Source organism: Streptomyces gamaensis (assembly GCF_042656465.1).
Lineage (GTDB): Bacteria > Actinomycetota > Actinomycetes > Streptomycetales > Streptomycetaceae > Streptomyces > Streptomyces gamaensis.
The window spans coordinates 1-55737 of sequence record NZ_JBHSPB010000017.1 but is presented as its reverse complement, the minus strand read 5'-3'; the positions used below and the strand labels follow the sequence as shown (position 1 = coordinate 55737).

Sequence of the window (55737 nt, the reverse complement as noted above, 5' to 3'; positions counted from 1 at the left end):
CGCTGTTGCACTTGGCGCGGCCGCGGAAGCCGAGGGCGAACGTGCAGTCCTTGGCCAGGTCGCTCTCGCGGGCCGCGACGGAGCCGTCGGCGGCCAGGGTGCTCCCGGCGGCGGTGACGCCCTCGGTGAAGCGGGTGCGCAGTTTGCCGACGCAGGTGAGGAGTTGACGGGTGGCCTCGGCGCGGCTGCGGGGGTAGCCGGGCTGTGCGAGGTAGTCGGCGTTGTCGCAGTGGGCCTCGGGGGTGAGGACCTCGTCGGAGTCGGGCGCGCCGACGGCGCCGAAGGTGCGCTGGTGGCCGGCGAGCTGGTCGAGCGAGCGCGGCTCGAAGCAGGTTCCGTCGGAGGGCTTCCCCGGCGCGCACGCGAGCGCGGCCCGGGTGATCCGTTCGTGCTCGGCGTGCTGCCCGAAGGAGTTGACGGTGCCGAAGGCGTGGGCGGGGGTGGTCTGCGCGAGGGTGAGCGCGGGGGCGGCGAGCGCGGTGGCGGCCACGAGGAGGGGACGTATGGGTTTGGGCATGGGGGTTTCCGTGGGGGTGGGGGGTGCCGTGGTGGGGTGCCTGAAGAAGGCAGACGGACGCACCTTAGCGGAATTCTCGGTTCAGGTGACAGCCCGTCAGGGAGCTTTCCGCAGACCTTGTTCCCGGCCGGCCCTCAGCCCGGCTCCGCCTCCGACTCGTGCACCTCGCGCCGGTCCGGCACGACGAACTCGCTCCACACCGACTTGCCGTTGCCGCGCGCGTCCACCCCCCACACGTCCGCCAGCCGGTCCACCAGCAGCAGGCCACGGCCGGAGACGCCCGATTCGCCCGGCTGGCGGCGGCGGGGCAGGGCGCTGGACTTGTCCTCGACCTCGACGCGGACGCGGCGTTCGGTGCCGGAGAGCATCCGGACCGTTACCACGGCCGCGCCGTCGGTGTGCAGCAGCGCGTTGGTGACCAGTTCGTCGGCGACGAGCTCGATCTCGTCGGAGCGCTCCCGCGCGCCCCAGGCCCGTACGGCCGCGCGGATCATGTGCCGGGCGGCGTGCAGGGCCTCGGGGTCGGCCGGGGCGATGTGCTGCTGGAGGCGGCCGAAGCTGCGGGTGGCGGCGCCGTGCCGGCGCAGCAGCAGGACGGCCATGTCGTCCTCGCCGACGCGTTCCTCGACCACGTCGCACAACCGGTCGGCGAGCAGGTGCAGTTCGACGGGGCCCTCGCGGACGATGTCGGCGAGGAGGTGCATGCCGTCGTCGAGGTCGGCACCGGGCTGTTCGACGAGTCCGTCGGTGAACAGCAACAGGGTCTCCCCCGGGTCGAGTTCGACGGTGGTCACCGGGTACTCAAGGCGGCCGAACTCGGCGGACAGCCCCAGCGGCAGCCCTCCGGTGACGGGCAGCCGGCGGCAGCTGCCGTCGTTGTGGCGCAGCAACGGGTCGATGTGCCCGGCGCGTACGAGCTGGACAACGCCGGTGGACAGGTCGGCCTCGGCGTAGGCGCAGGTGGCGAAGCGGTCGGTGTCCAGCTCGTGCAGGAAGGTGGAGGCGCGGGCCATGACGGTGGCGGGGGCGTGCCCCTCGGAGGCGTAGGCGCGCAGCACGATGCGCAACTGGCCCATGACGGCGGCGGCATGGGTGTCGTGGCCCTGGACGTCGCCGATGACGGCTCCCACCCGCCCGCCGGGCAGCGGGATCACGTCGTACCAGTCGCCCCCGATGTCGCGGCCCATCCGGGCCGCCCGGTAGCGGACGGCGATCTGCGCGCCGGGGATGCGCGGGATGCGCCGGGGCAGCATGGCCTGCTGGAGGCCCTCGGCGAGGTCGTGCTCCTGGTCGTAGAGCATGGCGCGGGCGATGCTCTGGGCGAGGCTGCTGCCGAGGGCGATGTAGACGTTGCGTTCCTGCTGGGTGAAGCCGCGGCGGTCGCGGTAGAGCAGGCCGAGGGCGCCGATGGGGCGGGCCTGGGCGATGAGCGGCAGATAGGCGGCGGAGGAGATGCCGATGCCGGCGATGCGCTCCCACAGCCAGGGGTAGCAGGCGGCGAACTCCTCGCGGGACTCGATGAAGCGGGGGGTGAGCGTACGGATGACCTCACTCATGGGGAAGTTGTCGTCGATGCGCGTGTAGCGGGTGCCGGGGATGAAGTGGTCGGAGGGGCCCTCGGCGACCAGGTGGATCCGGCCCGATTCGATCAGCCCCAGGACCAGGAGGTCGGAGCCGAGGTGGAGGACGGCCTGCGGGTCCTTGAAGAAGTCGATGACCTCCTGCACGGTGCGGGCGTGGGCGAGCGCGGCCGTGGTGGTCTCGACGACGGTGGTCTGCCGGCGGCGCTCCTCCTCGGCCTCGCGGGGGCGGGTGAGGTGGCCGAGTTCCTCGGTGGCGTCCCGGACGATGCCGATGATGCGGCAGGGGCGGCCGTGCTCGTCGCGGCGGATGTGGCCGTGGGCATAGGTCCAGCGCAGGGTGCCGTCCTGGGCGCGGACGCGGTAGTAGGCGCCGTAGCTCTGGCTGCCGTCCTTCAGGGCGCGGGCGACGAGGGCGTCGAGCCTCGCCGCGTCGGCGCGTGGTACCACCCCGGCGAGATCGCGCACGCGCCCCCCGAAGGTCCCCGGAGGCACCTGGAGGATCTCCAGGGCGGAGGGGTCGAGGTGCAGCCGTCCGCTGCCGAGGTCCCAGTCGAAGGCGCCGATCCGGTTCAGGGCGAGGGTGAGCTCCGGGCGGGCGGGCCAGTCGTCCGGCGGCACGGCAGGCGTCGCTCCCCGATCAACCATAGGGACACTCTGACACCTTTTGCCCGTTTCTTCGATGTGACGGTGCGCTGCCCGGTGGTACGGATACGGCATGGAGTGGTTCACGGACTCCGGGTACTGGCTGAGCCGGCTGGTGCTGCAGCGCATGCTCGCCGCGGTCTACCTGGTGGCCTTCCTCGCGGCGGCGCTGCAGTTCCGCGCGCTCATCGGCGAGAAGGGGATGCTGCCGGTGCCGCGCTTCGTGCGCGTGGTGCCGTTCCGGCGCGCGCCGGGGGTCTTCCAGCTGCACTATTCGGACCGGTTCTTCGCCTGCTGGGCGTGGGCCGGTGCGCTGCTGTCGGCGGCGGTCGTCGCGGGCGCGGCGGACGCGGTGCCGCTGTGGACGGCCATGGCGCTGTGGGCGGCGCTGTGGGCGATGTATCTGTCGATCGTCAACGTGGGGCAGACCTGGTACGGCTTCGGGTGGGAGTCGCTGCTGCTGGAGGCGGGCTTCCTCGCGGTCTTCCTCGGCAACGCGCGCACCGGCCCGCCGGTGCTCGTGCTGTGGCTGGCCCGCTGGCTGCTGTTCCGGGTGGAGTTCGGCGCCGGACTGATCAAGCTGCGCGGCGACCCCTGCTGGCGGGATCTGACGTGCCTGTACTACCACCACGAGACCCAGCCGATGCCGGGCCCGCTGAGCTGGTTCTTCCACCGGCTGCCCCGGCCGCTGCACCGGGTGGAGGTGGCCGCGAACCACTTCGCGCAGCTCGTCGTGCCCCTCGGGCTGTTCGCGCCGCAGCCGGTCGCGAGCCTCGCCGCCGCCGTGATCATCTGCACCCAGCTGTGGCTGGTGGCCTCCGGCAACTTCTCCTGGCTCAACTGGCTGGCCATCGTGCTCGCTTTCGCCGCCGTCGACAGCCGCGCGCTCACGCGCGTGCTGGGGGTGGCGCCGCCCGCCGCGCCGCCCGCTCCCCCGCTGTGGTACGCGGCCCTGGTGCTCGCCGCGACCGTCCTCGTGGCCGCGCTGAGCTACTGGCCGGCCCGCAATCTGCTCTCGCGCCACCAGCGCATGAACATGTCGTTCAACCCGCTCCATCTGGTCAACACCTACGGGGCGTTCGGCAGCATCAACCGCGCCCGTTACGAGGTGGTGGTCGAGGGCACGGACGCGAAGACCCTGGGGCCGGAGACGGTGTGGCGGGAGTACGGCTTCAAGGGCAAGCCCGGGGACGTGCGCCGGATGCCGCGCCAGTTCGCCCCGTACCACCTGCGGCTCGACTGGCTGATGTGGTTCGCGGGGATCTCGCCGGGCTACGCGCAGCCGTGGTTCGGCCCGTTCGTGGAGCGGCTGCTGACGGGGGACCGGGCGACGCTGCGGCTGCTGCGCCACAACCCCTTCCCGGACCACCCGCCCACCTATGTACGGGCCCGGCTGTATCTCTACCGCTTCACGACCTGGCGGGAGCTGCGCGCCACCGGCGCCTGGTGGCACCGCACGCACGCGGGCGAGTTCCTGCCGCCGGTCGCCCTGCGCCAGTAGCCCGCCGTACGGCCGCGGAGATCCGGCTCAGCAGGGCCCGGCGGGCCGGCGCGGCTCCAGCCCGCACAGCGCCAGCTCGGCGGCCGTGATCGGCGGCCCGTCGGGCCGCGTACGGCCCGGGCCGCGCGCCACCGCGAGCGCCACCGCCGGCCGCAGCAGCTCCGTGACCGGCGCGGACATCGTCATCACCGCCATCAGCGAGCGCAGCACGAGCGGATCGACGGTCGCGGTGCGCATCATCCGCTGCACATAGCCGTGCAGCAGCCGGGTGCCCAGCGGGGGCCGCCTGCCGACGACGCCGGGATACGTGCTGTCCTCGCCGACGGCCAGCTCCCAGGAGCCGGCCACCACCCGGCCGATGCGCCGCTGCGCCCGCCGGGCCAGCCCCGCCGAGCCCAGCGGCCGCTCGCCGAGCACCGCCCGCAGGACGGCGGCGCTGCGGGCGGCGACCGACATGCCCTGCCCGTAGACGGGGTTGAAGGTGGCCACGGCGTCGCCGGTCGCCACGAAACCCTCGGGCCAGACGGACGAACGCTCGTGGAAACGGCGGCGGTTGACCGTGCTGCGCGTGAGGTGCACCCCGCTGAGCGGGGTGGCACGGGCGATCAGATCGGCGATGAGCGGATGCCGCAGCCGGCGCGCGAACCGCTCGAACTCCCCCTCCTCCCGGGAGGGTTCACCACCGCGCGTGCCGGAGAGGGTCACCAGCCAGCGGCCGTCCTCGACGGGCACCAGCACCGCCCCCTGCCCGGGGCGCCCGGCGACCCGGTCGGGCTGCACGCTCACCAGCGGGAACGGCCCGTCGCCGCCGGGCGCCGCGAAGAACCGGCTGGCGTAGACGAGCCCGGAGTCGACGCTCTCCTCACGGACCGGGGGCAGGCCGATCCCCGCGAGCCGCTGCAGGCTCTGCGCGCCGCGCCCCGAGGCGTCCACGACGAGCGCGGCCTCCAGCGAGCCCTGCGCGCCCGTCGCCGCGTCGCGCACGCGCACCCCGGTGACCCGGCGGGCGTCCCCCAGCAGCGCCACCGCTTCCGTGCCCTCGCGCAGCTCGACCCCGGGCAGGGCGCGGACCCGCTCGCGCAGCACCGCGTCCAGCAGGTCCCGGGTGCCGGTCAGGACGTACTCCTCGCCGGGGCGGCGCGGATACCAGCCCTCGGGGCTCTGCGCCACCAGCCCGTCCGGCAGCCCGATGCGCCGGACGCCCGCCGCCGCCCAGCTCCGCTGCGTGCCCGGCAGCAGCTCCTCGACGGTGCGCACGCCGCCGGACATCAGCAGATGCGCGTGCCGGGCCTGCGGCAGGCCCTTGCGCGGCGCGGCGCCCGCCGGCAGCCGGTCCCGGTCGAGGACCACGACCTCCTCGGCGTGCCCGGCGAGCGCCGCAGCCGCCAGCAGTCCGGCCATGCCCGCGCCCAGGACCACCGCGCGGCCGGGGGCGGTGGGAGTGCAGGTGCTCATGCCCGGACCCTCCCCGGCGCCACGGGCGGTTACGCACCGTTCACCCGCGCGTGCTCCTGATCGGTGAAGTTGAGGTGTGCGGGGCTGCCGTGGCGCTGGTGACGGGGTGCGGGCCGGACCGGATGCACTCAGGGTGGTGAAGGGGGGAAGAGGCGAGGCGGTGCGGCGATGGATCCGGTGGAGGCGCTGGAACGGATCGCGTTCCTGCTGGAGCGCGAGCGGGCCCCCACCTACCGCGTCCAGGCGTTCCGCACCGCCGCCGAGGTGATCGCCGCCCTGCCTCGGCAGGAGGTACGGGCGCGCTCCGCCGCCGGATCCCTCACCGGCCTCAAGGGCATCGGCCCGAAGACGGCGGCCGTGGTCGGCGAGGCACTCGCGGGCCGGGTGCCCGGGTATCTCGCGCGGCTGGAGGACACGGCCGCCGCGCGGGAGGACCCCGGCGGCGCGACCTTGCGGGCGGCCCTGCGCGGCGACTGCCACCTGCACTCGAACTGGTCCGACGGCGGCAGCGACATCGCGACGATGGCACGCGCGGCCCGCTCGCTCGGCCACGAGTGGGCCGCGCTCACCGACCACTCCCCCCGGCTGACCGTCGCCCGCGGGCTCTCCCCCGAGCGGCTGCGCGCCCAGCTGCGGGCCGTCGCCGAGGTCGACGACCGTATCGGAGAAGGCTTCCGGCTGCTGACGGGCATCGAGTGCGACATCCTCGACGACGGCTCGCTCGACCAGGAGCCCGGGCTGCTCGCGGAGTTGGACGTGGTGGTGGCGTCCGTCCACTCCCGGCTGCGCATGGACGCGCGGGCGATGACGCGCAGGCTGGTCGCGGCCGTGGCCAACCCGCTCGTGGACGTCCTCGGGCACTGCACGGGACGGCTGCTGGGCGACGGCGGCCCGGGGCACGGGGGCACGCGCCCCGAGTCCGACTTCGACGCGGCGCTGGTCTTCGCGGCGTGCGCGCGCTTCGGCACCGCCGTGGAGATCAACAGCCGCCCGGAGCGCCTCGACCCGCCGCGCCGGCTGCTGCGCCAAGCCCTGGACGCGGGCGCGCTGTTCGCCGTCGACAGCGACGCCCACGCCCCCGGCCAGCTCGACTGGCAGCGCCACGGCTGCGCCCGCGCCGAGGAGTGCGGGGTGCCGGCCGAACGGATCGTCACGACGTGGCCGGTGGAGCGGCTGCTGGAGTGGACGAGGGAGGGGTGAGAGCACAGATACGCGCCGACTCCTGGCAGCAGAAGCACAGTTACCCCGCTGCCGGGCCGTCACGGCAGGCGCCCCCGCGAGCGCGTGCCCGCCAGCGGCGCCAGCAGGTCGCCGTGGGCGGCGACACGGTCGAGCACCTCCTCCGGCGTGAACGTCAACTCGCCCGCGTCCGCGCAGGCGGCGACCTCGTCCCAGGTGACGGGGGCCGCCACGGCGGGGCGATCGCGCAACCGCACCGTGTAGGGGGCCGCCGTCGTCTTGGCGCTCGCGTTCTGCGACCAGTCGATGAGCACCTTGCCCCGGCGCTGCGAGCGCGTCATCGACACCACGACCAGCCCGGGGTGCTCGGCCCGCATCCGGCCCGCGAGCCGGTGCGCGTAGTCGGCGACCGCCCGCCCGGGGGCCGGGCGCAGCGGCGCGTACAGGTGCAGCCCCTTGCCGCCGGAGACGACGGGGTGGGCGGTGAGCCCGTCGGCGTCCAGCAGCTGGCGCAGCCGCTGGGCGATCCGGCAGCAGACGACCAGGTCGGCCCCCTCCCCCGGGTCCAGGTCGAGGACGAGCCGGTCGTGCGCCTCCGGGCCCGCGGCAGCGGTCCACTGCGGTACGTGCACCTCGTACGCGCCCAGGTTCGCCATCGCGACGAGATCCGCCGCGCGGTCGACGACGACCTGCCCGGTCACGCCCTCGTGGTGCTCGACGGGCACGACCCGCACCCAGGACGGCACCCCGGACGGGGGATTCTTCGCGAACCAGCTCTGCCCTCCGGGTCCCTCCGGGGCGCGGACGAACGAGGCGGGCCGGCCCGCGGTGTGCGGCAGCATCGCGGGGGCCACCGTCGCGTAGTAGCGCAGCACTTGCGCCTTGGTGTGGCCCGTGGCCGGGAAGAGCACGCGGTCGAGGTGGGTCAGCGTGAGCCGACGGCCCTCGACCTCCACCACCTGCCGCTCCAGAGAAGCGGACATAAGGTAGGAATTCCCCCCGGAGGGACGGAATCATGCGCAGCATGTGGAAGGGCGCGATCGGCTTCGGGCTGGTGTCCGTGCCCGTACGGCTCTACGCCGCGACCCAGGAACACGGCATCAGGCTGCACCAGGTCCACGACGCGGACGGCGGCCGGATCCATCTGCGGCGCGTGTGCGACGCGTGCGGTGAGGAGGTCGCCTACGAGCACCTCGCCAAGGGCTTCGAGGACGACGAGGGGCACACCGCCGTCGTCACCAAGGAGGACCTCGCGGAGCTGCCCCTGCCGAGCAAGCACCTCATCGACGTGCTCGCCTTCGTCGACGCCGAACGCATCGACCCGCTGCAGCTGTCCGGCGCCTACTACCTGGCCCCCGAGAACGCGGCGGCGGACAAGCCGTACGTCCTGCTGCGGGAGACGCTCAAGCAGACCGACCGGGTCGCCGTCACCAAGATCGCGCTGCGGACCCGGGAGTCGCTGGCACTGCTGCGGGTCCACGGCGAGCTGCTGTCCCTGCACACCATGTACTGGCCCGACGAGGTCCGCGACGCCGGCGATCTGGCGCCGCCCGCCTCCGTGACGGTGCGGCCGCAGGAGCTGAAGATGGCCACGAGCCTGATGGACACGCTCTCCGAGGACTTCGATCTCGACGCGCTGGAGGACGAGTACCAGGCCGCGCTGGACGAACTGATCACGGCGCATCTCAGTGACCGGCCGGTACGGGTCCGCGAGGCGGTCGCGCCCGCGCCCGACAACGTCATCGACCTGATGGCCGCCCTGCAGGCGTCCATCGACAGCGCGGGCGGCGGCACAGCTGCCGGCAAGAAGACGGCAGCACGGACCGGGGCGCGGAAAACGGCCACCGCGGGTTCCGCCGAAAAGGCCTCCAAGGGAAAAGCGGGCGCGAAGGCGTCCGGCGGCGGATCCGCGCGGGCACAGGCGAAGTCCGCCGCCAAGAAGACCACCGAGCGGGCGCCCGCGAAGAAATCCGCGGCGCGGAAAACGGGACGGCGCGCGTCCTGAGCGGACCGACGGCAACAGGGCGCGCCCGCACGCCTCTTGCCCCTCCGGCCCGCTCGAATGCCTCCGTTATTCCGCCGACTGCCCGGCCGCACTCCCCACGGTGACCGTGACGGCGTCGAGTTCGGCGCGGGCGGTGGCGACGAGACCGCGCGCCCCGCACTTCTCGGCACGCTCCATGCCCTCCCGCAGCTGGGCGCCCGCCTCGGCGGTGCGCCCCGCCGCCCGCAGGGCACGGCCGTGGTCGACCAGGGCCATCGCGTACTCGTAGCCGCAGGGCGAGCGGCGCAGGTGCCCGACGGCCTTGGCCAGCGTCGGCAGCACCTCGTCGGCCTCGGCGACGGCCGCGGAGCGGCGCAGCGCCTCGCCGACGGCCGTGTCGGTGCCGAACCGGTAGGCGTGCTTGAGCGCCTGGGCGACCAGGGACCGGGCCCGCTCGGGCTCCTCGGGGGCGACGGCCTCGGCCAGGTCGAGCGCCCACGGCGCCCACAGGACGTTGTTCCGTCCGCGCTGCTCCAGTCTGCGCCCGGCGGCCTCCAGCTCGGCGACGGCCTCCTTCGTCCGGCCCCGGGCGAGCAGCAGCCGTCCGGCGAGGCAGGCGGCGTCCGGGAGCACGATCGCCGGGGAATAGGGTGCCTTGAAGTTGTTCTCCTCGGCGACGGCCTGGGCCTCGTCGACCCGGCCCTGGGCGAGCAGCGTGTCGATGAGCAGGCAGGTGCCGTCCCACTGGGTGGGCAGGCCGGGGCCGAGGCGGTGGGCCAGCCGCAGGCCCTCGCGCAGCGTCTGCTCGGCCACGTCGAGCTCTCCGCGGCGGCGGTGCACCAGGCCGACGAAGTCGTTGGCGAAGGCGAGGTGGGCGCCGCTCCAGCCGGAGATCTCGAAGGCGCGCACGGCCTCGGTGAACAGCTCCTCGGCGCGGTCGAGTTGATCGGTGTAGGCGTAGGTGATGCCGATGATGCTGGGGAGCTCGAAGCCCCACTCGACATTGGTCCAGCCCATGCCCTCGGCGAGCCTGCCGTCCACGAGGGCGCGGTCGGTGGCCCGCAGGACGTCGAGCGCGTCCTCGCTGCGGATCATGCCGTCGAATCCGCGCAGCGCCAGCAGGGCGCGCTCGGCGTTGTCCCGGCCGGGGAGGTGGTCGGCGAGCTCGGCGATGCGGCGCGAGCGGCCGTGGGCGTCCTCCTCCTCGACCTGGATGCCCTTCCACAGATAGTGCGCGGCCTGCAGCCGCATCCGGCCGGGGCCGGGCGGGGTGACGGCGGCCTGGGCGGCCACCACCTCGGCGGCCTCGCGGAGCTGGTTGTTGTGCGCGTACGCCTGGGAGAGCCGGTAGGTGGCGTCGACGCGCATCTGGGGGCTCAGATGCGGCAGGGCCAGGGCCGACTTGAGGTGGTTGACGGTGGTGGGCGGCGAGGTGAGCAGCGCGGAGCAGCCCAGCTCGTACAGCAGGGCGGCGCGCTGTTCCTCGGGCGGGGGCTCGCGCAGGGCCCGCTCCAGACAGCGGCGGGCGGCGTCCGGGGCGCCGACGGCGAGGTGTTCCTCGGCGGCGGCGCGCAACTGCTCGACGACCTCGGGGTCGTGGTCGGGATGGACCTCCAGCAGATGCCGGGAGGCCGCGGCCGCTCCCTGGCCGGCCTCGGTGACGGCCCAGGCGGCCTGACCGTGCATGGCGGTGCGGGTGGCGGGCGGGATCGCGCCGTAGATGGCGGTGGCGATGAGCGGGTGGCCGAACTCCAGGACGTTCGCGCCGGTGAGGATACGGGCCTCGCGCAGCTTGTCCGCGCACTGGGCGGCCTGCGCGGGGCCCATCGCCGCGAGATTGGCGGCGAGTCCGGGCTGGATCTCGGTGCCGAGGACGGCCGCGGCCCAGGCGAAGCGGGTGACGGCGGGGCCCAGTTCGTCGAGCCGGGAGACCAGGCCGCTGCCGCGCGAGGTGGCGCCCATGTCGCGCAGCAGGGGCGCGGATTCGTCCGTCGGCTTCAGGTCACGGTCCTGCGCCTTGGCGATCAGCTCGACGGCCTCGTACGGATTGCCGCCGGTGACCGCCCACATCTCGCGGCAGAAGGGGTCGTCGGCGTGCTGGCCGAAGGCACCGCGCACCAGGCGCGCGACGGCCTCGGGGGTCAGGGCCCGCAACTCGACGGGGCGCGGGTTGCGTTTGGCGACGAGGGCGCGGAACGCGGGGGTGTGCTCGGGCAGTTCGCTGGGGCGGTAGGCCAGGACGAGCAGCAGCGGCATCTCCGGAAGCCGCGCCGCGAAGCCGGTGAGCCAGTTCAGCGACTCGGAGTCGGCCCAGTGGCAGTCGTCGACGACGAGGACCACCGGGTCGCCGCGCACGGCCAGTTGGGTGACGATCCAGTCGAGGCCGTCGCGCACGCCCTGGGGGTCCTGCTGGCGCACGATGGGGCTGATGCCGAGCGCCGGGCCCGCGATGTCGCGCCACGGACCGAGGAAGCTCCTGCGCTCGTCCTCGTCCATGGGGGCGAAGGCGGGCTGGAGGAGCTGGCGCACCACGTGGAAGGGGACGGACCGCGCGGACTCGCTGCCGCGCGCGAACAGCACGGTGCAGCCGCAGACTTCGGTGGCGATACGGCGGACCTCGGTGAGCAACGCCGTTTTGCCGAGGCCCGCTTCGCCGCTGTAGAGCAGCAGGCCGCCGAGGCGGCTCCTCCTTTCCGGGTCGCTGCCGTGCAGACGGCGCACGGCTTGTTCCGCGGTCGCGAGTTCAAGCTCTCGCTCGAACAGGGCGGCGGATGCGTACTGTTCACGCTGATGCCCTGACATGGCGCTGTCTCCCGGGAGGATGTGGTGGGGCGAGCCTAGCCCTCCGGGCGGGGCCGCGCGCACCGTTCTCGGACGGACCACTCGGGAGCGTGACCTTCGCTCCGCCGCCGCGACCGGGCCGGGTGCGGCGGCGGAACCCCTGTCCGGCGCCTTTCCCCCCGCGGGATCCGGCCACCACCCCTTGAATCGAACCCCTTTTCACGGGAATTCGGAAGCGTTTTCGACATTCCTGATGCGGGCTCATTATGAGGGCTCGCGCACGGGCCCGTCAGTCCAATCCGCGAATATGACAACTTCACGCCGGAGGTGCGCGCGACAGGCTACGCTCCTTGTCGCGCAACGGGTTGTGGCGCCTACAGCACGTTGCGGACCAGTACTGCGCTGCCGCCGTTCCGCTCCGGCGCCCGCCAAAGGGAACGCGTTTCCCCGTTCACGCGGGGTTGTTCCCACGCCCGTGCTCCGGCTCGCGCGCCTTTCTGGTCCGCACAGTTCTGCACATCCGAAGAGTCCGAGGATCCCGATGGTTGGTACTGGCTCGTCAGCCTCACGGCGGCCCGTCTCCGCTCTGATATGGCTGATCTTCCCTCTGGTGCTCGCGGGCTGCACCGCGACAGCGGTCGCGACCGTGACACCGGAGGCCCGAGCGCCGGTCGGCTGGTGCGGTTCCTCCGCCACGGTCGCGGTCGCCCTGGCCGCCTCCGAATCCGCCCGGCGGGGGCGCCGGATCGGCGCCCTGCGCCGCAAGTGCGCGGAGACCGAGGCCGTATTGCGCCACCAGATCGAGCAACACGAGGCGGAGACCCGGCGGTTGGCCCACGACCTGCTGCCGAAGGCGGTGCAGCTGCTGCACCGCGGAGCTCCCACCGATGTCGTCGTACGCCACACGCTCCCGGTCCACGACCTGGAGCCGGGGTACGCGGCCGCACACCGCGCCGTCATCCGGGCCGTCATCGAGGCGGTGCAGGCCGAGGAGGGCCTGCGTGACTCCGCGCACCGCGCGTTCGTCAACATCGCCCGCCGGATCCAGGCCATCGTCCACCAGCAGGCCTACGACATCCGGGAGATGGAGCACAAGCACGGCAACGACCCCGATGTCTTCGGCGACCTGCTCCACCTGGACCACGGCAACGCCCTGACCGGCCGCCTCGCCGACAGCATCGCGGTGCTCGGCGGCTCACGCCCCGGCCGCCAGTGGCGCAGCGAGATCCCGCTGTACAACGTACTGCGCGGCGCGATGTCCCGGATCCTTGAGTACAAGCGCGTGGACCTGCACTCCGTCGCGGACGTGGCCGTGGTCGGCCCCGGCGTCGAGCCCGTCATCCACGCGCTGGCCGAGCTGCTGGACAACGCCACGCGCTACTCCCCGCCGCAGACCCGGGTGCATCTGACCGCCGTGGACATCCAGTCCGGCATCGCGGTCGAGATCGAGGACGCCGGCGTCGGCCTCACCGACGAGGCCCGCAGGCGCGCCGAGCGGGTGCTCTCCAAGGAGGGCGCGCTCGACCTGGACGACCTGGGCGAGGCGCCCCGGCTGGGCCTCCCCGTGGTGAGCCGGCTCGCCCGCACCTACAACTTCCTGGTGTCCCTGCGGCCTTCGGCCTACGGAGGGGTCCGCGCGGTCCTGGTCATCCCCATGGACCTGATCACGGCCAGCAAGCACCCCGGAGGCGACATCGCCCGCGCGCCGAAGCTTCCCCCTATCAAGTCCAAGCGGCGGCCCGGCTCCAAGCCCCCCGCCCCCATGCCCTCGTCGGTCCCGCCGATGATGGAGCACCCGATTCCCACCCCGGTCGGGGACAGCGGACTGCCGCAGCGCCGACGGCGCCACGGCCCCGCCCCGCTCCCCTTCGGCCGGGGCGCGGCCGCCCAGCGCGAGCGCGAACGCGCCGCCGCGCAGGCGGCCCGGCCGCCGGCTCCCACAGGACCCGACGGCCGGGCCGGACAGGACGCGCAGGAGCCGAAGCAGCCGGGACTGTGGCTGGGCGCCTTCACGAGAGGCCTCAACGGGGAGCCCGTGCAGCCGGATCCCGGCCGACGGCCGAACAGTGATGTTTCGTCAGACAAGGAAGAGTAGCCAAGTGACGCAGCAGCCGCGGTTCAACATGGACTGGATGCTCAAGGACCTGGCAACCAGCGTCCCTCAGACCCGCCACGTGATCGTGCTGTCCTCTGACGGCCTGCGCATGGCCCAGTACGGTGCCGATCCGGACGCCGCCGACCGGCTCGCCGCCGCCTGTGCCGGACTGCAAAGCCTGTCGACGGCGATCGCCGGTGAATTCCCGCACGGGGACGGGGAGATGCGCCTGGTGGTGATCGAGGTCGACGGCGGGTTCTTCTATCTGATGGCGGCCGGCGCGGGCGCGTTCCTCGCGGTGCTCGCCGACGACGACGTCGACGCGGAGCTGATGGGCATGCGGATGCGGGACCTGGTGGCCCGGATCGGCTCGCACCTGACCAGCCCGCCCCGGGTCAGCGGGTCGGTGACATGAGCGAAGCCGGACCCGAACCCGCGACGGCGCCGGGCAGTCCGGACCGGCTGTACATCCTCACCGGCGGAGCGGCCCGCGCGGAGAAGAAGACGGAGCTCGACCTGGTCACGCTGATCGTGTCCCGGACCGAGACCGACCCCGGACTGCAGCCCGAGCACGCCGCCATCGCCAGGATGTGCGCCTATCCGCTGTCCGTCGCGGAGATATCCGCGTATCTGGAGCTGCCCGTCAGCACGCTGACCCTGCTGCTCACGGAGCTGCTCTCGGGCGGCCAGGTGGAGGCCCGGCCCCCCGTGCCGGCAGCGGCGCTGCCCGACGTCCGACTTCTGGAGGCGGTGATGAATGGACTGCAAAAGCTCTGACGGCCACGGCCCCGAATACTGCGCGGGGCCACGCAGCGAGGACGTACTCCCCGCGTCGGCCACCGCCGCCGTCAAGGTCGTCATCGTGGGCGGCTTCGGCGTCGGCAAGACGACCCTGGTGGGCGCGGTCAGCGAGATCAGGCCGCTCACCACCGAGGAGACGATGACCCAGGCCGGCGTGGGGGTGGACGACCTCGCCGGCATCGAGCACAAGACCGAGACCACCGTCGCGATGGACTTCGGGCGGATCAGCATCAACGAACAGCTGGTGCTGTATCTGTTCGGCACCCCCGGCCAGGAGCGCTTCTGGTTCCTGTGGAACGGCCTCTTCGAGGGCGCCCTGGGGGCGGTGGTCCTGCTCGACACCCGCCGTCTGGAGGTCAGTTACGACGTGGTGGGCCGTCTGGAGGAACGGGGGGTGCCGTTCGTCGTCGGCGTCAACTGCTTCCCGGAGGCGCCGGTCTACCCCATGGAGGAGCTCCGCAAGGCGATGGACCTGCACGACTCCGTGCCCATGGTCCGGTGCGACGCCCGCGACCGCGCCTCCTGCCGGGACACCCTGATGACCCTCATGCGCTATCTGTACACCCTCACAACCGCAGCACCGGAGCACCAGTGACCCTGCCCAACGAACACTCCCGCGCCGACGCCACCCTCGCGCCTCCCCCGCAGTGCCCGGCCTCCGCCCTCGCCCCGCTGGGCCCGGGCGGGCTGACCCGGCTGTACGGGCCCGAGGCCGAGAAGGATCCCATGGGCCTGTACGAGCGACTGCGTGAGCAGCACGGCCAGGTGGCACCCGTGCTGCTGACCGGTGATCTGCCCGCCTGGCTGGTCCTCGGCTACCGCGAGAACCTCGACGTGGCCCGTACCCCCTCGCGCTTCTCCCGCGACTCCCGGCTGTGGCGCGAGTCGAAGGACGGCCGTGTGCCCCCGACCCATCCGCTGGCCCCGATCACCACCTGGCAGCCGATCTGCGTCTTCGCCGACGGGCAGCAGCACGAGCGCTGGCGCGGCGCGATCAACGACTCGATCGCCCGGATCGACAAGCGCGGCATCCGCCGCAACGTCACGGTCTATGCCAATCAGCTCGTCGACCGGTTCTGCGCCAAGGGCCAGGCCGATCTGGTGCACCAGTTCGCGGAGCACCTGCCGATGATGGCGATGACGCAGCTGCTGGGCATGCCCGAGGCGTACAGCCCCCAACTGGTCAACGCCGCCCGGGACATGATCAAGGGCACGGCGACGGCGGTCGCGAGCAACGAGTTCGTCCAGGAGACCCTGCGCAAGCTCGTCACCCGCAAGCGCGCCGAGCCGACCGCCGACTTCACGAGCTGGCTGATCGAGCACCCCGCCGGACTGACGGACGACGAGGTGCAGCAGCACCTGCGGCTGGTGCTGATCGCCGCGTTCGAGACGACCGCGAACCTCATCGCGAACACTCTGAAGATGGTGTTCACCGACGTGCGGTTCCGGGCCTCCCTGGCGGGCGGCCACATGACGCTGCCGGACGCGGTCGAGCAAGTGCTGTGGGACGAGCCTCCCTTCATCACGATCCTGGGCCGCTGGGCCACCCAGGACACCGAACTGGCGGGGCAGCGGATCAAGTCGGGCGACGCGCTGGTCCTCGGGCTCGCCGCCGCCAACATGGACACGGTCATCCGCCCCGACCCGGACGCCCCCATCCACGGCAACCGCTCGCACCTGGCGTTCAGCGGTGGCCAGCACGAGTGCCCGGGGGCGGACGTGGGCCGGGCGATCGCGGACACGGGCATCGACGCCCTGCTGCTGCGACTGCCCGACCTCGCCCTCGCGATCGACGAGTCCGAGCTCAAGTACCACTCGTCACTGATGTCGCGTCATCTGACCGCGCTGCCGGTGAAGTTCACCCCCCGTTCTCCCCTCCCCCCCGAGGACTCCGTGGACGCGGAGGCCGCGCTGCCGGACGCTCACCCGGAGCGGCCCGAGCAGCCCGCCATCCCGGCCCCCGGCAAGGTGCCCACCGCCCGCAGGTCCTGGTGGCGCTCGCTGATCGGCCTGCTGCGGCGCGGATAGGGCGTGATGTCGAGCTGGTCCCACCACCAAGCGATGGCCGGCACGGGCAGCGGGGCCAGGCTGTCGTCCGCGGGCTCGGGCTTCCACCACCGGGTGACCTGCGTCCCGTACGGATCCGCGTACCGGGCGCAGGCGGAGGCCCAGTCGAGGTGGCCGCGGACGAAGTGGCCGAGGGCGACGAGATAGCAGCGCAGCTCGACCCCGGCGCGCGGCCACAGCTGTTCCCGCAGGCGCAGGAAGAGGGTCATGACGCGGTCCCGCATCGCGATGGCCTCTTCCTGCGCCCGGGCCGGCGGGCAGTCGCGCTCCTGCGCGAGGACGTCGATGAGGTTGAGGTTGTCACCGGCGCGCTGGATCTCCTTGTTGCGGGAGTAGAAGTCGTTGTCCCAGGCCACCAGGGTCCAGGTCATCTCGGTCAGGGCGCGGACCTCGGGTCGGTCGAGGTCGCGGTCGTGGAGTTCGTAACCTCCCGCTATGTCCATCAGCGCCGTGGAGGGGGCCATGCCGATGGCCCGCATCCACATGGCCGCGTAGTCGTTGAGCGAAGGCAGTGCCCGGTCCCGGCGGCAGGCCGCTTCCCACACCAGGCCCGACATGTAGACGCGCATCCCCTCGGTCCAGCGCCTCAGCTGCCGTGGGGTCGCGTGCTCGACGAGCTCCAGCCGGATGGCGCGCAGGGCCGCCTCGTGGGGCGAGTCATCCGGCCACACCGGCAACGGGGCCTCCAGGACCCGCATGATGCGCGAGGTCGCGCGGGCGAGCCCATGGGCCGTGGCACCCGACTCGTCGCACAGCGCGTCGTCGAGCGAGAACAGCACCGAGTGCAGCTTGGCCACGACGGTGAGCGGCCCGGCCTGGCCGTAGGGCATGGTCTTGGCGGTGAGCCCGCCGAAGTCGCACCGGACCAGGCGCTGTCGCTGGTGGGGCGAGGCATCGAGGTCCCGTCCCAGCATCCAGTCCACCGAGGCATGGTCGATCTCCCGGATCCGGGGATGCGCGGCCGGCGGTATGGGGCAGTAGAACGGCTCGATTTCCAAGGGCTGGACTGATATCCGATCTCGCACGCTAGTCACGCCGCCTCCCCGGGCCGACTCGCAGCGTTCCTGTCCACTTTTGTGCGGTACCTGCCCAGGGTGGACCGTGGATAACCCGGCGCCCATACCTGGTCACACCTTTCCAGCGCGGGACGCAAGGTTCACTTCGGATCGTTCTCGACCGAATCAAGTCAAAGGCATTTTCCACACGGGTAGGAACGGTTGAATATTGCGCGCCGTTGTCGGGGTTTTTTCCCCAAGATCCGGTGTTGTTCGAAAACATAAGGGATGGCCGGATTTCGTTCATACGCAGCACGGAAAGACGATCGACACTCCCCGGGGTGACGCTCGTTGAGCACCAGGGAGGCACGGCATGGCGGGAACGGTGTCGGTCGGGCGATGCGGCGCGCTGCTCACGGCGCCCTGGGGGCGGGCCGCCGCGGCGGTCCTCGCGGGCGCGCTGCCGGCACTGGCGTTCCCCGCGCCGGCGCTCTGGTGGCTCGCGTATGTCGCCCTCGTGCCCTGGCTGCTCCTGTTGCGCTCCTCCCCCACGGGGTACCGGGCGGCGCTGGACGGCTGGCTCGGCGGAGCGGGTCTGCTGCTCGCCGTGCATCATTGGCTGCTGCCGAGTCTGCATGTCTTCATCCTCGTACTGGCCGCGCTGCTTGGGGTGTTGTGGGCACCGTGGGGTCTGCTGGTGCACCGACTGCTGGGCGGGGACCCCGGGCCCGGACGGGTGCTCGTGGCGCTGCTCGCCGTCCCCTCGGGCTGGTTGATGGTCGAACTTGTCCGTTCCTGGGAGTATTTGGGCGGCCCGTGGGGTTTGTTCGGGGCGAGTCAGTGGCAGGTGACACCCGCCCTGCGGCTCGCTTCGGTGGGCGGGATCTGGCTGGTTAGTTTCCTCCTGGTGGCCCTCAACACCGGACTCTCCGCGCTGTTTCGGGCTCCCCGGGCGAGAATCGCCGGTGCGGCCGGGGTGCTCGGCTGTGTGGCGGTGACGGCCGGGGTGTGGTGGGGGGCGCCGGAGCCGGAGGCGGCGGGCACCCTGCGGGTCGCGGTCGTCCAGCCGGGCCCGTACGAGGGTGACGAGGGCGGGCGGCACCGTTTCGACGTGGAGGAGCGGCTGACGCGCGGGCTCGCGGGCCGGGGCGTCGCCCTGGTGGTGTGGGGCGAGAGCAGCGTCGACCACGACCTGTCCCGACGCCCCGATCTGCGGGGCCGGCTGGCTGCCCTCTCGCGCACCGTCGGCGCGGACGTGCTGGTGAACGTGGACGCCCGGCGGGCGGACCGGCCCGGCATCTTCAAGAGCTCGGTGCTGGTCGGCCCGGACGGCCCGACGGGGGACCGCTACGACAAGATGCGCCTGGTGCCGTTCGGGGAGTACGTTCCCGCGCGCTCGGTCCTGGGCTGGGCCACGTCGGTCGGCAAGGCCGCGCGGGAGGACCGCAGGCGCGGGGACCGGCAGGTGGTGATGCGCCTGCCGGACGGGGCGCGGATCGGACCGCTGGTGTGCTTCGAGTCGGCGTTCCCCGACATGAGCCGCCATCTGGCCCGGGAGGGCGCGCAGTTGCTCGTCGCGCAGTCCTCGACGTCCACGTTCCAGCGCAGTTGGGCCCCGCGTCAGCACGCCTCACTGGTGGCGCTGCGCGCGGCGGAGACCTGGCGGCCGATGGTGCACGCGACGTTGACCGGCGTCAGTGCGGTGGCGGACGCGCGGGGGCGGCGGATCGGCGCCTGGCTGGACACCGACCGGCCGACGGTCGCGGTGTACGAGGTGCTGCTGGCGCGCGGCACGAGCCCGTACGTGCGGTACGGGGACTGGGTGCCGTGGGGGGCCTTGGCGGTGCTGGTCTGCTGCGGTGCGGCGACGGCCGTACGCCGGTGGCTCCGCCGCCGTACGGCCGCCGCCGGGCAGCGAACGGGCACCGCCTAGCCGACCGCGGCAGGCCGCCAGTCGGCCACCCCGTCCAGGCTGCGCAGAGCGACCCGCGGACCCAGTTTGTCCGCGGCGACGAGCGCGGCAGTCCGCACAGCGCAGGCGAGCGGCGAGGACACCGTGGTCAGCCGCCCGATGCGCGCGGCGCGGCGTACGACGTCCATCGTGCGCGGCAGCCGGGCGCGCGTGTAGGCGGGCAGGGCGGCGGCGGGATCGCCCCCGGCCTCGGCGAGGAGGCCCGCGAGGACGACGGCGTCCTCGACGGCCTGGCAGCCGCCCTGGCCGAGGTGCGGGGTCATGGCGTGCGCGGCGTCACCGAGGAGGGCGACCCGGCCGCGGTGGAACGTGGGCAGGGGGACGGTCGTGGTGCGCAGGTCGGTGCGCAGGATCGCGGTGGGGTCGGCGGCGGCGAGGATCGCGGGGACGGGGTGGTGCCAGGTGCCGAACAGCCGTCGCAGCTCGGCGAGTTCGCCGTCCTCGGAGCGGCCGTCGGCGGGCGCGTTGGCCTGGGCGTAGGCGTAGACCCGGCCGTCGTGCAGCGGCACGGTTCCCCAGAGCCGCCCGCGCCCCCAGGTCTCGTGCGCGGGGAACGGGCGGTCCGGGCGCGGGACGACGAGCCGCCAGGTGGTGCAGCCGAAGTAGGCGGGTTCCGGGTGGCCGGGGAAGAGCGCGGCGCGGGTCGCGGAGCGGATGCCGTCGGCGGCGACGACGAGGTCGGCCTCGAAGGCACCGTCGGGGGTGCGGACGAGGGCGGGCCGCTCCGGGCCGCCCTCGTCGGCGAGTTCGGCCCGGACCCCGGTGCGCAGTGCCCCGTCGGGGAGCCGGGCGGTGAGCAGGGCGGTGACGTCGCCGCGGTGGGCGACGACGACCGGGCCGCCGAAGCGGCGGGCGGCGGCCTCGCTGCTGGTGCGGGAGACCCAGCGGCCGCCGGGCAGTCGCAGCCCGCCGTCGGACTGCCAGCCGGCCAGGGCCCGTACGGCGTCGCCGGCGCCGAAGGTGTCGAGGGCGCGCTGGGCGTTGGGGGCGAGGGCGATGCCCGCGCCGGTCCGGCCGGGGGCGGCGGACCGTTCCAGGACAGTGACGCGCCAGCCCCGGTGGTGCAGGGCGGCCCCGGCGGTCAGTCCGCCGATCCCGGCTCCGATGACGACGGCGTGCGGTGGGCGCACGGCTTCCTCCCAGGTCGACGCGGATGTGTCACTACAGGTGTAGTGCACGGCCCACGCTACTACGCCTGTAGTGCGCCGGGTAGGTTGGGGGCATGCCAGTCCGTACCGCCACCGGCCCCGACCGCGCCCGGCTCATCGCCGACACCGCTCTCGCCCTGCTCGCCGAGCGCGGGATGCGCGGGCTCACGCACCGGGCGGTGGACGCGGCGGCCGGCCTGCCGCCCGGCTCGACGTCCAACCACGCCCGGACCCGCCTCGCCCTGCTGGAGGCGGCGGTGCGGCGGCTGGCCGTACGGGACGCGGAGGTGCTCGCGGTGGACGAACTCCCCGGCGCCGCCCGCCCGGTACCGGGCTCCGCTCCGCCGCCCGTCGGCCGCGAGGAGATCGCCGCGGCCGTCGCCCTCGCCCTGCACCGCGGACTGCGGCGCCGGGAGCTGCTGGTCGCCCGCTACGAGCTGGCCCTGGAGGCGTCCCGGAGGCCGGAGCTGCGCGAGATCTACGACGCGGAGGGGCAGGGCTTCCGCGCGCCCCTGATCGCGATGCTGACCGCCGTCGGCTCGTCCGACCCCCACCGTCACGCGCTGTCGCTGGTCGCGTGGTGCGAGGGCCTGATGTTCTCGTGCGCGGCGGGCTCGTTCCACACGGAGGTCCCGACCCGGGAGCAACTGCGCGCGGGAGCGGAGGAGTTGCTGCGGGGGATGCTGGACGGGTGAGGGGGGCGGCGCTCGCGCGGGGAGCCGCACCACGAAATTCCCTGGCGGCCCGTCGAGGAGCCCGCCAGGATGGCGGCATGAGCACTCCTGAGCGTCCCGAAATGCCCGGTATAGCCGATGAACGCACCGGCCTCGAAGCCTGGTTGGACTTCCACCGCGCCACGCTGGCCGCGAAGTGCGCCGGTCTGGACGACGAGCAGCTGCGGCTGGCGACCGCCCCGCCGTCCCCGCTGACCCTCCTCGGGCTGGTGCGGCACATGGCCGAGGTGGAGCGCGGCTGGTTCCGGCGGGTGCTGGCCGGGGAGAAGGAGGCCGGGCCCCTGTACTACACCGAGGACAATCTCGACGGGGACTTCGAGGTCGGCGAGGGGGACACCTGGCAGGAGGCGTACGCCACGTGGCAGGCGGAGATCGCCGCCGCCCGCGGGATCGCGCGGGGCCGCTCGCTGACGGACACCGGCGTGCACCGCAACGGCGAGGAGCTCGATCTGCGCTGGATCTACCTCCACATGATCGAGGAGTACGCGCGGCACAACGGCCACGCGGACCTCATCCGCGAGCGCGTCGACGGGGCGACGGGCTGAGCCGCCCGCGACGGGTCCGTGCGGTTCCGCACGGTTCCGCGCGCACATCACCCGTGCGGGGAATTCCCAAATCCTCTTGCGGGGCAGCAGAGTTGAGCGAATGCTTCGTGTGCCCGCAATGGTGACCCTGGCAGCGGTGGTGGCGGTGGCGGCCACCGGCTGCATGTCCGTTCCCTCCGGTCCGGACTCCCCCGCGCCGCCCGGTGCCTCGCGCGCCGCCGAACCGCTCATCGGCCCCGGGAAGGCCCGCGAGGGCCTGGTCACCACGGGCCCGGGCGCCTCGTCCGGCGGTGCTTCGGCCGACCCGGCAGGGCAGGGTCCGTCACCGGGCGCGCCCCCGGGCGGCCCGCAGGGCATCCCGGCGTCCGGCTCTCCGGCGCACCCGGAGCCGCCCGCCCCCGGCGTGCCGGGGAGCGCCGTTCCCGAGCGCCCCGCCCCGGAGCGTCCGCCCGCGGGCCCGCCGGGCAGCCCGGCCGGCGGCCCGGCGAGCGATCCGGCGGCCTCCTCGCGCGGCCCCGCCCCGGAGCGGCGGGACCCCGCGCCCCCGCCGCCCCACGAGGTGCCGGCGCCGCAGCCACCGCCCCAGCAGGCCCCGGCCCCTCCCCCGGCCCGCCGCAGCGAACCGCAGTCCGCGCCCGGGGGCGGGCACAGCGCCCCGCCCCCGGCGGCCCCGCCGCCCGCCCGCGGCAACGGCGGCGGCAGCGGTGTCTGCGCGCTCGGCCGCACCTACGGGCACTGGGCTCAGGGCAGCGACGCGTCCCGTATCTGCCACCAGGTGTACGGGCACTGACGGACCGTCACCCTCTTGTGGCGCGCGGCCCCGCGCCGCGCCCCGGGCCCGGAGCCGTTCAGACCCCGAGGTCCGGGATGCGCCAGTCGATCGGCTCGTGCCCCTGCGCCGCGACCGCCTCGTTGATCTTCGTGAAGGGCCGGCTGCCGAAGAACCGCTTCGCGGACAGCGGTGACGGGTGGGCGCCCTTGACGACGGCGTGGCGCTCCTCGTCGATCAGCGGGAGCTTCTTCTGCGCGTAGTTGCCCCACAGGACGAACACCGCCGGGTCGGGCCGCTGCGCGACCGCGCGGATGACCGCGTCGGTGAACTTCTCCCAGCCCTTGCCCTTGTGGGAGTTGGCCTCGCCGGCGCGGACCGTCAGCACCGCGTTGAGCAGCAGCACGCCCTGCCGCGCCCACGGCATGAGATAGCCGTTGTCCGGGACCGGCAGACCGAGGTCCTCGTGCATCTCCTTGTAGATGTTGCGCAGGGACGGCGGCACCCGCACCCCGGGGCGCACGGAGAAGCACAGCCCGTGCCCCTGCCCCGGGCCGTGGTAGGGGTCCTGGCCGAGGACGAGCACCTTGACCTGCTCGTAGGGGGTCGCCTCCAGGGCGGCGAACACCTCCTCGCGCGGCGGGTAGACCGGCCCCCTGGCGCGCTCTTCCTCGACGAAGTCCACGAGCTCCTTGAAATAGGGCTTCTCCAGCTCCTCGCCGAGGACTCCGCGCCAGGACTCGGGCAGCATGCCGCTGTCGGTCACGTCCACAACCTCCGGGGTTCGATCCGCATCTCGCCGTGCCCGGTGAGACAGGGCACGGCGAGAAACTTACCGGCGGCCACTGACAACGCCGACCGCCGGCGGACGCGCACCCGGGCCCGGGGCCGTCAGAACCCGACGTTGAGGAAGGCCCCGCCGTCCACGACGAGGGTCTGCCCGGTGATCCATCCCGCGGCGTCGGAGAGCAGGAACGCGGCCGCGCCCCCGATGTCCTCGGGCACGCCCAGCCGCCCGAGCGGGTAGCGGGCGACGACCTCCTCCTCGCGCCCCTCGTAGAGGGCGGCGGCGAACCGGGTCTTCACCACGGCGGGGGCGATCGCGTTGACGCGCCCCCCCGGCGCGAACTCGTGGGCGAGCTGCAGGGTGAGGTTGACCATGGCGGCCTTGCTCATCCCGTAGGCGCCGACGAAGGGGGACGCGGAGAGCCCGGCGACGGACGCGATGTTGACGATCGCGCCGCCGTTGTCCTTCTGCCAGGCGTGCCAGGTGCGCTGGGCGAAGCCGAGCGCGGAGACGACGTTGGTCTCGAAGACCTTGCGGACGACGGCGAGGTCGGCGTCGGCCAGCGGGCCGAACACGGGGTTCGTCCCGGCGTTGTTGACCAGGTAGTCGATGCGGCCGAAGGCGTCCATGGCGCGCTCGACGGCGGTGGCCTGGTGGCTCTCGTCGTGGGCCTTGCCGGCCACGCCGATCGCCCGGCCCTCGCCGAGCCGTGCCACGGCGTCCTTGAGGGAGTCCTCGTTGCGCCCGGTGATCACGACGCGGTCGCCGCGGGCGACGAGGGCCTCGGCGATGCCGTAGCCGATGCCGCGGCTCGCGCCGGTGACCAGGGCGACGCGGCCGCTGTCCGTGCCGGGCTCTGCTGTGCTGCTCATCTCCGTCCCTCCTGCCGTCAGTTGAGCGGCCCGCCGGCCACGTACAGCACCTGGCCGGAGACGAACCCGGCCTGTTCGCCGGTGAAGAAGGCCACGGCGTTGGCGATGTCGTCGGGCTCGCCGACGCGCTGCACGGGGATCTGGCTCGCGGCGGCGGCCTTGAACTCCTCGAAGCCCATGCCGACGCGGGCCGCCGTGGCGGCGGTCATGTCGGTGGCGATGAAGCCGGGGGCGACGGAGTTGGCGGTGATGCCGAACTTGCCGAGTTCCTTGGCGAGCGTCTTGGTCAGGCCCTGCATACCGGCCTTGGCGGCCGAGTAGTTGGCCTGGCCCCGGTTGCCGAGGGCGGAGCTGCTGGAGAGGTTGACGATCCGGCCGAAGCCGGCGTCGACCATGTGCTTCTGGCAGGCACGCGACATCAGGAAGGCGCCGCGCAGATGGACGTTCAGGACGGTGTCCCAGTCGTCCTCGCTCATCTTGAACAGCAGGTTGTCGCGGAGCACGCCCGCGTTGTTCACGAGGATGAGCGGGGGGCCGAGCTCGGCGGCGACGCGGGCGACGGCGGAGTCCACCTGCGCCGCGTCGGAGACGTCGCAGCCGACGGCGAGGGCCCGGCCGCCCGCCCGCTCCACCTTGGCGACGGTGTCGGCGCACGCGGCCTCGTCGAGGTCGAGGACGGCGACCGCGCGGCCCTCCTCCGCCAGCCGTACGGCGGTCGCGGCGCCGATGCCCCGGGCCGCGCCCGTGACGACGGCCACCCGTTGTTCGGTGGTGGACATTGCGCTCTCTCCTCACCCTCGTCGGCGGCTCGCGGCCCCGTCGAGGGGTGAGCAACCGCTCAGTAGCTTGGCTGATCAGACGCTAGAAGCCGCTTCTGCGGCTGTCAACGGCCGCGCGCCACAGGCCCGTAGAGCCGCCGGAGTGCTCCCTCTCGCGGACGGCGGAGCGCTACCGGCGGACGGTAGCGGTCTGCGAGGCTCCCCGGCATGGACCACTCTTCCTGTGCCGTGTCTTCCCGTGCCGTGGCCGCCTTCCCCCACCAGTACGCCGCCAGCCGCCGCTTCGAGCTGGGCGTGCCGCGCCGCTTCACCGTCTCGCCGGACGGCCGCAGGGTGCTGTTCACGCGTACGCGCGGCGGCCTGGACGCGCGCAGCGCGCTGTGGCTGTACGAGGACGGACGCGAGCGCGTCCTTGCGGAACCGGCGTCGGACGACGCGGCTCTACCGCAGGCGGAACGGGACCGCCGGGAGCGGGCGCGCGAACGCGCGGAGGGGATCGTCGCGTCCGCCACCGACCGCGACGTCCGCCTTGCGGTGTACGCCGTGGGCGGCAGGGTGTGGGCGGTACGGACCGACGGCGGCACCCCGTTCGCCGTACCGGGCACGGAGCGGGCCGTGGACCCGCGCCCCTCCCCCGACGGCCGGTACGTCGCGTACGTCACCGGCGGCACCCTGCGCGTGGTGTCCCTGACGGGCGAGGAACGGGTGAGCGTCGTGCCGGAGGGGCCCGAAGTGACGTACGGGCTGCCGGAGCACACGGCGGCGGAGTCGATGGGGCGGGACCGCGGTCACTGGTGGGCGCCGGACGGCAGCGCGCTGCTGGTCGCCCGCGTCGACCCCACGCGCGTGCCCCTGTGGTACGTCAGCGACCCGGCGCACCCGCAGCGGCCGCCACGGTCCGTGCGCTGTCCGACGGCGGGCACCGCCAACGCCGAGGTGCGGCTGTTTCTCGTGGGGCTGGACGGCTCGCGCACCGAAGTGGCCTGGGACCGGGCCGGCTTCGAGTACCTGACGGCGGCGGACTGGGACGCGCACGGCCCGCTGCTCGCCGTGCAGAGCCGCGACCAGCGGCGGCTGCGCGTCCTGGCGGCGGACCCGGCGACCGGGCGGACGCGGCTGCTGCGCGAGCGGCGCGACAGCGCGTGGGTGGAGCTCGTCCCGGGCACCCCGGCCCGTACCGCCTGTGGCGCGCTCGTCGAACCACTGGACGACGGCGACGTCCGGCAGTTGACCGTCGGCGGTGAGGTCGTGAGCCCACCGGGACTCCAGGTGCACGAGGTGCTCGGGGTGACGGGCGAGCGGGTGCTGTTCTCGGTGTGGGAGAACACCTTCGAGCGGCATGTGTGGCAGTACGAGCCGGGGCGTGGCGCGCGTCGGCTGAGCGGTGGGCCGGGGGTGCACACGGCGGTGGCGGGCGGGGACACGGTGGTGCTGTCCGGGCAGACACCGGACGGCTGGTCGGTGACGGTCGTCACGGACGGCCAACAGGCCGGTGTGATCCGGTCGTTGGCGGCCGAGCCCGTGGTCGTCCCCCGGCCGGAGTTCCTGACGCTGGGAGAGAGGGGGCTGCCCGCGATGCTGTTCCTGCCGTCCTGGCACACGCCGGGCTCACGGAAGCTGCCGGTGCTGCTGCGCCCGTACGCCGGCCCCGGCCTGCGGGTGGCGGTACGGGGGCGGGGCTGGCCGGCGTGCGTGGCGCAGTGGTGTGCCGAGCAGGGCTTCGCGGTGCTGGTGGCGGACGGGCGGGGCACCCCGGGGATGGGGCCGCGGTGGGAGAAGGCCGTGCGCGGCGACCCGTTGACGCCCGTACTGCGGGACCAGATCGACGCGCTGCGCGCGGCCGCCGCGCACTGTCCGGACCTGGACACGGACCGGGTGGGCATCTCGGGCTGGTCGTTCGGCGGGACGGTCGCGGCCGCCGCGGTGCTGCGGCACCCGGAGGTCTTCCACGCGGCGGTCTCCGGCGCCGCTGTCACCGACATGCCGCTGTACGACGCGTACTGGAGGGAGAGGTTCCTGGGGCACCCGGAGGAGGAGCCGGAGAACTACGCCCGCTCGTCGACCCTGCGCGACGCCCATCTGCTGCGCCGTCCGCTGCTGCTCGTGCACGGGATGGCGGACGACAACGTCCTGGTGGCGCACACGCTGCGGCTGTCGGCGGCACTGCTGGCGGCGGGACGGCCGCACAGGGTGCTGCCGGTGTCGGGCGCGACGCACTCGCCGGTGGGCGACGCCGGGAGTCTGCTGCGGTTCGAGACGGACTTCCTGAGAGAAACCCTCAAACCGTGAACACGGGCGCCGCCGGGGCCGTATGACGGCGGAAGCGGCCGCCGCCCGGCGCCCGCCACGGACACGGGACCGGCCCAGGAGGCCGGTGCGAAGAGGTGAGCGGACATGACGAACGCTTCATCGGCCCCACGGGGCTCGAACCGTCGCACGGTCGTCGCGGCGGCGGGGGCCGCGGGACTGGCCGCCGTACTCGCGGCGTGCGGCGGCTCGGGCGGGGACCAGCAGCCGGGTGGGGAAACCACCGACGGCCGGCGGGAACCCGGCAGCGGGCCGACGGGCCGTACGACACCCGGCCCCGCCGGCAGTGCGGGCAGTGGCCGGCCGGGCGGCGAGGGGCAGGCGCTGGCCCCTGTCTCGGACATCCCGGAAGGCGGCGGCAAGGTCTTCCCGGACCGGCAGGTGGTGGTGACGCAGCCGGTCCGGGGTGAGTTCAGGGCGTTCTCGGCGGTGTGTACGCATCAGCAGTGCGTGGTCCGGGACGTCTCGGGCGGCACCGTCAACTGCCCGTGCCACGGCAGCAAGTACGCCGTCACGGACGGCAGTGTCCGGCACGGCCCGGCGACCGCTCCGCTGCCCTCGCGGCGCGTCGTCGTACGCGACGGAACGCTTCACCTGGCCTGACGGGCCGGGCCGCGCGCCGCCTCAGCGCGGGCGGCGCGCGGGCGTGCGCCGCCAGCCGTCGAGGAGCGCCTCGGTGGTGGTGAGGGTGGCCACATGGGCGAGCGTGTGCCGGACCACGGCGGCGGTGTAGTCGGCGGGCACCCCGGCGATGGCGTCGGTGGGGACCACGGCCGTGTAGCCGAGGTTGACGGCGTCGAAGACGGTGTTGGGGATCGCGACGTTGGCGGAGACCCCGGTGACGACGAGGGTCCGGCAGCCGAGGTTGCGCAGCAGGGCGTCCATGCCCGTACCGGCCAGCGGGGAGAGCCCGTGCAGGCGCCGGACGACGAGGTCCTCCTCGCCGACGGGGACGGGGTCGACCACGCGCACGGCCGTGCTGCCGGTCAACTGCTGTACGGGCAGCCGCTCGACGGCCCGCAGCAGCGGGGCGTTGCGGGCGGCGCCCCGGCCGTCGGGGCGCCGTTCGGCGATGGCGTGCACGACCTGCACGCCGGCGGTGTGCGCGGCGGTGACCAGGCGCGCGATGCGGACGAGGGCGCCGGAGGTGCGCGCGGCTTCGGCGAGTTCGGGCAGGGCGCTGTCGGTGCCGAGGACACCGCGCTGGCACTCGACGGTGAGCAGCACGGTCGTCGCGGGGTCGGGCGGCGGTGCCATGGCGCGCTCCTGGGGCGGCCGGGCCGGGCGGCCCGGGAGCGGATCGACCGCGTGAGAGTAACGGGCCTTGCGCGGGCGGGGAAGAGCCCGCACGATCCTGACGGGACGTCAGGTATGGGCCGGGGCGGGAGGACGACGGCATGGCCGACACCCAGCGGCGGGGCCGCCGGATCATGATGACGCGCGCGGAGCTGGACGCGTTCCTCGCCGGACAGCGCGTCTGCCGGCTGGCCACGGTGGGCCGGGACGGGTCCCCGCACGTGAGCGCGTTGTGGTTCGCCTGGGACGGGCGGGCGCTGTGGCTGTACTCCCTGGTCCGCAGCAGGCGATGGGCACAGCTGCGCTCCGACGCGCGGGCGGCGGCGCTGGTGGACGGCGGCCGGGAGTACGGGGAACTGCGGGGTGCCGAGCTCTCGGGCACGGTGGCGTCCGTCGGCGAGGTCCCTCGCACCGGCGCGCCGCGTCCCGAACTCGCCGCCGTGGAGGCGATGTTCGCCGCGAAGTACTTCGCGGCCCCGGCCATGCCTCACGACGCCCGCCACGCCTGGCTGCGGCTGGCCCCGGACACGGTGCGCTCCTGGGACTTCCGCAAACTGTGAGGGCGGGGCGGCGGCTCAGCCGGTGACCCGCTCCGCGGCGCTCCGCAGCGCCTGGACCGCCGCGCGGATCGACGGCCTGCGGTCCGCGTCCGCCCGCCAGATCGCGTAGACGTGGCGGCACATCGTGTGCCGTACGGGCACCACGCGCACCCCGTCCGGCACCGGCCCGCGTCCCAGCCTCGGGGCGACGGCGACGCCCAGCCCGGCGGCGATCAGGGCGAGCTGGGTGGGGTGTTCCTCGGCCATGTGCCCGACGCGCGGCTCGATGCCCTTGCCGCGGAGCGTGAGCATCAGCCAGTCGTGACAGAACTCGCCCTTGGGCCAGGAGACCCACTCGTCGTCCGCGAACTCCTCCAGCTCCACGACCTCACGCCCGGCGAGCGGATGCCCGGCGGGCATCGCCACGTCGGCCGGGTCGTCGAGGAGCTCGGCCTTGACCAGCCCGTCCGGCAGCGCGAGCGGCTTGTTGTACCAGTCGAGGACGACCGCGACGTCGAGGTCGCCGCGCACCACCCGGGGCACGGCCTCGTCCGGCTCCATCTCCCGCAGCCGGGCCCGCAGTTGCGGATGCTCCGCGCGCAGCGCGGCCAGCGCGTCGGGGAACAGGCCGCGGGCCGCAGTAGGGAAGGCCCCCAGCAGCAGCTCGCCGACGGCCCGCCCCCGCTGTGCCTCCAGGTCGGCCTGGGCCAGCTCCACCTGGGAGAGGATGCGCGCGGCGTGTTCGGCCAGCAGCCGGCCCGCGTCGGTCAGGCGCACCCCGCGCCCGTTCTTCGCGAGGAGCTGCTGGCCGGTCTCCCGCTCCAGCTTGGCGAGCTGCTGCGAGACGGCCGAGGTCGTCACGTGCAGCCCGTCCGCCGCGCCGCTGACGGAGCCGTGCCGGGCCACGGCGTGCAGGGTCCGCAGACGATCCAGGTTCAACATGTAAGAGATACTACGCGAACCCTTGAGCCCTATTTAATTGTGCTAACGCGTATGGCTCCCCCATGGTTGTGCCCATGCGCACGACCTCGTCCGACCCGCAGCGGCCGTCCCCCTCCTCCGGCTCCGCCCCCTCGTCACCCTCGTCCCTCTCGTCCGCCCCGCCCGCACCGATCACCCCGCCCCCTTCGGTCCTGCCCGCTCCGGCCGCGCCGTCCCGGGCCGTCGACTGGCGCATCCGCTTCGCCGCGCTCTCCCTGATCTGGGGGTGCAGCTTCCTGTTCATCAAGGTCGGCACCGAGGGCTTCACGCCGCTGTACGTCTCCCTGGGGCGGATGGCGTGCGGCACGGCCGTGCTCGTCGCCGCGCTGGCCGTCAGACGGGAGCGGCTGCCGCGCGCCGCCCGCACCTGGGCCCATCTGTGCGTCGCCGCCGTGCTGCTCAACTCCCTCCCCTTCTCGCTGTTCGCCTACGCGGAGCTGCGCATCCCCTCCACGCTCGCCGGGATCTGCAACGCCACCACCCCGCTGTGGGGCATGCTGCTCTCGCTCGTGGCCCTCTCCGAGGACCGGCCCACGCGGCGCCGCTTCGCCGGGCTCGCCCTCGGCTTCGCGGGCGTCCTCGTCGTCCTGGGCGCCTGGCAGGGCTTCTCCGGGCAGGACCCGGCCGGCACCCTCATGGCCCTGGCCGCCTCCGCGAGCTACGCGGTCGGCTGGATCTACGTGCGCCGCAATCTGTCGACGACCGGGGACTCCCATCTGTCCATGACCGGCGCGCAGTTGCTCCTGGGCACCGTCCAGCTCGCCATGGCCGCCCCGCTGTCGGCCCCCCTGCCGACCTCCTTCCCGGCCGTGCCGCTGCTCGCGATCCTCGCCCTGGGCGCGCTGGGCACGGGCTTCGCCATGCTCGTCCAGTACGGGCTGGTCGCCGACGTCGGGCCGACGACAGCGACCCTGATCACCTACTTCCTGCCGATCGTGGCGACGGCCGCGGGCGTCACCGTGCTCGGCGAGGAACTGACCTGGAACACCCCCGTGGGAGCCCTGATCGTGCTGGCCGGCGCCGCCCTCACCCGCCCCGGCCCGGCCCGCGGACGCCGACCGGACTCCCGCCCCCCGACCGCCGGCCGGGACGACGCCCGCCCGCAGCGCGGACCCCACTGAGCGCACGTCCGACGACGGCGGACTTCCCGGCCCCCGCGCCCCGCCCCTGGGCGTGCTCGGTGCCGCCGCACGGCGCACCGGCGGCACCGAGCACGCCCGGGCGGCCCTGCCCCGGCCCGCCCTTCTCGCACACGCCGGCCTGCGGCCGTGCCCGTCCACCGCACGGCCTGACCCCCGGCGCACGGCGCGCCGCCACACCGTGCGCCGCGGAACCGTGCCCGCGCGCGGACCCGCCCCGGATCCACGGCCTACGCCCCCATGCCCTCAGGCGTAGTAACGCCCCGCGGATATCGGGTCGGTCGCGGACGCCAGCGCGTCCGCGACCGGCTCTATCTCCTCCATGGACAGCGGCGAGACGGTCACCCGGACACCGGGCGGCGAGGCGAGCCGGAAGCGGGCCCCCGGAGCCACCGCCCACCCCGCCTGCAACATCCGTGCCACCACTCCCGTTTCGTCCGGCACCGGCAGCCACACGTTCATTCCGCTGCGCCCGTGGGCGGTGACCCCGCGCTCGCGCAGCGCCGCCACGAGCGCGTCCCGCCGCCGCCCGTAGGAGCCGGCCACGGCCGCCGGATCCACGGCGCCGCCGCGCCACAGGTGCAGCACCGCGTCCTGGAGCACATGACTGACCCAGCCCGGCCCCAGCCGCTGCCGCCCGCGCACCCGGTCCACGGTGACGGGGTCACCGGTGATCACCGCGAGCCGCAGATCGGGCCCGTACGCCTTGGCGACCGAACGCACCACGACCCAGCGGTCGGTGGCCCCGGCGAGCGGTCGCAGCGGCAGATCCACGATGCCGTGCCCGTGGTCGTCCTCCACCAGGAGCACCTGCGGGCGCTCCTGGAGCACGGCACGCAGCTCCCGGGCCCGCTCCTCGCTGACGACCGCCCCGGTGGGGTTCTGCGCGCGGCCCGTCACCACCAGCGCCCGCACCCCCTGCCGCAGCGCCTGCCCCACGGCCTCGGGCAGCGGGCCCTCGTCGTCGAGGGCCACGGGGACGGGGCGCAGCCCGAGGGCAGGGACGAGGTCGAGGAGGCTGCCCCAGCCCGGATCCTCGACGGCCACGGCGTCGCCCATGCGCAGGTGCGCGGCGAGCACCCGCTCGATGGCGTCCAACGCGCCCGAGGTGACGGCCACCGGCCCCTCGGGGACCCCCTCCTGCGTGAAGGCGGCCCGCGCCATCCGCTCCAGCCCGGTGTCCACCGCGGGCGTCCCGTACAGCACGGGCCCGGCGGCGGCGCGCTCGGCGGCCGCGGCGAGCGCGGGGCCGAGCGGCGGCAGCAGCGCGGGGTCGGGATTCCCGGTGGAGACGTCGCACACCCCCTCGGGCGCCTCCACACGGATCAGCTCCCGTGACGTGCTGGCAGGGCGGGAGCGCACGCGACTGCCGCGGCGGCCCGCCGTCTCGATCACACCGCGGTCGCGCAGCGTGCGGTACGCGGCCGCGACCGTGTTGGGATTGACTCCCAGCTCGACCGCCAACTCCCGCATGGGAGGCAGCAGTTCACCAGGAGCGAGCCTGCCCGACCCGACAGCCCGCTCCACGCTCGCGGAAATGTCCGCTGCGCGACGACCTTCGATCCGATACTCTCCTAGCACAAAAAACATTATGCACTAGTGCAATGGAGATCGCAATGGGTGTTCCCACCGTGTACGAGCAGACGGAGCGCACCACCCCCTCCCGCTACCGCGACCGCACCTCCTACGACCGTGCCCTGGTCCACGCGATACTCGACGCGGGCTGCGTGTGCCACCTCGGCTTCGTCCGCGACGGCGCCCCCGTCGTCCTCCCCACGCTCTACGGACGCGTCGGCGACCGTCTCTACGTGCACGGCTCGACCGGTTCCCGTCCGCTGCGCGCCGCGGGGCGGGCCGGCGAGGAGGGCATGCCCGTCTGCGTGACGGTCACGCATCTCGACGGCCTGGTGCTGGCCCGCTCGGCCTTCCACCACTCCCTCAACTACCGCTCCGTCGTGGTGCACGGCAGGGCCCTCGACGTGACGGACACCGCCGAGCGGTCCGCCGCCCTGGACGCCCTGGTCGACCAGGCCGTGCCGGGCCGCTCGGCGGACTGCCGGCCGCCGACGGGCAAGGAGCTCGCGGCGACAGCCGTACTGCGGATCGACCTCGCCGAGGTCTCCGCCAAGGTGCGCTGCGCGGGCCCCGGTGACGAGCCGGAGGACCTCGCCCTCCCCCACTGGAGCGGCGTCGTCCCCGTGACCCGCGCGTACGGGGAGCCGGTGCCCGCCGACGACCTGGCTCCCGGCATCCCCGTGCCTGCCTACCTCAGCGCTCTGTGAGGGGACCGGCCGTCGCCGGGGCGGTCTGGACGCGTGCCTCGGCGACGGCCAGCGCCGCCACCGCGCACAGCAGCACCGCCGTGCCGACGACGGTCGCGGCGGTGAGCCGTTCGCCGAGCAGGGCCACCGCGATGACCGCGGCCGTGACCGGCTCCACGAGCGTGATCACGGCCACGGTGGTGGGCCGCACGACGAGGAGCCCCGTGAAGAACAGTCCGTATCCGAGCGCGGTCGGCACCGTCACCAGGTAGGCCATCAGCCCCAGGGTGCGGGCCAGTCCGTGCGCGGACGGCCACAGCCCCTCGGCCACGGCGAACGGCAGCAGGCACACCGTGCCCACCGCGAAGGACGTCACCGCCGTGGTGAACGGGTCCGCCGCGCGGCCCGCGCGGCCCAGGTACCGCTCGTAGACGGTGACGACCGCGTATCCGGCCGCCGACAGCAGCGCCAGTGCCACCCCCGTCGGCCGCACCGCACCCGGACCGCCGCCGAGCGTCAGCACGGCCAGCCCCGCGCACGCGCCGCACACGGACAGGCCGCCTCCGAGGCCCAGCCGTTCCCCCAGGGACACCCGCGCGCCCAGTGCCACCAGCACCGGTGCCGCGCCCAGGGTGACGACAGTGCCGACCGCGAGCCCGGTCGCGACCACCGCCCCGAAGTAGCAGACCTGGAAGACGGTCAGCCCCAGGCCGGTGACCAGGATCCGCAGCACCCGGCGCCGTCCCGGCCCGTGCGGCACCGCGCCGGTCCCGTCCGCGCGGCCGGTTCCGGCCCCCGGGCCCGTACGGCGCGCACGCAGCAAGCGCGGTGCCTGGACCGCCAGCAGCAGGACGAACCCTCCGGCCGTACGCCAGAAGGTCAGTGCGACGGGGCCGAGCCCGCTGCTGCCGACGACGAGGTCGGCGGTCGCGCCCGCGGTCCCCCAGGAGACGGCCGCGAAGGCCACGTAGCACAGTCCCCGCCCGACGGACGGACCGCCGGAGGCGGAGAGCGGCGCTGAGGACGAGGCGTGGGGGAAGCCGCCGGACGAGGGCCCGGAGGAAGGCAGCCCGGACGAGGGCAGGGAAGAAGACATGACGGTGCTCCCGCAGAAGACATGAGGTGAGATCGCGTGGTCCCGTTCGCGGGCAGCGGCAATCCGCCCGGGGACACGCCCCGGGCCCTGTTCTGCTGGAAGCGCCGCCCGCCTCAGACAGCGGGAGGCGGCAGCACGGTCATCGGCATGATCGTCACCTTAGGCGGGACGGCGCCGGCGCGACAAGCGCCCACCGGCACCGGGCAGCTCGTCGCCGGCACCCGGCAACTCCCCCGTGACGCACCTCACTTCACGCGCGCCACCGGCCGTCGGCACCGGACGCGGGCCGGCCGTCCAGACGCGCGAGCAGTTCCCCGGCATCGACACCGGCCCGGCCGAGCACCTCCACGGCCCGGCAGCGGCGGTCCCCGACCAGCGCGGCGAGCAGATCCGTCCCCCGCACGGGCCCGCCGGACCGGGCCCGGAGGCACGCCCCCTCCAGGGCGGCGGCAGCGGCGGGGGAGAAACCCGGCGCGCGGCCGCCGCGCAGCACCGGCAGCGCGCCGGAGTCCTCGACCGTGCCGCTCCAGCGCAGCCCGTAGCCGATGGTGCGCTGGACGAGATAGCCGAGCAGGCGCACCACCACGGCCGGGTCGTCGCCGGCCACGGCCCGGCAGGTCTCGGGGTCCGCCTCCAGCAGGGCGTGCAGCAGATGGGCGGTGTCGATCTGCCGGTCACCGTCCCGCAGTGCACGCCTGCGCGCCCCCGCGAGCGCCGAGGCCAGCTCGGCGCTGTGGCCCTGTTCTGCGCTGTGGCGGCCCTCGTGGTCGGTACCGACCGGTCCGGTGTCACGTGTACGGCGTTGCACCCTCCCACCCCATCAGTCACACGCCTCCGAGGCATCCCCGGCAGGGAGCATGTGCGCGTCCCACGCCAGTCGGGTCGGACGGCAGGGGCCTCCTCCTTGAGGAGGACGTGCGTCTCCGTTTTCTCAGGGGCGCGCGTGGCGCTCCGAGCGCCGGAGCCTCGCGCGGCACACCCGCGTACCGCGCGAGGACCCCGCGCGGACGGCGTCCGCGGGATGCGCGGATCAGCCGGCGCGGGCCGGCCGACCAGGACCGATCGGCGAGGATCAACCGGCGAGGATCAGTCGGCGAGGATCAAGTACAGCTTCTTGCGGGCCTCGTTGACGACCTCCAGGGCCTTCTGCCGCTGCTCCTTGCTGCCGGTCCGCCAGACCTGCCCGAACGCTTCCATGAAGCCGAAGCCCGCCTGCCGGATCTCCTGCATCGCCTCCCAGTCGACTCCGCGGCCCACCTCCAGCCAGGGTGTCCGCGAGCCGGCACCGGCCTCCTCGCGCCCGGCATCGGTGAGCGTGAACAGCTTCTTGCCGCCCTCGCTCTCGCTCGTGATGAGGCCCTCGTCCTCCAGCATCTGCAGGGTCGGATAGACCGACCCTGGGCTCGGCTTCCAGGTGCCGCCGCTGCGTTCGGCGATCTCCTGGATCATCTCGTAGCCGTGCATCGGCCGGTCCCCCAGCAGCGCCAGGATCGACGCGCGGACGTCGCCGCGGCGGGCCCGGCCGCCGGGCCCGCCACGCCCCCGGCCCCGGGGCCCGCCGAACGGCGGCCCGCCGAAACCCGGACCGAACGGACCGAACGCGGCCCGCCGCTCCTCGAATTCACGCACCCCGTGACGACCGGGCGCGCGGTGTCCCTGTCCATGAGAACGCCGCATGGCGTCCCTCCCCTCGTGGGATCCCGCACGGAACCGTTCCGCGCGGACCGCGACAGCCGCTTCGAAACGATCGACGACCATTCGCGATACCTCAACGATATATCGGAACCGATCGCCCGACAAGCCCCGGCCGAACCCCCGGCCACCCCCGGCCGAGCCCCGACCGCCCCCCGGAAATCGGGCCAGTTCCCGGGCATTGGCCATGTCCCGGCACTCCCCGGTCCCTCTACGGTGCGGCCCATGCGGATTCGTATCGTCGACGCCTTCACCGACCGCCCCTTCGCCGGCAACCCGGCCGGGGTGCTCCTGCTGGACTCGGACGCCTTCCCGGACGACCGGCGGCTGCAGCAGATCGCCGCCGAGGTCAACCTCTCCGAGACGGCCTTCGCCCACCCCCTGCCGGCCGGCACCGGCGGCCCGGCCGCCGACTGGGCGCTGCGCTGGTTCACCCCCGCCGCCGAGGTCGACATGTGCGGCCACGCGACCCTGGCCACCGCGCACGTCCTGCACACCACGGGCCGGGCGACCGGCACCGTGCGCTTCGCCGCCCGCTGCGGTGTCCTGCGCGCGACCGCGCGCGAGGACGGGTCGATCACCCTGGACTTCCCGACCGCCCCGCTCACCCCGGTCGCCGTCCCCGAGGGGGTGGCCGCCGCCCTCGGCGCCGAGCCGCTCGGCGCCCACGACACCGGCCCGCACGTCGGCGATCTGCTGGTCGAGCTCGCGGACGAGAAGACCGTACGGGCCCTGGCCCCCGACATCCGGGCACTGGCCGGGCTCTCCCGGCGCGGCGTCATCGCCACCGGGCCCGCGGAACACCCCGGACGCGGCTACGACTACGTCTCGCGCTGCTTCTTCCCCAATGTGGGCGTCGACGAGGACCCGGTGACCGGCAGCGCGCACACCGCGCTGGCCCCCCTGTGGTCCGGGCGGCTGGGCCGTGACGACCTCACCGGTCTCCAGGCGTCCGCCCGCGGCGGTGTCGTCCGTACGTCCCTGCGCGGCGAGCGCACCCTGCTCACCGGCACCGCCTGCACCGTGATCGACGGCGAGCTGCTGGCCTGAGCCCCGGACGGGGCCGGGTCAGGCCGTGGGCAGCCAGTCCACCCTGCCCGCGAGCAGCGCGTACCCGACGAAGGCGACGATGTCGATGAGCGCGTGCGCCGCGACCAGCGGACCGACCCGGCCCCACCGGCGGTACAGCAGCACGAAGATCACCCCCATGGCCATGTTGCCGACGAACCCGCCGACCCCCTGGTACAGGTGGTACGAGCCGCGCAGCACGGCGCTGCCCGCCAGCGCCGCCGCCGGGGTCCAGCCCAACTGCCCGAGCCTGCGCAGCAGATAGCCGACGACGATCACTTCCTCCAGCACGGCGTTCTGCACGGCGGAGGCGATCAGCACAGGGAACTTCCACCACACCTCCGGCAGCGACTCGGGCACCACGGTGAGGTTCGCCCCGCTCGCCCGCGCCGCCAGATAGAGCAGCAGTCCGCAGCCCCCCATCACGGCCGCCAGGGCCGTGCCCCTGGCCAGGTCGGCGGCCGGCCGGGTGCGGTCGAAGCCGATGGCCCGCAGGCCGGCGCCCTCCCGCCGCAGCAGATGCGCGACGAGCAGGACCGGCACGAGGGCGGTGGTGATGCCGAAGACCTGCCAGGCGAGGTCCAGCCACGGCCGCCCGGGAGCGTGCGAGGAGTTCATCCGCGCCGCCTGGCCCGCCAGCCCGCCGGGCCGGGTGAGCGCGCCGACGAAGCTGATCAGGGCCGACACCGCGCTGGCCCCGAGCGAGAGCGCGAGCACGAGCAGCGTCTCGTCGCGCGTCACGCGCCGCCGGGACTCCCCGGCCACCGGTCCCGCCCACGTGCCCGCCGGTGTGCCGCCTGCTTCCCGCGCGTTCCGCCGCACCTGTCCGCCTCCCTCGCCGTCCGCACCGCAGGTGCGGAGCGGCGTGCCGTGCCTCGGGCCGGATCAGGCCGCCGGCCGTCGTCACAGCTTGCCCGACGGCCGCGGCGGGGTGCGGCAGGGGGTGGCGGGAGGGGCCGTGTCAGTCGCCGGGGCCCTCCGGCCAGGTGTGCACCGGCAGTCCGGTGCGCATCAGCTCGCAGTAGCGGCGGGTGGTGACGGCGAGCGCCTTGTCCCGGTCCAGGCCCCGCTCCAGGGCCCGGTGGTAGGCCGCGGCCTGCCAGGAGGCGCCGTTGACCCGGTGCCGGCAGCGTCCTTCGACGATGCCCAGGTAGCGGTCGCGGTCGGCTGGTTCGACCCCCCAGGCGTCGAGTCCGGCCGCCGCGAGCGGCAGCAGTTCCTCCTGGACGAGCCGTACGGCCGGTACCCGGGCCAGGGCCCCGTTGCGGCCGGCCTTCGGCCAGCGCAGCCAGGCGTCGATGCCGTGCCGGCAGGCGGTGTCGAAGTTGTCCGCGGCGACGGCGAACGGCAGCCGTGTCCACACCGGCCTGGGCTCCTCCGCGAGCGCCCTGACCAGGCCGTAGTAGAAGGCGGTGTTGGCGAGGACGTCGGGCACGGTGGGTCCGGCGGGCAGGACGCGGTTCTCCACGCGCAGGTGCGCGACCCCGTCGGCGACCGCGTAGACGGGCCGGTTCCAGCGGTAGACCGTGCCGTTGTGCAGCGTGAGTTCGGGCAGCCGGGGCGCTGCGCCCCCGGCGAGCACGCGCAGCGGGTCCTCGTCGTCGGAGATGGGCAGCAGTGGCGGGAAGAAGCGCAGGTTCTCCTCGAAGAGGTCGTAGGCGGAGTCGATCCAGCGCTCGCCGAACCAGGTGCGCGGCCGTACGCCCTGGGCCATGAGCTCGGGCGGGCGGGTGTCGGTGGACTGGACGAACAGCGGCGGCCGGGACTCGCGCCACACCTCCCGGCCGAAGACGAACGGGGAGTTGGCGCCGATCGCGATCTGCGCGGCCGCGACGGCCTGCGCGGCGTTCCACACGGCGGCGAAGCGGCCGGGGGTCACCTGCAAATGCAGTTGCACGGACGTGCAGGCGGCTTCGAGGATGATCGACGCGGCGGTGCGGGTCAGCCGCTCGACGCCCTCGATGTCGATGGCGATCTGCTCGCCGCGCGCGGCCATGACCTGGTCGTTGAGGAGCGTGTAACGGTCGGCCTCGGAGAGGTTGGCGAGGACCAGGTGCCGGTCCTGCAGGGTCGGCAGAATGCCGATCATCACGATCCCGGAATCGACCTCCCTGGCTTTGCGGTCGGCATAGGCGAGGGCCGTGCGCAACTCCTCGGCGAGCTGGTCCAGCACGCTCCCCTCAAGCCGGTGCGGGACAATGTTCACCTCAAGGTTGAAGCGGCCCAGTTCGGTCTGGAAATCCCCGCTGGCTATGCGCTTCAGCACTTCGGCGTTCACCATGCTCGGCGTCCCGTCGGAACCCGCCAGATTCAGCTCGATCTCCAGGCCCATGAGATTCCTGGGCCGGTCGAAACGCTTCTCCTCCAGCAGCACCCCCAGCACGTCGAGACACTGCCGGAGCTTGTCGCGGTGGTGCTGCCGGTCGGTGAGGCCGAACCCCTGGGACACGACCTTCTCCCCCATCGAAGCCCCTCCTCGCCCGGGTCGCCCGACGGCACCGGCCGCCCGTGTCCACGGTCGATGATGCCCGGGCGGGGCGATCCATAACGCCGCCGGCGCCGCGCACCCGGTAGGCTTCACCCGTCGCGCACTCCGGCACATTCCGACGGCATGCCACAGGCCCGCGGTCCCCGCAATGCGCTGGTGATAAACGCCGAAATGATCCGGCCTACCGCGCCTGCGAAAAGAGCCGGGGCAGCGGGCCTGCACAGGGAACGAAATCGCCGAAATCACCCGCCGAATCGGGCCGGAATATCCCCTTGCCGGAAATGCCCGCGACAGCTAGCCGAAACATCCCGTGAACACGTGTCGTATAAACTCCGGGTACGAGGGCAGAGAGACAGTCGTCCTGGTCCCCGGCAGTGCTTCCACTGCTCCGGCCCCCTCTGACCCCGCCCCGCTCGCGCCGTACGCACCTGCCCGGCACCACGTGTGAAGTGAAGTGAGAGGCGACCCACCATGCCGCTGCATGTCCCCGCTGCCCCCGAGCCCGCCCTGCGCACCGTCCTCGCCGCCCTCGGCTCCCCCTCCGCCGCACGGGCCGCCGGCACCGGCGCGCAGGGCCCGCTCACCCCCGAACTCCCGCTGCCCGTCCACGCGTTGGAGCAGGTCACCCGGCGGGGCGGCACTCCGCGCACCCGGCTCACCGGCTGGCGCTTCACGATCCGGGGCTACGGTCGCGCGGTGGCGGCCGAGACGGTGCTCACCCCGGACGGCTGGGAATTCTCGCACTTCTTCGGGGGCCCGTACCTCGCCTCCACCGAGCGGGCCCTGCGGCAGGCGGAAGCGCTCACGACCTCGTACCAGGTACGCCTGCTGTCCGTACCGGAGCTCTACATGCTCACCCTCTGGCTGCACGGTGACCCCACCGCCGACGCCGCCTCCACCCTGCCGGGCCCCGGGGACCTGCTGGTGCCGCTCGCGCCCGCCCCGCCCGGCATCGCCGCGCACCGCCCGCACCGCTTCAGCGAACTGCTGCCCGTGCTCACCCTGAGGCTCACGCCTCCTCCGCTGCTCAAAACACCGGCCTGAGCGGTTCCGGAGCGCGACAGGACGTCCACGCCGTGTGCCGATCGCGTGCACGGGGCGTACGCCTGCGCTCACGCCCGGGCGCCGTCGTGCGCCGGTCGCGGCGAACAGCCCCCGGTGTCAGCCCTGTTGACGGCAACCGCCCGCACGGGTGATGCGTCCTGTCGAGGTGAGGAGCTCTGCCGGGAAATCCCTGCGGAATCGCGTCCGTGGGGGAACACTGGTATCGACCAAACTATTCGCCAACGGGGGGCGGCATGACCGACGCATCGAGCCGCAGCAAGGCCACCACATCACCGCGAAAGTCCCAGCGAAAGAACCCTCCCATGTGCCAGCACCAGCCACCCTGCCCCTCCGCCGACTCCGCCGACCGGGAGGCCGCCCACCTCGTGGCGCACTTCCCGGAACAGGGCTGGAGTCTGCTCTGCAACGGCGTCCTCGTCTTCGAGGACACCGGCGAGCTGCTGCCGGACGGGCAGATCATCGCTCCGCACCGGCCGCTGGACGTGGTGAAGGCCGCCTGAGCGCACGCGCGCGTGACGTACGCCCGGGGCCGGTCCGGCGCATCCGCCGGACCGGCCCCGCACTCTGCTTGAAGGGCCTCAGCCCTCGTACTCGTCCAGCGGCGGGCAGGAGCACACCAGGTTGCGGTCGCCGTACGCGCCGTCGACGCGGCGCACCGGCGGCCAGTACTTGTCGGCGGCGGACACCCCGCCCGGGAAGGCCGCTTCCTCACGGCTGTAGGGGTGGTCCCAGGCACCGGCCACCGAGGCGGCGGTGTGGGGGGCGTTGCGCAGCGGGTTGTCGTCCTTGTCCCACTCGCCCGAGCCGACCTTGTCGATCTCCGCGCGGATCGCGGTCATCGCGTCGCAGAATCGATCCAGCTCGGCGAGGTCCTCGCTCTCCGTGGGCTCGATCATCAAGGTCCCGGCCACCGGGAAGGACATGGTCGGGGCGTGGAAGCCGTAGTCGATCAGCCGCTTGGCGACGTCGTCGACGCTCACCCCGGTCGCCTTGGTCAGCGGCCGCAGGTCCACGATGCACTCGTGCGCGACGAGCCCGCCCGGGCCGGTGTAGAGCACGGGGTAGTGCGGCTCCAGCCGCTTGGCGACGTAGTTGGCGCCGAGCACCGCGGCCTGCGTGGCGCGCTTGAGGCCCTCGCCGCCCATGAGCCGCACGTACGCCCAGGAGATCGGCAGGATGCCGGCGGAGCCCCAGGGAGCCGCCGAGACGGGCCCGACTCCGGTCTCGGGGCCCGCGGTGGGCTGAAGCGGGTGGTTGGGCAGGTAGGGCGCCAGGTGGGCGCGGACCGCGACGGGACCGACGCCCGGGCCGCCGCCGCCGTGCGGGATGCAGAAGGTCTTGTGCAGGTTCAGGTGCGAGACGTCGCCCCCGAACCGGCCCGGCCCGGCGAGCCCGACCAGCGCGTTGAGGTTGGCGCCGTCGACGTAGACCTGGCCGCCCGCCTCGTGCACCTGCTCGCAGATGCCGGCGATGTGCTCCTCGAAGACACCGTGCGTGGACGGGTAGGTGACCATCAGCACGGCCAGTTCCTCGCGGTGCTGCTCGATCTTCGCGCGCAGGTCGGCGGCGTCGACCTCGCCGTCCTCGCCGGTCCTGACGACGACGACTCTCATGCCGGCCATCACGGCGCTGGCGGCGTTGGTGCCGTGCGCGGAGGAGGGGATGAGACAGACGGTGCGCTGCTCGTCGCCGTTGGCGCGGTGGTAGGCCCGTACGGCCAGCAGGCCCGCGAGCTCGCCCTGGGAGCCGGCGTTCGGCTGGATCGAGACCTTGTCGTAGCCGGTGACCGCGGCCAGCCGCTCCTCCAGCTCACGGATAAGCGTGACGTAGCCCTGCGCCTGCTCGACGGGCGCGAAGGGGTGCAGCGCGCCGAACCCGGGCCAGGTGATGGGCTCCATCTCGGTCGTGGCGTTGAGCTTCATGGTGCAGGAACCGAGCGGGATCATGCCGCGGTCCAGCGCGTAGTCGCGGTCGGCGAGGCGGCGCAGGTAGCGCAGCATCGCGGTCTCGGAGCGGTGCTGGTGGAAGACCGGGTGGGTGAGGTAGTCGCCGGTGCGCAGCAGCCCGTCGGGGAGCGCGTCGGCGACCGCCGCGTCGAGCGCCTCGATGTCGTCCGGGCCCGTGCTCGCCCCGAACGCGGCCCACACAGCGGCGAGTTGCTCGCGGGTGGTGGTCTCGTCGCAGGCGATACCGACCTGGTCGGCGTCCACCTGGCGCAGGTTGACACCGCGTTCGCGGGCGGCGGCCACGACCTCGCCGGCCCGGCCGGGCACGCGCACGGTCAGGGTGTCGAAGAAGGCGTCGTGCACGATCTCGGCGCCGGCGCCGCGCAGGCCCTCGGCGAGCAGCGTGGCGTAGCGGTGGGTGCGCCGGGCGATGCCGGCGAGTCCCTCCGGGCCGTGGTAGACCGCGTACATGCCCGCCATCACGGCGAGCAGCACCTGGGCGGTGCAGATGTTGCTGGTGGCCTTCTCGCGGCGGATGTGCTGCTCGCGGGTCTGGAGGGCCAGGCGGTACGCCTTGGCGCCGTCGGCGTCGACGGAGACGCCGACGAGGCGGCCGGGCAGGCTGCGCGCGAACTTCTCGCGGACGGCCATGTAGCCGGCGTGCGGGCCGCCGAAGCCCATCGGCACGCCGAAGCGCTGGGTGGTGCCCACCGCGATGTCCGCGCCCAGTTCCCCGGGCGGGGTCAGCAGGGTGAGGGCGAGCAGGTCGGCGGAGACGGTGACGACCGCGCCGAGCTCGTGGGCCCGCTCGATGACGGGGCGCGGGTCGCGCACGGCTCCGGAGGCGCCGGGGTACTGCAGCAGGACGCCGGAGATCCCGCGGCCGGCGAGCTCCTCGGGGATGCCCGCGGAGAGGTCGGCGACGACGACCTCGACGCCGGCGGGTTCGGCACGGGTGCGGATCACGGCGACGGTCTGCGGCAGGGTGTCGGCGTCGATGAGGAAGACGCCGTCCTTGACCTTGCCCATGCGCCGGGACAGGGCCATGGCCTCGGCGGCCGCGGTGGCCTCGTCGAGCAGGGAGGCCCCGGCGGTGGGCAGGCCGGTCAGGTCGGCGACGACGGTCTGGAAGTTGAGCAGGGCCTCCAGCCGGCCCTGGGAGATCTCCGGCTGGTAGGGCGTGTAGGCCGTGTACCAGGCGGGGTTCTCCATGACGTTGCGCAGGATGACCGGCGGGGTGAAGGTGCCGTAGTAGCCGAGGCCGATCATCGGGGTGAGCACCTGGTTGCGGTCGGCGAGCGCGCGCAGCTCGGCGAGGACCTCGGGCTCGGTGCGGGCGGCGGGCAGCCGCAGCGCCTCGGTGCTCTTGATGGCGTCCGGCACGGCGGCGGCGGTGAGTTCGTCGAGCGAGCCGAATCCGACGGCGGCGAGCATCTTGGCCTGGGCGGCGCTGTCGGGGCCTATGTGGCGCCGCTCGAACGGAGTGCCGCGCTCCAGGTCCGTGAGGGAGATGCGGTGGGCTGTCATCTGCGGGGGCCTCCTGGGTCGTTGCGACCTGCGAGGGGTACCACGGCGCGGGTACCCGGACGGCCTCCCCCTCTGTCATCTCGACCTGAGAGCTTCACCGGACCGCTGGGAACTCGGCCGGCTTTCACCGTCGGTGAGGAAGGGCTTCGGCGTGGTGCCGGGCCGGGCCCGCCCTGCTTTCCAGAGTGACCTCACCCGTGCGGTACGTGTGCCTGAGAGATTCCGGGGAGGATTTGCTCCTTCGGCGCCCCGTCCGAGCCGGTGAGGGCTCTTGGAGGACTCTCCCGCACGGGGTCTGCGGCCACTGGCCAGACTACCAGCGAGTCCGTGGCCGAAACCGTCGAGTGGCCGGTTACCACTTTGTGGCTTTTCGTGGGTGTGAGCGGGCTCTTGGAGCGCCGCAGGGGGGCGGGGAGGCGGGTGCGATCCACGGGAGGAGCAGTGCAGAGCGACATCGATCCGCGGAGCCTGATCGGCCGCCGGGCCTTCGACCGGAACGGCACCCGGATCGGCACCGTGGACGAGGTGTATCTGGACGACGCGACAGGGGCGCCGGAGTGGGCGGTGGTACGCACCGGCCTGTTCGGCCGCGACACCTTCGTGCCGCTGGCTCCGAGCCGCGTGGCCGAGGGCGGGCTGTACGTTCCCTACGAACACGCGCTGATCAAGGAGGCTCCCGACTTCGGGGTGGGCCGGCATCTGTCCCCGGGACAGGAGCTCGCGCTCTACCACCACTACGGGCTGCCTCTCCCCGCGCCGCCCGCGAACGGCGCACCGTCCTCACCGCCCGGCGAGGACGGGGCGGACGGGGCGGACGCCTCAGGCAGCACCTGAGTCCCGGGCGGTACGAGCGGCAGCGGCTCGCCCGGAGCGAGCGCGGGGTCGTCGACGGCGAAGGTCCGTACTCTGCCGGGCTCCGACCAGGGCTGCTCGAAGCGGACCGTGACCCTGCCGAGCCCGCTGCCCTGGACCCAGCCGGCCCCGTACTCGGCGTGCACCACGTCCAGACCCGGCAGCCAGCGGCGCGGCCGCGGCGCCGCGGCCTCCTCCAGCGGCTCCTCCTCGGCGGCGCGCGCCCCGTCCTCGCCCTCCTGCTCGCTCGCGGCCTGCGCGAAGAGGTCCTCCTGGGTGTAGTCGGCGAGCCCGCTGACCCCGACGCCCAGCAGCCGGACCCCGGCGGTGGTCTCCACCGTCTCGATCAGCCGCGCGGCGGCCTCGCGCACCACCGCCGGGTCGTCGGTCGGACCGCGCAGGGTCTCCGAGCGGGTGAGCGTCGAGAAGTCGTAGCGGCGCACCTTGACGACGACGGTACGCCCGGAGCGGCCGGCCGCGCGCAGCCGCTGCACGCACCGGTCGGCGAGCCGCGCGACCTCCAGCTGGACCCGGGTGCGGTCGGTGAGGTCCTCCTCGAAGGTGTCCTCGACGGAGACGGACTTGGCGTCCCGCTCGGCGACCACGGGCCGGTCGTCGTGGCCCGTCGCCAGCGCGTACAGGCCCGCGCCGTGCGCCTTGCCCAGGAGCCGGACGAGCTCCGCCTCCCCCGCCTCGGCCGTCTCCGCCACGGTCGTGATCCCGGCGCGGCGCAGCGTCTCGGCGGTCGCGGGGCCGACCCCGGGGACGACACGCACCGGCATCGGGCCCAACAGCTCACGCTCGGTGCCGGGTTCGATGAGGACGAGGCCGTCGGGCTTGGCCTGCTCGGAGGCGATCTTGGCGAGCATCTTGGAGCCGGCGAGCCCCACCGAGCCGCTCAGTCCCGTGGCCGCCCGGATGTCCCGTCTCAGCCGCTCCCCCACGGCCCGCACCGCAGCGGCGGAGGGCTCGACGCCGCCCGCTTCGAGGTCGACGAACGCCTCGTCGAGGCTGAGGGGTTCGACGAGCGGCGACAGCCGGGCGAGCTGTTCCATGACCACGTCGCTGATCTGCCGGTAGAGGGTGAACCGGGGTGTCAGATAAGCGGCGTTGGGGCACAGCCGGCGGGCCTGGGCCGTCGCCATGGCCGAGCGCACGCCGAAGACCCGTGCCTCGTAGGAAGCGGTCGCCACCACACCGCGGGGGCCGATCCCCCCGACCACCACGGGCTTTCCCCGCAGGCTGGGCTTGGCCGCCTGCTCCGCCGAGGCGTAGAAAGCGTCCATGTCCAGATGCAGGATCGTCGGCGCACCTCTCACACCACCGATGCTGCCTCACACCACTGACAATGGCGCTGACCTGCGCTTCCCGGCCCGGCGGCCGGACGGGACTAGCCGACGCGGTTGCGGCGGCGGGCCAGTTCGTCGGCGGGGTTGTGCCCGATGAGCGTCTCCCCCGTGTCCAGCCGTTCGCCGTGCAGCTGGGACAGTACGTGCTCGACGTCGCGCCAGACGACGCCCACGGCGATGCCGAAGACGCCCTGGCCGCCCTGGAGGAGGTCGACGACCTCGTCGGGCGAGGTGCACTCGTAGACCGTCGCGCCGTCGCTCATCAGCGTCATCTGCGGCAGGTCGGCCATGCCGCGCGAGCGCAGGTGCTGCACGGCGGTGCGGATGTTCTGCAGGGACACCCCGGTGTCCAGCAGCCGTTTGACGATCTTGAGGACGACGACGTCCCGGAAGCTGTAGAGCCGCTGGGTGCCCGAGCCGTGCGCGGGCCGCACGCTCGGCTCCACCAGGCCCGTACGCGCCCAGTAGTCGAGCTGGCGGTAGGTGATGCCCGCCGCCGCGCACGCGGTCGGCCCCCGGTAACCGATGCGGTCGTCCCCCGGCACCCGCGGTGCGGTGACCGCCGGGACAGCATGACGGGGAGCCTGTTCGACCGCTCCCCCGTACAGCGGATACGGACTGCCGACCGCCGTCCCGTCGCCCATGCTTCTCACGCCGACCTCCGTCCTTGACCTGCCTTCCCGACGGTAGGCAGTCACCCGGGGTGCGTCAACGATCGCCACACTCGGCACGCCGAGTGATAATCACCCAGAGAGTGGTTTTCCGTGTCCCCGGGGCGGGAAAAGCGTTCTGGATGCGCTGCGGGGCATGGGGCAGGGACGGACGCCGCTCGCGGCCGCCGTCGGCGCGGCTCACTGGCTGTTGGTGCCGAAGTCCTCGGGCGAGATCTGGTCGAGGAACTCGCGGAACTTCTCGACCTCGTCCTCCTGCTCGTCCGGGATGGCGATTCCGGCGTCGTCCAGCACCCCGTCGCTGCCGTAGATCGGCGTGCCCGTGCGCAGAGCCAGCGCTATGGCGTCGGACGGCCGGGCACTGACCTCCACCCCGCTGGCGAAGACGAGCTCCGCGTAGAAGACACCCTCGCGCAGGTCCGTGATACGGACCTCGGTGAGCTGCTGCCCGACCGCCTCCAGCACGTCCTTGAACAGGTCATGGGTCAGCGGGCGGGCCGGAGCCATGCCCTGCTGGGCGAAGGCGATGGCCGTCGCCTCTCCCGGTCCGATCCAGATCGGGAGGTAACGGTCGCCTCCCACTTCACGCAGGAGCACGATCGGCTGGTTGGAGGGCATTTCCACCCGGACGCCCACGACATCGAGCTCGTTCACACAGCAACCCTAGGACGTGCCCGGCGGGTTTGGGTAGTCGGGCACTCGCCGCTCAGCGTCCGCGCGCCTGCAGCGCGGACCGCAGCAGGGCCGCGTGCAGCCGCACGGACAGCGCGGCCAGCTCCCGCGCGGTGGCCTCGGCATGGGCTCTGGTCTGCGGGTTACGGTGCCGCCGCAGCGGTGCGACCACTTGTTCGACCAGTCCGGCCTGGCGGTCGGCGGCGGCTTTCATGGCGCGAAGATGTCGTGGTTCCAGTCCGAACCGGCCCAGATCGGCGACGAGGCGGGCGAGCGCCACGCAGTCGGCGTCGAATCCGCCGTCCGGGTGGGCGGCGATCAGGCCGTACGACTCCCACTCGGCGAGCTCGGCCTCGGTGACTCCGGCGGCGCCCAGCAGCTCGGCCCGGCCGATCCGCGCGGCCGTACGGGGCGCGGAGGGCACCTCCGCGGCGGCGTCGACGGCGGTCCGGGGACCGGCCTCGCCCCCGTCGAGCGGACGCGCGGGGGCGGGCAGCCGGACCCGTTCCCCCCGGGCCAGGGCGTCCAGGTGCTCCTTGATGACCTTCAGCGGAAGATAGTGGTCACGCTGCAGGCGCAGGACCTGGCCGAGCCGCTCCACGTCCCGCTCGCTGAACTTGCGGTAGCCCGAGGGCGTGCGCTGCGGCTCGACGAGGCCCTCCGCCTCCAGGAAACGGATCTTGGAGATCGTGACCTCGGGAAACTCCTCCCGCAGCAGATTGAGCACCGTCCCGATGCTGACCAGCCGTCCTCCCGCACCGGCGGCACCGGAGGGACCGGCGCCGCCGGAAGGCATCCCAGGCATGACCCCTGCCCCGCGGGTCACATGCCGTGCTGGCTGCCGTAGAAGACCAGCCGGTACTTGCCGATCTGCACCTCGTCGCCGTTGGACAGGGCGGCCGAGTCGATCCGCTCACGGTTGACGTACGTGCCGTTGAGGCTGCCGACGTCGGTGACGGTGAACCCGCCCTGGACGCGGCGGAACTCCACGTGGCGCCGGGAGACGGTGACGTCGTCGAGGAAGATGTCGCTCTGCGGGTGCCGGCCCGCGGTGGTCAGCTCACCGTCGAGCAGGAACCGGCTGCCCGAGTTCGGGCCGCGTCGCACCACCAGCAGCGCCGATCCCAGCGGCAGCGCGTCGACGGCCGCCTGCGCCTCCGGGGACAGCGCGGGAAGCGCCGTCTGGCCGGTGGTCTCCGAGTCGTACGCCTCCAGGCCCGAGATGGAGATGGTCGAGGTCGTCTCCGACGCACGCTCCGCGACGGCTCCCGGCCGCAGCGGCGCACCGCAGTTGGAGCAGAACCGGCTGGCCTCGGCATTGCGATGGCCACACCTCGAACACACCGGCAAGGCAGATCCTCCACCCGCACTCGGGGTTGCTGGTGCCCCGAAACCTATGCGCCCGGCCTCGGCAGGGTCAACAGGGCCCGGGCCCTGCGCTCCCTGCTCGCGGAACATCGGACGGCTCTCCTGCGCCTCCCGGTCCTCCGCCTGCCGCGACGCCCGGTGACGGGCCGTGCCCTCCTGGCGTGCGCTCCTACCGAACAACTTCGCAAACAACTTCACGGGCGATTCCCCTTGACCGAAACAGACCCGCCCGTGGGGCAGGACAAACCCTCGATGCACACACCGTCCGACCTGGACGTCCTGATAACGTCCGCGGTCAACAGACAGTTTCCACCACGCACCCTCGACTTGGTGCGCCGACCCCCCGCAAGCTCGTGCTCTCCACGCGAGGCCACCGTGCCCACCCGCCTCACTGCGATGACGACCGAGCGTAGTCAGGCCGCTTCGCCGGGCGCAAGGCATCCACAACGATCTTCTCAGACCGGGTGACCGTCACGCCCGCCTGCTCCTTCTCCAGCGTCTGCACCACCCCGCCCGGGATGTTCAGCGCCGGCTCCAGGTCCTGCGGCCTGCCGATCACCTTGAACCGGTAGGGCTGCGCGACCTTCTTGCCGTCGATCTCCACCTTTCCCGCGGCGCCCGAGAAGTAGGTGCCGGCGACCACCCGGATGTCATTGATCTGGATGGCCTCCGCGCCCGCGGCCCGCAGCTCCTGGATGGCGTCCAGCAGCTTGTCGGGCTCCACGGAGCCCTTGGGGTCGCTCACCGTGAGCTCGATGCCGGGCCCCTGGGCGGCCACCGTACCCGCGAGCACCCCGAGTTGCTGCTCCTTCTGCGCGGTCTGCTTACGGGCCTCAGCGGCCTGGTTGGAGCTGCTCTCCAACTCGCTGCGCTGGCTCTCCAGACGGCGCTTCTCGTCCTCCAGCCGCGTGGTGCGGTTGTCCAGCTCGTCCAGGATGCGCACGAGGTCCTCCTGGCGGGCGCCGCGCAGCGCGCTGGTGTCGTTGGTCTGCCGGACCTGGATGGCCAGGCCCAGCCCGAGGACGAAGAGCAGCAGCGCCACAGTGAGCTGGGCCCGGGTCAGCCGGGGCGGCCAGAGTCCCTGGACCAGCCGCTGACGGCCCGTCAACGGCTCGGCGCCCTCTGCCCTGCCCTCCCGGTCCGACGGCTCCGCGGCCCCGGGAGGCGGCTCGGGGGACGGCTCGGGCTCCGCGGCGGAACCGGAGCCGGACTGCGTGGGCCCGGGCGCGGGCTCGTCGGACGGACGGTCCTGTTCGGGCCCCTTTCCAGCAGCGGGTTCCGGTCGTCCGGGAGGTGACGGCTGCTGCCCCTGCGTGCCCTTCTCCTCCGGCTGCCGCGGTGTGCCGGCCGACGAGGACTTCTGGTCCTGCTCCGGTTTCTCCGGTCCCCCGGGCCCGTCCGGCATGTCGTCGGTGCTCATCGGCCTCACGCCCGGAAGACATGCCGCCTGATGGCGGCCGCGTTCGAGAAGATACGGATGCCGAGGACGACCACGACACCGGTGGACAGCTGGGCCCCGACCCCGAGCTTGTCACCGAGGAAGACGATCAGGGCGGCCACCACCACATTGGACAGGAACGAGACCACGAAGACCTTGTCGTCGAAGATCCCGTCCAGCATCGCCCGGAGCCCGCCGAACACCGCGTCGAGCGCGGCCACCACGGCGATCGGCAGGTAGGGCTCGACCGCCGTCGGCACCACGGGACGGAGCACCAGCCCGACCACGACTCCCACGATGAGGCCCAATACGGCGATCACGATGTGCCCTTCCCTGTTCCGGTGCCGCGTTCTGCCGCGCCACCCTCTTGCGGCTGTGCGGTCCGTACGAGCAGGCTCGGCGCGGCCGGCAGCCGGACGTCGCCCTGAGCCGAAATGCTCGCGCGGACCCCGTAGTTCTGCTGCAGGACGTGCAGATACTGTCCGTCGGCGCTGCTCTCGAAAGCCTTGCCGAGCCGCTCCCCGTCCCCGATCGCCAGCACCGTGTAGGGGGGCACCAGCGGCTTGTTGTCGACCAGTATGGCGTCACCGGCGGCTCTGATCGCGGACAGCGCGGTCAGTCGCTGACCGTTGATCGCGATCGCCTCCGCGCCGGACTGCCACAGGCCGTTGACGATGCGTTGCATGTCACGGTCGCGCACCCGGCCGGTGTCGGAGAAACCGTTGCTCTCCCGCGGGCCGTTGCCACCGCTCTGCTTGGTCTGCCGGGCGTCGTCGACGACAAGCTTGATCCCGGGCCCGTGCACGGCGGTCGCCCCGGCGAGCAGCGCCACCAACTCTGCCTTGTCCCCGCCGTGTTTCTCCAGGACGTCACGCTGCTTGGTGCTGACGGCGTCCCGCAGGGCGTCGACGTTCTTCTGCAGCGTGTCCGCGGCCGCGGTCTCGTTCTGGATGCGGTTGATGAGCTGCTCGCGCTCCTTGGCCAGCGTCGGTGCCGATATCCGCGCCTGCGCCGCGCCGAGCGTCACCACCACCGCGGCGAGCAGCAGCGCGGCCGCGAGCCCCAACTTGGCCCGCAGCGTGGTCGGCAGCCCCTTGCCGCCCTCGCCCCGCCGGGCGGCGGCCTGCGCATAGCCGTCGTCGAGGCTGTGGTCCATCACATTGGTCAGCAGCGACATGGAGGCATCGGGGCGCGGCCGGGGCGATGCGGTGCTCCGAACGGGGGGCTGCTGCGACATGCCGCACATCGTCGCACGTCGCAGGCGTCGTCTCCCAATGGCCCCACCGGCGTGCCGGATCCCGGTGCCGGGAGACGACGCCCGCCGCGTACGGACGGCAGGGGTACGGGCGTCAGCGCCCGGCGCCGTCCACGACCGCGGACCACTCGTCGAGCAGTGCCTGTGCCGAGGCGTCGTCAGGGCCTTCCGCCCACAGATGCGTCACGGCCTCCGCCGGGTCGGGCAGCACCATCACCCAGCGCCCGTCGGCCTCGACCACCCGCACGCCGTCGGTGGTGTCCACCGAGCGGTCCCCGGCGGCCTCGACGACGTGCCTCATGACGAGTCCCTTGACCGCCCACGGGGTCGCCAGGTCGCGGCGCAGCACATGGGCCCGCGGGATACGGGCGTCTATCTGGCTGAGCGTGAGCTGGGTACGCGCCACCAGACCGATGAGACGCACGAACGCGGCCGTGCCGTCGAAGACGCTGCTGAACTCCGGGACGATAAAGCCACCGCGTCCGTCCCCGCCGAAAATGGTCGTCTCGGCCCGCCCGACCCTGGTCAGATCGTCCGGCGAGGTCGTCGTCCACTCCACCTGCGTACCGTGGTAGGCGGCCACCTGCTCGGCGATGCGGGTCGTGGTCACCGGCAGCGCCACCCGGCCGCTGCGCCGCTCGGCGGCGACCAGGTCGAGCAGGACGAGCAGGGCCCGGTCGTCCTCCACGATGCGGCCGCGCTCGTCCACCAGCGAGATCCGCTCGCCGACCGGGTCGAACCGCACACCGAACGCGGCACGGGCCGAGGCCACGATCTCTCCGAGCCGTACGAGTCCGGAGCGGCGGGTCTCGGCGGTCTCGGTCGGCCGGGACTCGTCGAGCCCGGGGTTGATGGTGAAGGCGTCGACGCCGAGCCGGCCGAGGAGGCTGGGCAGCAGGAGACCGGCGCTGCCGTGCGAGGCGTCGACGACGACCTTCAGCCCCGCCTCGGCCACACCGGTGGTGTCCATGGAGCGCAGCAGGGAGCTGGTGTAGGAGTCGTAGACGCTGGAGGGGAAGGTGAGGTCCCCGATTTCTCCGGGGAAAGCGCGGCGGTATTCCTGACGGGCGTAGACGCGGTCGAGTTTGCGCTGCCCGGCCTGCGAGAGGTCGGCGCCGCGTTCGTCGAAGAACATGATGTCCACCGAGTCCGGGACGCCCGGCGTGGTGCGGATCATGATGCCGCCCGCGCTGCCGCGCGCGGTCTGCTGCCGTGCCACCGGCAGCGGCACGTTCTCCAGGTCGCGTACGTCTATGGCGCTGGCCTGGAGTGCCGAGATCACCGCGCGCTTGAGAGCGCGCGCGCCCCGGGAGTGGTCACGCGCCGTGGTGACGGTCGACCCCTTCTTGAGCGTGGTGGCGTAGGCACCGGCCAGCCGTACCGCGAGCTCGGGCGTGATCTCCACATTGAGGATGCCGGACACCCCTCGGGCGCCGAACAGGTGCGCCTGGCCGCGGGACTCCCAGATGACCGAGGTGTTGACGAAGGCGCCGGCCTCGATGGTCTTGAAGGGATAGACCCGGACGTTGCCCTGGATAATCGATTCCTCACCCACGAGGCACTCGTCACCGATGACGGCTCCGTCCTCGATACGGGCGGCACGCATGATGTCGGTGTTCTTGCCGATGACGCAGCCGCGCAGATTGCTCTGCTGGCCCACGTAGACGTTGTCGTGGACGACGGCACGGTGCAGGAAGGCGCCGCTCTTGACGACGACGTTGGAGCCCACGACGGTGTGCTCCCGGATTTCGGCGCCGGCCTCGACCTTCGCGTAGTCGCCGATGTAGAGCGGGCCGCGCAGCACGGCCTCGGGATGGACCTCCGCCCCCTCGGCGACCCAGACACCGGGCGAGAGCTCGAAGCCGTCCAGGTCCACATCGACTCTGCCTTCGAGGACATCGGCCTGGGCCTTCACATAGCTCTCGTGCGTACCGACGTCCTCCCAGTAGCCCTCGGCGACATAGCCGTAGATCGGCTTGCCTTCCTTCATCAGCTGCGGGAAGACATCACCGGACCAGTCGACCGGAACGTCCGCCTCGACATAGTCGAAGATTTCGGGCTCCATGACGTAGATGCCCGTATTGACGGTGTCGGAGAAAACCTGCCCCCAGGTGGGCTTCTCCAGGAAGCGCTCGACCTTGCCGTGGTCGTCGACAATGGTGATCCCGAATTCGAGGGGATTGGGCACCCGTGTCAGACAGACAGTGACAAGTGCGCCCTTCTCCTTGTGAAAGCGGATCAGCTCGGTCAGGTCGAAATCGGTGAGGGCGTCTCCGGAGATCACCAGGAAGGCGTCGTCCCTGAGTGCTTCCTCAGCGTTCTTGACACTGCCCGCCGTGCCGAGCGGCTTTTCCTCGTTGGCGTAGGTGAGCTCCATGCCGAGCTCCTCGCCGTCCCCGAAGTAGTTCTTGACGAGTGAGGCGAGGAACTGCACGGTCACCACGGTCTCGGTGAGCCCGTGCCGCTTGAGCAGCCGCAGCACATGCTCCATGATCGGCCGATTGGCCACGGGCAGGAGTGGCTTGGGCATGCTTGAGGTCATGGGGCGAAGGCGTGTGCCTTCGCCGCCGGCCATCACGACGGCCTTCATGTCGGAAACGTCCTCCTTGCGAGACGACGGTCATGTCCGACTGCACGCGCCCGGGCGCCGTATCCCGGATACGGCGCCCGGCCCCGGTAAGGCTCTGCAACTACGGCGACGTCAGTCGGAGTGGCGATCCGCCTTCACGAGTCGGCGAACCTGAACCACGTAGAGGATCCCTGCCCACCAATACAGCGTTGTACCCCATCCGGCGAACGCCCATCCGAAAACGCGGGCAAGTTCGCACCACCATCCGTTCCCGTCGCTGAGAAGCAGCAACGGGAACGCGTACATGAGATTGAACGTCGCTGCCTTGCCGAGGAAGTTGACCTGCGGCGGCGGATAGCCATGGCGGCGCAGAATCCACACCATGACCAGCAGCATCGCCTCACGCGCCAGCAAGGTGACGGTCAGCCAGAGCGGCAGGATGTCACGCCATGTCAGCCCGACGAGCGTGGAGAGGATGTAAAGCCGGTCGGCGGCGGGGTCGAGGAGCCGGCCGAGGCTGCTGATCTGATTCCAGCGTCGGGCGAGCTTTCCGTCGAGGTAGTCGCTGACCCCGCTCAACGCCAGTACCAGCAGGGCCCATCCGTCACTCTTCGGCCCGCCGAACTCCGGCCGGAGAATCAGCCACAGGAAGAGGGGCACACCGGCGAGGCGGGCCATGCTGAGGATGTTCGGGATGGTGAGCACGCGGTTGGTCTGGACGCGCGTCTCCTGGACCTCCACCCGGGGGCCTCCTGTGGGGAACGTACTTGTCGATGCCCTCCGACCCTACCCGCAGTCATCGCCCGGGCATGCAGAGGGGTCCAAGAAATGCGAGAAAGCCCCGCCAGGAACCTCACGGCTCCCAACGGGGCTTTCCCCAACAATAGCTCGGCGGCGTCCTACTCTCCCACACGGTCCCCCATGCAGTACCATCGGCGCTGAAAGGCTTAGC

General features: G+C 73.2%; 50 protein-coding genes, 1 rRNA gene and 1 riboswitch (1 of these 52 only partly in view). Of the genes, 21 read left to right on the top strand and 30 right to left on the bottom strand.

Annotation, left to right across the window (positions count from 1 at the left end; translation table 11 throughout):
- Positions 1-517: the 5' portion of a CinY protein gene (locus tag ACFP1Z_RS24785; RefSeq protein WP_390319586.1), read on the bottom strand. It extends 500 nt beyond the left edge of the window; 517 of the gene's 1017 nt are visible here — the first part of the coding sequence; it begins with the start codon at positions 515-517; its stop codon lies beyond the left edge, outside the window.
- 134 nt (positions 518-651) lie between these two features.
- On the bottom strand, positions 652-2745 hold the full coding sequence (locus tag ACFP1Z_RS24780; RefSeq protein ID WP_390319584.1) for a SpoIIE family protein phosphatase: 2094 nt from the start codon (positions 2743-2745) through the stop codon (positions 652-654).
- 70 nt (positions 2746-2815) lie between these two features.
- Here ACFP1Z_RS24780 and ACFP1Z_RS24775 point away from each other — a divergent pair, with 70 nt between their 5' ends.
- The gene (locus ACFP1Z_RS24775) at positions 2816-4243 is read left to right on the top strand and encodes a lipase maturation factor family protein (RefSeq protein WP_390319582.1); all 1428 of its coding nucleotides are present in this window, start codon (positions 2816-2818) and stop codon (positions 4241-4243) included.
- Between the two features lie 27 nt (positions 4244-4270).
- On the opposite strand, the gene ACFP1Z_RS24770 is transcribed toward ACFP1Z_RS24775, so the two are convergent.
- Positions 4271-5698 (bottom strand): FAD-dependent monooxygenase, encoded by a 1428-nt coding sequence (locus tag ACFP1Z_RS24770; RefSeq protein ID WP_390319580.1) that lies wholly within the window; start codon positions 5696-5698, stop codon positions 4271-4273.
- Between the two features lie 168 nt (positions 5699-5866).
- On the opposite strand from ACFP1Z_RS24770, the gene ACFP1Z_RS24765 reads away from it, so the two are divergent.
- Positions 5867-6898 carry a PHP domain-containing protein gene (locus ACFP1Z_RS24765; protein WP_390319579.1) on the top strand — a complete coding sequence of 344 codons (1032 nt, stop codon included), beginning with the start codon at positions 5867-5869 and terminating at the stop codon, positions 6896-6898.
- 59 nt (positions 6899-6957) lie between these two features.
- Here the strand turns inward: ACFP1Z_RS24765 and ligD are convergent, their stop codons facing one another.
- Positions 6958-7860 (bottom strand): non-homologous end-joining DNA ligase, encoded by a 903-nt coding sequence (ligD, locus tag ACFP1Z_RS24760; RefSeq protein ID WP_390319578.1) that lies wholly within the window; start codon positions 7858-7860, stop codon positions 6958-6960.
- Positions 7861-7892: 32 nt separating this feature from the next.
- Here ligD and ku point away from each other — a divergent pair, with 32 nt between their 5' ends.
- Positions 7893-8882, top strand: a complete 990-nt coding sequence (gene ku, locus ACFP1Z_RS24755) for a non-homologous end joining protein Ku (RefSeq protein WP_390319576.1) — start codon at positions 7893-7895, stop codon at positions 8880-8882.
- Positions 8883-8948: 66 nt separating this feature from the next.
- Here ku and ACFP1Z_RS24750 read toward each other — a convergent pair whose 3' ends face one another.
- Positions 8949-11663 (bottom strand): ATP-binding protein, encoded by a 2715-nt coding sequence (locus tag ACFP1Z_RS24750; RefSeq protein ID WP_390319575.1) that lies wholly within the window; start codon positions 11661-11663, stop codon positions 8949-8951.
- A 520-nt stretch (positions 11664-12183) separates the two neighbouring features.
- Here ACFP1Z_RS24750 and ACFP1Z_RS24745 point away from each other — a divergent pair.
- The 5 genes from ACFP1Z_RS24745 to ACFP1Z_RS24725 are packed head-to-tail and all read left to right on the top strand — an operon-like array spanning position 12184 to position 16566.
- The gene (locus tag ACFP1Z_RS24745) at positions 12184-13737 is read left to right on the top strand and encodes an ATP-binding protein (protein WP_390319573.1); all 1554 of its coding nucleotides are present in this window, start codon (positions 12184-12186) and stop codon (positions 13735-13737) included.
- Positions 13738-13765: 28 nt separating this feature from the next.
- On the top strand, positions 13766-14152 hold the full coding sequence (locus ACFP1Z_RS24740) for a roadblock/LC7 domain-containing protein (RefSeq protein ID WP_390319719.1): 387 nt from the start codon (positions 13766-13768) through the stop codon (positions 14150-14152).
- Positions 14149-14514: a DUF742 domain-containing protein gene (locus tag ACFP1Z_RS24735; protein ID WP_390319572.1), complete on the top strand. Its 366-nt coding sequence runs from the start codon at positions 14149-14151 to the stop codon at positions 14512-14514. The genes ACFP1Z_RS24740 and ACFP1Z_RS24735 overlap by 4 nt, the downstream gene beginning before the upstream one ends.
- Positions 14495-15133, top strand: coding sequence for a GTP-binding protein (locus ACFP1Z_RS24730; RefSeq protein ID WP_390319571.1), 639 nt, complete (start codon positions 14495-14497; stop codon positions 15131-15133). The genes ACFP1Z_RS24735 and ACFP1Z_RS24730 overlap by 20 nt, the downstream gene beginning before the upstream one ends.
- The gene (locus ACFP1Z_RS24725; RefSeq protein ID WP_390319569.1) at positions 15130-16566 is read left to right on the top strand and encodes a cytochrome P450; all 1437 of its coding nucleotides are present in this window, start codon (positions 15130-15132) and stop codon (positions 16564-16566) included. Before ACFP1Z_RS24730 ends, ACFP1Z_RS24725 begins: the two co-directional genes overlap by 4 nt.
- Here the strand turns inward: ACFP1Z_RS24725 and ACFP1Z_RS24720 are convergent.
- Entirely contained in the window at positions 16461-17603 is a 1143-nt protein-coding gene (locus ACFP1Z_RS24720) for a terpene synthase family protein (RefSeq protein WP_390319567.1), read from the bottom strand. The genes ACFP1Z_RS24725 and ACFP1Z_RS24720 overlap by 106 nt on opposite strands.
- Before the next feature lie 370 nt (positions 17604-17973).
- On the opposite strand from ACFP1Z_RS24720, the gene lnt reads away from it, so the two are divergent.
- Positions 17974-19533, top strand: a complete 1560-nt coding sequence (gene lnt, locus ACFP1Z_RS24715; protein WP_390319566.1) for an apolipoprotein N-acyltransferase — start codon at positions 17974-17976, stop codon at positions 19531-19533.
- Here the strand turns inward: lnt and ACFP1Z_RS24710 are convergent.
- Positions 19530-20702 (bottom strand): FAD-dependent monooxygenase, encoded by a 1173-nt coding sequence (locus tag ACFP1Z_RS24710; RefSeq protein WP_390319565.1) that lies wholly within the window; start codon positions 20700-20702, stop codon positions 19530-19532. The two genes, lnt and ACFP1Z_RS24710, sit on opposite strands and share 4 nt — an antisense overlap.
- Before the next feature lie 92 nt (positions 20703-20794).
- Between ACFP1Z_RS24710 and ACFP1Z_RS24705 the strand changes: the two genes are divergently transcribed.
- The 3 genes from ACFP1Z_RS24705 to ACFP1Z_RS24695 all read left to right on the top strand — a co-directional run bounded on the left by ACFP1Z_RS24705 (position 20795) and on the right by ACFP1Z_RS24695 (position 22789).
- On the top strand, positions 20795-21415 hold the full coding sequence (locus tag ACFP1Z_RS24705) for a TetR/AcrR family transcriptional regulator (RefSeq protein WP_390319564.1): 621 nt from the start codon (positions 20795-20797) through the stop codon (positions 21413-21415).
- 77 nt (positions 21416-21492) lie between these two features.
- Complete coding sequence (locus ACFP1Z_RS24700) at positions 21493-21999, top strand: DinB family protein (RefSeq protein ID WP_390319562.1); 507 nt, start codon at positions 21493-21495, stop codon at positions 21997-21999.
- 118 nt (positions 22000-22117) lie between these two features.
- Positions 22118-22789, top strand: coding sequence for a hypothetical protein (locus ACFP1Z_RS24695; protein ID WP_390319560.1), 672 nt, complete (start codon positions 22118-22120; stop codon positions 22787-22789).
- A gap of 58 nt (positions 22790-22847) precedes the next feature.
- Here the strand turns inward: ACFP1Z_RS24695 and ACFP1Z_RS24690 are convergent, their stop codons facing one another.
- The 3 genes from ACFP1Z_RS24690 to fabG form a co-directional block, all read right to left on the bottom strand.
- Positions 22848-23534, bottom strand: a complete 687-nt coding sequence (locus ACFP1Z_RS24690) for a uracil-DNA glycosylase (protein ID WP_390319558.1) — start codon at positions 23532-23534, stop codon at positions 22848-22850.
- A gap of 125 nt (positions 23535-23659) precedes the next feature.
- Entirely contained in the window at positions 23660-24427 is a 768-nt protein-coding gene (locus ACFP1Z_RS24685) for an SDR family oxidoreductase (protein WP_390319556.1), read from the bottom strand.
- 17 nt (positions 24428-24444) lie between these two features.
- Positions 24445-25206, bottom strand: a complete 762-nt coding sequence (gene fabG / locus ACFP1Z_RS24680; RefSeq protein WP_390319554.1) for a 3-oxoacyl-ACP reductase FabG — start codon at positions 25204-25206, stop codon at positions 24445-24447.
- Between the two features lie 207 nt (positions 25207-25413).
- On the opposite strand from fabG, the gene ACFP1Z_RS24675 reads away from it, so the two are divergent.
- Positions 25414-27495 (top strand): prolyl oligopeptidase family serine peptidase, encoded by a 2082-nt coding sequence (locus ACFP1Z_RS24675; protein WP_390319552.1) that lies wholly within the window; start codon positions 25414-25416, stop codon positions 27493-27495.
- 105 nt (positions 27496-27600) lie between these two features.
- Entirely contained in the window at positions 27601-28116 is a 516-nt protein-coding gene (locus ACFP1Z_RS24670) for a Rieske (2Fe-2S) protein (RefSeq protein WP_390319550.1), read from the top strand.
- A gap of 21 nt (positions 28117-28137) precedes the next feature.
- Here ACFP1Z_RS24670 and ACFP1Z_RS24665 read toward each other — a convergent pair whose 3' ends face one another.
- Positions 28138-28770, bottom strand: a complete 633-nt coding sequence (locus tag ACFP1Z_RS24665) for a cysteine hydrolase family protein (protein WP_390319548.1) — start codon at positions 28768-28770, stop codon at positions 28138-28140.
- Positions 28771-28910: 140 nt separating this feature from the next.
- On the opposite strand from ACFP1Z_RS24665, the gene ACFP1Z_RS24660 reads away from it, so the two are divergent.
- Positions 28911-29369 (top strand): pyridoxamine 5'-phosphate oxidase family protein, encoded by a 459-nt coding sequence (locus ACFP1Z_RS24660; RefSeq protein ID WP_390319546.1) that lies wholly within the window; start codon positions 28911-28913, stop codon positions 29367-29369.
- Positions 29370-29384: 15 nt separating this feature from the next.
- On the opposite strand, the gene ACFP1Z_RS24655 is transcribed toward ACFP1Z_RS24660, so the two are convergent.
- Positions 29385-30290: a LysR family transcriptional regulator gene (locus tag ACFP1Z_RS24655; RefSeq protein ID WP_390319544.1), complete on the bottom strand. Its 906-nt coding sequence runs from the start codon at positions 30288-30290 to the stop codon at positions 29385-29387.
- A 74-nt stretch (positions 30291-30364) separates the two neighbouring features.
- Between ACFP1Z_RS24655 and ACFP1Z_RS24650 the strand changes: the two genes are divergently transcribed.
- A complete protein-coding gene (locus ACFP1Z_RS24650) occupies positions 30365-31450 on the top strand; it encodes a DMT family transporter (RefSeq protein WP_390319543.1) in 1086 nt (361 codons plus the stop codon).
- A gap of 264 nt (positions 31451-31714) precedes the next feature.
- On the opposite strand, the gene ACFP1Z_RS24645 is transcribed toward ACFP1Z_RS24650, so the two are convergent.
- Positions 31715-33049: an aminotransferase class I/II-fold pyridoxal phosphate-dependent enzyme gene (locus tag ACFP1Z_RS24645; RefSeq protein WP_390319541.1), complete on the bottom strand. Its 1335-nt coding sequence runs from the start codon at positions 33047-33049 to the stop codon at positions 31715-31717.
- A 35-nt stretch (positions 33050-33084) separates the two neighbouring features.
- Between ACFP1Z_RS24645 and ACFP1Z_RS24640 the strand changes: the two genes are divergently transcribed.
- Positions 33085-33750, top strand: a complete 666-nt coding sequence (locus ACFP1Z_RS24640) for a pyridoxamine 5'-phosphate oxidase family protein (protein ID WP_390319539.1) — start codon at positions 33085-33087, stop codon at positions 33748-33750.
- On the opposite strand, the gene ACFP1Z_RS24635 is transcribed toward ACFP1Z_RS24640, so the two are convergent.
- From ACFP1Z_RS24635 to ACFP1Z_RS24625, 3 genes are all read right to left on the bottom strand, one after another.
- Positions 33737-34825: a DMT family transporter gene (locus ACFP1Z_RS24635; protein WP_390319538.1), complete on the bottom strand. Its 1089-nt coding sequence runs from the start codon at positions 34823-34825 to the stop codon at positions 33737-33739. The two genes, ACFP1Z_RS24640 and ACFP1Z_RS24635, sit on opposite strands and share 14 nt — an antisense overlap.
- Positions 34826-35075: 250 nt before the next feature.
- Positions 35076-35633, bottom strand: a complete 558-nt coding sequence (locus ACFP1Z_RS24630) for a Clp protease N-terminal domain-containing protein (protein ID WP_390319536.1) — start codon at positions 35631-35633, stop codon at positions 35076-35078.
- A 278-nt stretch (positions 35634-35911) separates the two neighbouring features.
- The gene (locus ACFP1Z_RS24625; RefSeq protein WP_390319534.1) at positions 35912-36502 is read right to left on the bottom strand and encodes a PadR family transcriptional regulator; all 591 of its coding nucleotides are present in this window, start codon (positions 36500-36502) and stop codon (positions 35912-35914) included.
- 240 nt (positions 36503-36742) lie between these two features.
- Between ACFP1Z_RS24625 and ACFP1Z_RS24620 the strand changes: the two genes are divergently transcribed.
- Positions 36743-37567 (top strand): PhzF family phenazine biosynthesis protein, encoded by an 825-nt coding sequence (locus ACFP1Z_RS24620; RefSeq protein WP_390319532.1) that lies wholly within the window; start codon positions 36743-36745, stop codon positions 37565-37567.
- A gap of 18 nt (positions 37568-37585) precedes the next feature.
- Here the strand turns inward: ACFP1Z_RS24620 and ACFP1Z_RS24615 are convergent, their stop codons facing one another.
- Both ACFP1Z_RS24615 and ACFP1Z_RS24610 read right to left on the bottom strand, forming a co-directional pair.
- Positions 37586-38350, bottom strand: coding sequence for a CPBP family intramembrane glutamic endopeptidase (locus ACFP1Z_RS24615; protein WP_390319718.1), 765 nt, complete (start codon positions 38348-38350; stop codon positions 37586-37588).
- 196 nt (positions 38351-38546) lie between these two features.
- Positions 38547-40049, bottom strand: a complete 1503-nt coding sequence (locus tag ACFP1Z_RS24610) for a glutamate-cysteine ligase family protein (RefSeq protein ID WP_390319530.1) — start codon at positions 40047-40049, stop codon at positions 38547-38549.
- A 495-nt stretch (positions 40050-40544) separates the two neighbouring features.
- On the opposite strand from ACFP1Z_RS24610, the gene ACFP1Z_RS24605 reads away from it, so the two are divergent.
- Positions 40545-41117, top strand: coding sequence for a hypothetical protein (locus tag ACFP1Z_RS24605; protein ID WP_390319528.1), 573 nt, complete (start codon positions 40545-40547; stop codon positions 41115-41117).
- A gap of 323 nt (positions 41118-41440) precedes the next feature.
- Positions 41441-41638, top strand: coding sequence for a DUF5999 family protein (locus ACFP1Z_RS24600; RefSeq protein ID WP_390319527.1), 198 nt, complete (start codon positions 41441-41443; stop codon positions 41636-41638).
- 78 nt (positions 41639-41716) lie between these two features.
- Here ACFP1Z_RS24600 and gcvP read toward each other — a convergent pair whose 3' ends face one another.
- Positions 41717-44611: an aminomethyl-transferring glycine dehydrogenase gene (gcvP, locus tag ACFP1Z_RS24595; RefSeq protein WP_390319525.1), complete on the bottom strand. Its 2895-nt coding sequence runs from the start codon at positions 44609-44611 to the stop codon at positions 41717-41719.
- Between the two features lie 190 nt (positions 44612-44801).
- Positions 44802-44908: riboswitch (glycine riboswitch) on the bottom strand.
- Positions 44909-45052: 144 nt separating this feature from the next.
- Between gcvP and ACFP1Z_RS24590 the strand changes: the two genes are divergently transcribed.
- A complete protein-coding gene (locus ACFP1Z_RS24590; protein ID WP_390319524.1) occupies positions 45053-45445 on the top strand; it encodes a PRC-barrel domain-containing protein in 393 nt (130 codons plus the stop codon).
- On the opposite strand, the gene ACFP1Z_RS24585 is transcribed toward ACFP1Z_RS24590, so the two are convergent.
- The 11 genes from ACFP1Z_RS24585 to rrf form a co-directional block, all read right to left on the bottom strand.
- Positions 45346-46782 (bottom strand): DNA polymerase IV, encoded by a 1437-nt coding sequence (locus ACFP1Z_RS24585; RefSeq protein WP_390319522.1) that lies wholly within the window; start codon positions 46780-46782, stop codon positions 45346-45348. The genes ACFP1Z_RS24590 and ACFP1Z_RS24585 overlap by 100 nt on opposite strands.
- Before the next feature lie 71 nt (positions 46783-46853).
- Positions 46854-47465 carry a MerR family transcriptional regulator gene (locus ACFP1Z_RS24580; RefSeq protein ID WP_390319520.1) on the bottom strand — a complete coding sequence of 204 codons (612 nt, stop codon included), beginning with the start codon at positions 47463-47465 and terminating at the stop codon, positions 46854-46856.
- Positions 47466-47663: 198 nt separating this feature from the next.
- Positions 47664-48137, bottom strand: a complete 474-nt coding sequence (locus tag ACFP1Z_RS24575; RefSeq protein WP_030874883.1) for a bifunctional nuclease family protein — start codon at positions 48135-48137, stop codon at positions 47664-47666.
- 52 nt (positions 48138-48189) lie between these two features.
- Positions 48190-48960, bottom strand: a complete 771-nt coding sequence (ftsR, locus tag ACFP1Z_RS24570) for a transcriptional regulator FtsR (RefSeq protein ID WP_390319518.1) — start codon at positions 48958-48960, stop codon at positions 48190-48192.
- A gap of 17 nt (positions 48961-48977) precedes the next feature.
- Positions 48978-49763, bottom strand: a complete 786-nt coding sequence (locus ACFP1Z_RS24565) for an FHA domain-containing protein (RefSeq protein WP_390319717.1) — start codon at positions 49761-49763, stop codon at positions 48978-48980.
- Between the two features lie 148 nt (positions 49764-49911).
- Positions 49912-50943: a DUF881 domain-containing protein gene (locus tag ACFP1Z_RS24560; protein WP_390319516.1), complete on the bottom strand. Its 1032-nt coding sequence runs from the start codon at positions 50941-50943 to the stop codon at positions 49912-49914.
- 5 nt (positions 50944-50948) lie between these two features.
- Entirely contained in the window at positions 50949-51281 is a 333-nt protein-coding gene (locus tag ACFP1Z_RS24555; RefSeq protein ID WP_390319514.1) for a small basic family protein, read from the bottom strand.
- Complete coding sequence (locus tag ACFP1Z_RS24550) at positions 51278-52198, bottom strand: DUF881 domain-containing protein (protein ID WP_390319513.1); 921 nt, start codon at positions 52196-52198, stop codon at positions 51278-51280. The genes ACFP1Z_RS24555 and ACFP1Z_RS24550 overlap by 4 nt, the downstream gene beginning before the upstream one ends.
- Before the next feature lie 112 nt (positions 52199-52310).
- Positions 52311-54806, bottom strand: a complete 2496-nt coding sequence (locus ACFP1Z_RS24545; RefSeq protein ID WP_390319512.1) for a sugar phosphate nucleotidyltransferase — start codon at positions 54804-54806, stop codon at positions 52311-52313.
- 111 nt (positions 54807-54917) lie between these two features.
- Entirely contained in the window at positions 54918-55526 is a 609-nt protein-coding gene (locus tag ACFP1Z_RS24540) for a CDP-alcohol phosphatidyltransferase family protein (RefSeq protein ID WP_390319511.1), read from the bottom strand.
- Between the two features lie 145 nt (positions 55527-55671).
- Positions 55672-55737 (bottom strand): 5S ribosomal RNA (gene rrf, locus ACFP1Z_RS33760); the annotation flags it as partial.

What these genes read in the sequence shown, in the direction of transcription:
- ACFP1Z_RS24780 (WP_390319584.1), bottom strand. Translation starts at nt 2,745, where the DNA reads ATGGTTGATCGGGGAGCGACGCCTGCCGTGCCGCCGGACGACTGGCCC.
- ACFP1Z_RS24775 (WP_390319582.1), top strand. Translation starts at nt 2,816, where the DNA reads ATGGAGTGGTTCACGGACTCCGGGTACTGGCTGAGCCGGCTGGTGCTG.
- ACFP1Z_RS24770 (WP_390319580.1), bottom strand. Translation starts at nt 5,698, where the DNA reads ATGAGCACCTGCACTCCCACCGCCCCCGGCCGCGCGGTGGTCCTGGGC.
- ACFP1Z_RS24765 (WP_390319579.1), top strand. Translation starts at nt 5,867, where the DNA reads ATGGATCCGGTGGAGGCGCTGGAACGGATCGCGTTCCTGCTGGAGCGC.
- ligD (WP_390319578.1), bottom strand. Translation starts at nt 7,860, where the DNA reads ATGTCCGCTTCTCTGGAGCGGCAGGTGGTGGAGGTCGAGGGCCGTCGG.
- ku (WP_390319576.1), top strand. Translation starts at nt 7,893, where the DNA reads ATGCGCAGCATGTGGAAGGGCGCGATCGGCTTCGGGCTGGTGTCCGTG.
- ACFP1Z_RS24750 (WP_390319575.1), bottom strand. Translation starts at nt 11,663, where the DNA reads ATGTCAGGGCATCAGCGTGAACAGTACGCATCCGCCGCCCTGTTCGAG.
- ACFP1Z_RS24745 (WP_390319573.1), top strand. Translation starts at nt 12,184, where the DNA reads ATGGTTGGTACTGGCTCGTCAGCCTCACGGCGGCCCGTCTCCGCTCTG.
- ACFP1Z_RS24740 (WP_390319719.1), top strand. Translation starts at nt 13,766, where the DNA reads ATGGACTGGATGCTCAAGGACCTGGCAACCAGCGTCCCTCAGACCCGC.
- ACFP1Z_RS24735 (WP_390319572.1), top strand. Translation starts at nt 14,149, where the DNA reads ATGAGCGAAGCCGGACCCGAACCCGCGACGGCGCCGGGCAGTCCGGAC.
- ACFP1Z_RS24730 (WP_390319571.1), top strand. Translation starts at nt 14,495, where the DNA reads ATGGACTGCAAAAGCTCTGACGGCCACGGCCCCGAATACTGCGCGGGG.
- lnt (WP_390319566.1), top strand. Translation starts at nt 17,974, where the DNA reads ATGGCGGGAACGGTGTCGGTCGGGCGATGCGGCGCGCTGCTCACGGCG.
- ACFP1Z_RS24705 (WP_390319564.1), top strand. Translation starts at nt 20,795, where the DNA reads ATGCCAGTCCGTACCGCCACCGGCCCCGACCGCGCCCGGCTCATCGCC.
- ACFP1Z_RS24700 (WP_390319562.1), top strand. Translation starts at nt 21,493, where the DNA reads ATGAGCACTCCTGAGCGTCCCGAAATGCCCGGTATAGCCGATGAACGC.
- ACFP1Z_RS24695 (WP_390319560.1), top strand. Translation starts at nt 22,118, where the DNA reads ATGGTGACCCTGGCAGCGGTGGTGGCGGTGGCGGCCACCGGCTGCATG.
- ACFP1Z_RS24685 (WP_390319556.1), bottom strand. Translation starts at nt 24,427, where the DNA reads ATGAGCAGCACAGCAGAGCCCGGCACGGACAGCGGCCGCGTCGCCCTG.
- fabG (WP_390319554.1), bottom strand. Translation starts at nt 25,206, where the DNA reads ATGTCCACCACCGAACAACGGGTGGCCGTCGTCACGGGCGCGGCCCGG.
- ACFP1Z_RS24675 (WP_390319552.1), top strand. Translation starts at nt 25,414, where the DNA reads ATGGACCACTCTTCCTGTGCCGTGTCTTCCCGTGCCGTGGCCGCCTTC.
- ACFP1Z_RS24670 (WP_390319550.1), top strand. Translation starts at nt 27,601, where the DNA reads ATGACGAACGCTTCATCGGCCCCACGGGGCTCGAACCGTCGCACGGTC.
- ACFP1Z_RS24665 (WP_390319548.1), bottom strand. Translation starts at nt 28,770, where the DNA reads ATGGCACCGCCGCCCGACCCCGCGACGACCGTGCTGCTCACCGTCGAG.
- ACFP1Z_RS24660 (WP_390319546.1), top strand. Translation starts at nt 28,911, where the DNA reads ATGGCCGACACCCAGCGGCGGGGCCGCCGGATCATGATGACGCGCGCG.
- ACFP1Z_RS24655 (WP_390319544.1), bottom strand. Translation starts at nt 30,290, where the DNA reads ATGTTGAACCTGGATCGTCTGCGGACCCTGCACGCCGTGGCCCGGCAC.
- ACFP1Z_RS24650 (WP_390319543.1), top strand. Translation starts at nt 30,365, where the DNA reads ATGCGCACGACCTCGTCCGACCCGCAGCGGCCGTCCCCCTCCTCCGGC.
- ACFP1Z_RS24640 (WP_390319539.1), top strand. Translation starts at nt 33,085, where the DNA reads ATGGGTGTTCCCACCGTGTACGAGCAGACGGAGCGCACCACCCCCTCC.
- ACFP1Z_RS24635 (WP_390319538.1), bottom strand. Translation starts at nt 34,825, where the DNA reads ATGTCTTCTTCCCTGCCCTCGTCCGGGCTGCCTTCCTCCGGGCCCTCG.
- ACFP1Z_RS24625 (WP_390319534.1), bottom strand. Translation starts at nt 36,502, where the DNA reads ATGCGGCGTTCTCATGGACAGGGACACCGCGCGCCCGGTCGTCACGGG.
- ACFP1Z_RS24620 (WP_390319532.1), top strand. Translation starts at nt 36,743, where the DNA reads ATGCGGATTCGTATCGTCGACGCCTTCACCGACCGCCCCTTCGCCGGC.
- ACFP1Z_RS24610 (WP_390319530.1), bottom strand. Translation starts at nt 40,049, where the DNA reads ATGGGGGAGAAGGTCGTGTCCCAGGGGTTCGGCCTCACCGACCGGCAG.
- ACFP1Z_RS24605 (WP_390319528.1), top strand. Translation starts at nt 40,545, where the DNA reads ATGCCGCTGCATGTCCCCGCTGCCCCCGAGCCCGCCCTGCGCACCGTC.
- ACFP1Z_RS24600 (WP_390319527.1), top strand. Translation starts at nt 41,441, where the DNA reads ATGTGCCAGCACCAGCCACCCTGCCCCTCCGCCGACTCCGCCGACCGG.
- gcvP (WP_390319525.1), bottom strand. Translation starts at nt 44,611, where the DNA reads ATGACAGCCCACCGCATCTCCCTCACGGACCTGGAGCGCGGCACTCCG.
- ftsR (WP_390319518.1), bottom strand. Translation starts at nt 48,960, where the DNA reads ATGCCTGGGATGCCTTCCGGCGGCGCCGGTCCCTCCGGTGCCGCCGGT.
- ACFP1Z_RS24560 (WP_390319516.1), bottom strand. Translation starts at nt 50,943, where the DNA reads ATGAGCACCGACGACATGCCGGACGGGCCCGGGGGACCGGAGAAACCG.
- ACFP1Z_RS24550 (WP_390319513.1), bottom strand. Translation starts at nt 52,198, where the DNA reads ATGTCGCAGCAGCCCCCCGTTCGGAGCACCGCATCGCCCCGGCCGCGC.
- ACFP1Z_RS24545 (WP_390319512.1), bottom strand. Translation starts at nt 54,806, where the DNA reads ATGAAGGCCGTCGTGATGGCCGGCGGCGAAGGCACACGCCTTCGCCCC.